The sequence below is a fragment of the Nocardioides sp. YR527 genome (assembly GCF_900101045.1).
Lineage (GTDB): Bacteria > Actinomycetota > Actinomycetes > Propionibacteriales > Nocardioidaceae > Nocardioides.
Window position 1 is genome coordinate 564,949 of the sequence record NZ_FNFN01000001.1, and the last position, 54,741, is coordinate 619,689.

At 69.9% G+C, this 54,741-nt stretch carries 56 protein-coding genes (1 of these 56 only partly in view); 36 read left to right on the plus strand and 20 right to left on the minus strand.

The window, feature by feature from the left end:
- Positions 1-68: 68 nt before the first annotated feature.
- A complete protein-coding gene (locus BLT25_RS02690) occupies positions 69-908 on the plus strand; it encodes an alpha/beta hydrolase (protein ID WP_091042432.1) in 840 nt (279 codons plus the stop codon).
- Here BLT25_RS02690 and BLT25_RS02695 read toward each other — a convergent pair.
- Positions 901-1,740, minus strand: a complete 840-nt coding sequence (locus BLT25_RS02695) for an LLM class F420-dependent oxidoreductase (RefSeq protein ID WP_091041590.1) — start codon at positions 1,738-1,740, stop codon at positions 901-903. The genes BLT25_RS02690 and BLT25_RS02695 overlap by 8 nt on opposite strands.
- Positions 1,741-1,802: 62 nt before the next feature.
- Between BLT25_RS02695 and BLT25_RS02700 the strand changes: the two genes are divergently transcribed.
- The 13 genes from BLT25_RS02700 (at position 1,803) to BLT25_RS02760 (ending at position 14,813) form a co-directional block, all read left to right on the plus strand.
- Positions 1,803-3,410: a GMC family oxidoreductase gene (locus tag BLT25_RS02700; RefSeq protein WP_091042435.1), complete on the plus strand. Its 1,608-nt coding sequence runs from the start codon at positions 1,803-1,805 to the stop codon at positions 3,408-3,410.
- The gene (locus BLT25_RS02705) at positions 3,410-4,207 is read left to right on the plus strand and encodes an enoyl-CoA hydratase/isomerase family protein (protein ID WP_218131215.1); all 798 of its coding nucleotides are present in this window, start codon (positions 3,410-3,412) and stop codon (positions 4,205-4,207) included. Before BLT25_RS02700 ends, BLT25_RS02705 begins: the two co-directional genes overlap by 1 nt.
- 54 nt (positions 4,208-4,261) lie before the next feature.
- Positions 4,262-4,834, plus strand: coding sequence for a TetR/AcrR family transcriptional regulator (locus tag BLT25_RS02710; protein WP_091041593.1), 573 nt, complete (start codon positions 4,262-4,264; stop codon positions 4,832-4,834).
- A gap of 1 nt (position 4,835) precedes the next feature.
- Complete coding sequence (locus BLT25_RS02715; protein ID WP_091041596.1) at positions 4,836-6,059, plus strand: cytochrome P450; 1,224 nt, start codon at positions 4,836-4,838, stop codon at positions 6,057-6,059.
- A 112-nt stretch (positions 6,060-6,171) separates the two neighbouring features.
- Positions 6,172-6,951: an SDR family oxidoreductase gene (locus BLT25_RS02720; RefSeq protein WP_091041598.1), complete on the plus strand. Its 780-nt coding sequence runs from the start codon at positions 6,172-6,174 to the stop codon at positions 6,949-6,951.
- Positions 6,948-8,333 carry a cytochrome P450 gene (locus BLT25_RS02725; RefSeq protein WP_256328414.1) on the plus strand — a complete coding sequence of 462 codons (1,386 nt, stop codon included), beginning with the start codon at positions 6,948-6,950 and terminating at the stop codon, positions 8,331-8,333. Before BLT25_RS02720 ends, BLT25_RS02725 begins: the two co-directional genes overlap by 4 nt.
- Positions 8,330-8,524, plus strand: coding sequence for a ferredoxin (locus BLT25_RS02730; RefSeq protein WP_091041601.1), 195 nt, complete (start codon positions 8,330-8,332; stop codon positions 8,522-8,524). The genes BLT25_RS02725 and BLT25_RS02730 overlap by 4 nt, the downstream gene beginning before the upstream one ends.
- Entirely contained in the window at positions 8,525-9,127 is a 603-nt protein-coding gene (locus tag BLT25_RS02735; protein ID WP_091041604.1) for a hypothetical protein, read from the plus strand.
- Positions 9,124-10,605, plus strand: a complete 1,482-nt coding sequence (locus tag BLT25_RS02740; RefSeq protein WP_091041607.1) for an aldehyde dehydrogenase — start codon at positions 9,124-9,126, stop codon at positions 10,603-10,605. Before BLT25_RS02735 ends, BLT25_RS02740 begins: the two co-directional genes overlap by 4 nt.
- On the plus strand, positions 10,602-11,366 hold the full coding sequence (locus BLT25_RS02745; protein ID WP_256328415.1) for an SDR family oxidoreductase: 765 nt from the start codon (positions 10,602-10,604) through the stop codon (positions 11,364-11,366). Before BLT25_RS02740 ends, BLT25_RS02745 begins: the two co-directional genes overlap by 4 nt.
- Positions 11,363-12,637 carry an NAD(P)-binding domain-containing protein gene (locus BLT25_RS30295; RefSeq protein ID WP_256328416.1) on the plus strand — a complete coding sequence of 425 codons (1,275 nt, stop codon included), beginning with the start codon at positions 11,363-11,365 and terminating at the stop codon, positions 12,635-12,637. Before BLT25_RS02745 ends, BLT25_RS30295 begins: the two co-directional genes overlap by 4 nt.
- The gene (locus tag BLT25_RS02755; RefSeq protein ID WP_091041612.1) at positions 12,634-14,244 is read left to right on the plus strand and encodes an FAD-dependent oxidoreductase; all 1,611 of its coding nucleotides are present in this window, start codon (positions 12,634-12,636) and stop codon (positions 14,242-14,244) included. The genes BLT25_RS30295 and BLT25_RS02755 overlap by 4 nt, the downstream gene beginning before the upstream one ends.
- 146 nt (positions 14,245-14,390) lie before the next feature.
- On the plus strand, positions 14,391-14,813 hold the full coding sequence (locus BLT25_RS02760; RefSeq protein WP_091041615.1) for a nitroreductase/quinone reductase family protein: 423 nt from the start codon (positions 14,391-14,393) through the stop codon (positions 14,811-14,813).
- Between the two features lie 2 nt (positions 14,814-14,815).
- Here the strand turns inward: BLT25_RS02760 and BLT25_RS02765 are convergent, their stop codons facing one another.
- Genes BLT25_RS02765 through BLT25_RS02780 form a run of 4 tightly spaced genes read right to left on the minus strand, consistent with a single transcriptional unit; the run spans position 14,816 to position 20,434 of the window.
- On the minus strand, positions 14,816-16,057 hold the full coding sequence (locus tag BLT25_RS02765; RefSeq protein ID WP_091041617.1) for a hypothetical protein: 1,242 nt from the start codon (positions 16,055-16,057) through the stop codon (positions 14,816-14,818).
- The gene (locus BLT25_RS02770; RefSeq protein ID WP_091041619.1) at positions 16,054-17,637 is read right to left on the minus strand and encodes a succinic semialdehyde dehydrogenase; all 1,584 of its coding nucleotides are present in this window, start codon (positions 17,635-17,637) and stop codon (positions 16,054-16,056) included. The genes BLT25_RS02765 and BLT25_RS02770 overlap by 4 nt, the downstream gene beginning before the upstream one ends.
- Before the next feature lie 12 nt (positions 17,638-17,649).
- Positions 17,650-19,266, minus strand: a complete 1,617-nt coding sequence (locus BLT25_RS02775; RefSeq protein ID WP_091041621.1) for a GMC family oxidoreductase — start codon at positions 19,264-19,266, stop codon at positions 17,650-17,652.
- Between the two features lie 4 nt (positions 19,267-19,270).
- The gene (locus tag BLT25_RS02780) at positions 19,271-20,434 is read right to left on the minus strand and encodes a steroid 3-ketoacyl-CoA thiolase (protein WP_091041623.1); all 1,164 of its coding nucleotides are present in this window, start codon (positions 20,432-20,434) and stop codon (positions 19,271-19,273) included.
- Between the two features lie 199 nt (positions 20,435-20,633).
- Here BLT25_RS02780 and BLT25_RS02785 point away from each other — a divergent pair, with 199 nt between their 5' ends.
- Complete coding sequence (locus BLT25_RS02785) at positions 20,634-21,857, plus strand: cytochrome P450 (protein WP_091041625.1); 1,224 nt, start codon at positions 20,634-20,636, stop codon at positions 21,855-21,857.
- On the opposite strand, the gene BLT25_RS02790 is transcribed toward BLT25_RS02785, so the two are convergent.
- From BLT25_RS02790 to BLT25_RS02815, 6 genes are all read right to left on the minus strand, one after another.
- Positions 21,848-22,354: a GNAT family N-acetyltransferase gene (locus tag BLT25_RS02790; protein WP_091041628.1), complete on the minus strand. Its 507-nt coding sequence runs from the start codon at positions 22,352-22,354 to the stop codon at positions 21,848-21,850. The genes BLT25_RS02785 and BLT25_RS02790 overlap by 10 nt on opposite strands.
- Before the next feature lie 67 nt (positions 22,355-22,421).
- Positions 22,422-23,390: an NAD(P)-dependent alcohol dehydrogenase gene (locus BLT25_RS02795; RefSeq protein WP_091041631.1), complete on the minus strand. Its 969-nt coding sequence runs from the start codon at positions 23,388-23,390 to the stop codon at positions 22,422-22,424.
- A 67-nt stretch (positions 23,391-23,457) separates the two neighbouring features.
- A complete protein-coding gene (locus BLT25_RS02800) occupies positions 23,458-24,264 on the minus strand; it encodes an enoyl-CoA hydratase (protein ID WP_091041633.1) in 807 nt (268 codons plus the stop codon).
- Between the two features lie 77 nt (positions 24,265-24,341).
- Positions 24,342-25,505, minus strand: coding sequence for a thiolase domain-containing protein (locus tag BLT25_RS02805; protein ID WP_091041635.1), 1,164 nt, complete (start codon positions 25,503-25,505; stop codon positions 24,342-24,344).
- On the minus strand, positions 25,505-26,560 hold the full coding sequence (locus tag BLT25_RS02810; RefSeq protein ID WP_091041637.1) for a thiolase domain-containing protein: 1,056 nt from the start codon (positions 26,558-26,560) through the stop codon (positions 25,505-25,507). The genes BLT25_RS02805 and BLT25_RS02810 overlap by 1 nt, the downstream gene beginning before the upstream one ends.
- A gap of 10 nt (positions 26,561-26,570) precedes the next feature.
- A complete protein-coding gene (locus BLT25_RS02815) occupies positions 26,571-27,521 on the minus strand; it encodes a Zn-ribbon domain-containing OB-fold protein (RefSeq protein ID WP_091041640.1) in 951 nt (316 codons plus the stop codon).
- 83 nt (positions 27,522-27,604) lie between these two features.
- On the opposite strand from BLT25_RS02815, the gene BLT25_RS02820 reads away from it, so the two are divergent.
- The 6 genes from BLT25_RS02820 to BLT25_RS02845 are packed head-to-tail and all read left to right on the plus strand — an operon-like array spanning position 27,605 to position 33,785.
- Complete coding sequence (locus BLT25_RS02820) at positions 27,605-28,654, plus strand: LLM class F420-dependent oxidoreductase (RefSeq protein WP_256328417.1); 1,050 nt, start codon at positions 27,605-27,607, stop codon at positions 28,652-28,654.
- Positions 28,651-29,511 carry an SDR family oxidoreductase gene (locus BLT25_RS02825; RefSeq protein WP_091041644.1) on the plus strand — a complete coding sequence of 287 codons (861 nt, stop codon included), beginning with the start codon at positions 28,651-28,653 and terminating at the stop codon, positions 29,509-29,511. The genes BLT25_RS02820 and BLT25_RS02825 overlap by 4 nt, the downstream gene beginning before the upstream one ends.
- Entirely contained in the window at positions 29,508-30,731 is a 1,224-nt protein-coding gene (locus tag BLT25_RS02830; RefSeq protein ID WP_091041647.1) for an NADH:flavin oxidoreductase, read from the plus strand. The genes BLT25_RS02825 and BLT25_RS02830 overlap by 4 nt, the downstream gene beginning before the upstream one ends.
- 26 nt (positions 30,732-30,757) lie before the next feature.
- Positions 30,758-31,474, plus strand: coding sequence for a PaaI family thioesterase (locus BLT25_RS02835; protein WP_091041649.1), 717 nt, complete (start codon positions 30,758-30,760; stop codon positions 31,472-31,474).
- A gap of 53 nt (positions 31,475-31,527) precedes the next feature.
- Positions 31,528-33,108, plus strand: a complete 1,581-nt coding sequence (gene fadD8 / locus BLT25_RS02840) for a fatty-acid--CoA ligase FadD8 (protein WP_091041651.1) — start codon at positions 31,528-31,530, stop codon at positions 33,106-33,108.
- Positions 33,108-33,785, plus strand: coding sequence for a cytochrome b (locus BLT25_RS02845; protein WP_091041654.1), 678 nt, complete (start codon positions 33,108-33,110; stop codon positions 33,783-33,785). Before fadD8 ends, BLT25_RS02845 begins: the two co-directional genes overlap by 1 nt.
- Before the next feature lie 96 nt (positions 33,786-33,881).
- Here BLT25_RS02845 and BLT25_RS02850 read toward each other — a convergent pair whose 3' ends face one another.
- Positions 33,882-34,697 (minus strand): crotonase/enoyl-CoA hydratase family protein, encoded by an 816-nt coding sequence (locus tag BLT25_RS02850; RefSeq protein WP_091041656.1) that lies wholly within the window; start codon positions 34,695-34,697, stop codon positions 33,882-33,884.
- Positions 34,698-34,745: 48 nt separating this feature from the next.
- Between BLT25_RS02850 and BLT25_RS02855 the strand changes: the two genes are divergently transcribed.
- The 3 genes from BLT25_RS02855 (at position 34,746) to BLT25_RS02865 (ending at position 38,515) form a co-directional block, all read left to right on the plus strand.
- Complete coding sequence (locus tag BLT25_RS02855; RefSeq protein ID WP_091041659.1) at positions 34,746-36,410, plus strand: acyl-CoA synthetase; 1,665 nt, start codon at positions 34,746-34,748, stop codon at positions 36,408-36,410.
- A complete protein-coding gene (locus tag BLT25_RS02860; protein ID WP_218131216.1) occupies positions 36,407-37,516 on the plus strand; it encodes an NAD(P)H-dependent flavin oxidoreductase in 1,110 nt (369 codons plus the stop codon). Before BLT25_RS02855 ends, BLT25_RS02860 begins: the two co-directional genes overlap by 4 nt.
- A 177-nt stretch (positions 37,517-37,693) precedes the next feature.
- Complete coding sequence (locus tag BLT25_RS02865) at positions 37,694-38,515, plus strand: alpha/beta fold hydrolase (protein WP_091041662.1); 822 nt, start codon at positions 37,694-37,696, stop codon at positions 38,513-38,515.
- Positions 38,516-38,519: 4 nt separating this feature from the next.
- On the opposite strand, the gene BLT25_RS02870 is transcribed toward BLT25_RS02865, so the two are convergent.
- Positions 38,520-39,032 carry a hypothetical protein gene (locus tag BLT25_RS02870; protein WP_091041664.1) on the minus strand — a complete coding sequence of 171 codons (513 nt, stop codon included), beginning with the start codon at positions 39,030-39,032 and terminating at the stop codon, positions 38,520-38,522.
- 178 nt (positions 39,033-39,210) lie between these two features.
- On the opposite strand from BLT25_RS02870, the gene BLT25_RS02875 reads away from it, so the two are divergent.
- Complete coding sequence (locus BLT25_RS02875; protein WP_091041666.1) at positions 39,211-39,561, plus strand: hypothetical protein; 351 nt, start codon at positions 39,211-39,213, stop codon at positions 39,559-39,561.
- Positions 39,562-39,577: 16 nt separating this feature from the next.
- On the opposite strand, the gene BLT25_RS02880 is transcribed toward BLT25_RS02875, so the two are convergent.
- From BLT25_RS02880 to BLT25_RS02895, 4 genes are all read right to left on the minus strand, one after another.
- Complete coding sequence (locus BLT25_RS02880; RefSeq protein ID WP_143033617.1) at positions 39,578-40,288, minus strand: hypothetical protein; 711 nt, start codon at positions 40,286-40,288, stop codon at positions 39,578-39,580.
- Between the two features lie 133 nt (positions 40,289-40,421).
- Positions 40,422-41,663 carry an HNH endonuclease signature motif containing protein gene (locus tag BLT25_RS02885; RefSeq protein WP_256328418.1) on the minus strand — a complete coding sequence of 414 codons (1,242 nt, stop codon included), beginning with the start codon at positions 41,661-41,663 and terminating at the stop codon, positions 40,422-40,424.
- Positions 41,664-42,235: 572 nt separating this feature from the next.
- Positions 42,236-43,312, minus strand: a complete 1,077-nt coding sequence (locus tag BLT25_RS02890) for an acyl-CoA dehydrogenase family protein (RefSeq protein ID WP_091041671.1) — start codon at positions 43,310-43,312, stop codon at positions 42,236-42,238.
- Positions 43,313-43,386: 74 nt separating this feature from the next.
- Positions 43,387-44,589: an acyl-CoA dehydrogenase family protein gene (locus tag BLT25_RS02895; protein WP_091041674.1), complete on the minus strand. Its 1,203-nt coding sequence runs from the start codon at positions 44,587-44,589 to the stop codon at positions 43,387-43,389.
- Between the two features lie 61 nt (positions 44,590-44,650).
- Between BLT25_RS02895 and BLT25_RS02900 the strand changes: the two genes are divergently transcribed.
- The 8 genes from BLT25_RS02900 (at position 44,651) to BLT25_RS02935 (ending at position 50,833) form a co-directional block, all read left to right on the plus strand.
- The gene (locus BLT25_RS02900; protein ID WP_091041677.1) at positions 44,651-45,820 is read left to right on the plus strand and encodes a 3-ketosteroid-9-alpha-monooxygenase, oxygenase component; all 1,170 of its coding nucleotides are present in this window, start codon (positions 44,651-44,653) and stop codon (positions 45,818-45,820) included.
- Positions 45,820-46,125, plus strand: a complete 306-nt coding sequence (locus BLT25_RS02905) for a hypothetical protein (protein ID WP_091041679.1) — start codon at positions 45,820-45,822, stop codon at positions 46,123-46,125. The genes BLT25_RS02900 and BLT25_RS02905 overlap by 1 nt, the downstream gene beginning before the upstream one ends.
- The gene (locus BLT25_RS02910; protein WP_091041682.1) at positions 46,115-47,182 is read left to right on the plus strand and encodes a ferredoxin--NADP reductase; all 1,068 of its coding nucleotides are present in this window, start codon (positions 46,115-46,117) and stop codon (positions 47,180-47,182) included. Before BLT25_RS02905 ends, BLT25_RS02910 begins: the two co-directional genes overlap by 11 nt.
- 151 nt (positions 47,183-47,333) lie before the next feature.
- Entirely contained in the window at positions 47,334-47,915 is a 582-nt protein-coding gene (locus BLT25_RS02915; RefSeq protein WP_091041684.1) for a hypothetical protein, read from the plus strand.
- Between the two features lie 135 nt (positions 47,916-48,050).
- Positions 48,051-48,821 carry a 3-oxoadipate enol-lactonase gene (gene pcaD, locus BLT25_RS02920; RefSeq protein WP_091041687.1) on the plus strand — a complete coding sequence of 257 codons (771 nt, stop codon included), beginning with the start codon at positions 48,051-48,053 and terminating at the stop codon, positions 48,819-48,821.
- A 49-nt stretch (positions 48,822-48,870) separates the two neighbouring features.
- Positions 48,871-49,611 carry a class I SAM-dependent methyltransferase gene (locus BLT25_RS02925; RefSeq protein ID WP_091041690.1) on the plus strand — a complete coding sequence of 247 codons (741 nt, stop codon included), beginning with the start codon at positions 48,871-48,873 and terminating at the stop codon, positions 49,609-49,611.
- Positions 49,612-49,748: 137 nt separating this feature from the next.
- Complete coding sequence (locus BLT25_RS02930) at positions 49,749-50,519, plus strand: class I SAM-dependent methyltransferase (RefSeq protein WP_091041692.1); 771 nt, start codon at positions 49,749-49,751, stop codon at positions 50,517-50,519.
- The gene (locus BLT25_RS02935; RefSeq protein ID WP_256328419.1) at positions 50,516-50,833 is read left to right on the plus strand and encodes a hypothetical protein; all 318 of its coding nucleotides are present in this window, start codon (positions 50,516-50,518) and stop codon (positions 50,831-50,833) included. The genes BLT25_RS02930 and BLT25_RS02935 overlap by 4 nt, the downstream gene beginning before the upstream one ends.
- Here BLT25_RS02935 and BLT25_RS02940 read toward each other — a convergent pair.
- Positions 50,817-51,533: an SDR family NAD(P)-dependent oxidoreductase gene (locus BLT25_RS02940; protein ID WP_091041697.1), complete on the minus strand. Its 717-nt coding sequence runs from the start codon at positions 51,531-51,533 to the stop codon at positions 50,817-50,819. The two genes, BLT25_RS02935 and BLT25_RS02940, sit on opposite strands and share 17 nt — an antisense overlap.
- Before the next feature lie 77 nt (positions 51,534-51,610).
- Here BLT25_RS02940 and BLT25_RS02945 point away from each other — a divergent pair, with 77 nt between their 5' ends.
- Positions 51,611-52,000 carry a winged helix-turn-helix transcriptional regulator gene (locus BLT25_RS02945; protein WP_091041698.1) on the plus strand — a complete coding sequence of 130 codons (390 nt, stop codon included), beginning with the start codon at positions 51,611-51,613 and terminating at the stop codon, positions 51,998-52,000.
- A 3-nt stretch (positions 52,001-52,003) separates the two neighbouring features.
- Here the strand turns inward: BLT25_RS02945 and BLT25_RS02950 are convergent, their stop codons facing one another.
- Together BLT25_RS02950 and BLT25_RS02955 are read right to left on the minus strand one after the other, a co-directional pair.
- The gene (locus tag BLT25_RS02950; protein WP_091041701.1) at positions 52,004-52,429 is read right to left on the minus strand and encodes a nuclear transport factor 2 family protein; all 426 of its coding nucleotides are present in this window, start codon (positions 52,427-52,429) and stop codon (positions 52,004-52,006) included.
- A gap of 13 nt (positions 52,430-52,442) precedes the next feature.
- Entirely contained in the window at positions 52,443-52,928 is a 486-nt protein-coding gene (locus tag BLT25_RS02955) for a nitroreductase/quinone reductase family protein (protein WP_091041703.1), read from the minus strand.
- Between the two features lie 47 nt (positions 52,929-52,975).
- Between BLT25_RS02955 and BLT25_RS02960 the strand changes: the two genes are divergently transcribed.
- Both BLT25_RS02960 and BLT25_RS02965 read left to right on the plus strand, forming a co-directional pair.
- On the plus strand, positions 52,976-53,860 hold the full coding sequence (locus BLT25_RS02960) for a TIGR03619 family F420-dependent LLM class oxidoreductase (protein WP_091041705.1): 885 nt from the start codon (positions 52,976-52,978) through the stop codon (positions 53,858-53,860).
- Positions 53,857-54,741: the 5' portion of a hypothetical protein gene (locus BLT25_RS02965; protein WP_218131217.1), read on the plus strand. The gene runs 282 nt beyond the window's last position; only the first 885 of its 1,167 coding nucleotides appear in the window; the start codon lies at positions 53,857-53,859; the stop codon falls past the right edge of the window. The genes BLT25_RS02960 and BLT25_RS02965 overlap by 4 nt, the downstream gene beginning before the upstream one ends.

A 54,741-nucleotide genomic window follows, 5' to 3' on the forward strand; every position in this document is an offset into this window, starting at 1 on the left:
CTGCCACCGGTCGGCCGGATGTCACGACGAGGACCGTCTGCCAGGTGCAGGATCAAGGTGTGGACGCGATGGTCGAGCTGCGCGAGCGGCGGGCGGCGCTGCTGGCGAACCGCCATCTGACCTGGGTCTTCGGGACCGACGGACCGGGGGTACGGGTGGGCGAGGAGTGGGCCGGTGGCATCCGGCTGCGGGTGTGCACCCCGCGCTCCGGTGCGACCTCGCAGCGGCCGATCGTGCTGGTCCTGCACGGCGGTGGCTGGTGCTGGGGCTCGCCCGAGCAGTCCCGCTGGATGGCCGGGCGGATCGCGGCCCGCACCGGGGCCGTCGTGGTGGCGCCGGCCTACCGGCTCGCGCCGGAGCATCCCCATCCCGCGGCCGTCGATGACTGCTGGGCGGTTCTTCGGTGGCTGGTGGCGAACGCCGACCACCTCGGCGCCGATCCCGACCGGATCGCGGTGATGGGCGACAGCGCCGGCGGAACGCTCGCGGCCGTCCTCGCCCTGCGCGCCCGCGACGAGGGCGGACCCCGGATCCGCGGCCAGGTGCTGATCTATCCGCTCGTCGACCTCGTCGGCCTGCGAGGCCCGGGGCTTGGCAGCATCGTGGAGACCTACCTGGGCGGTGACGCGTCGCGCGCCGAGGCGTGGTCGGTCTCGCCGCTGCGAGCCGAGTCCCATGTGGGCCTGCCGCCCGCCCTGGTCCTCACCGCGCGCTTCGACCCGCTGCGCCCGCACGCCGAGCGCTACGCCGAGGCGCTGCGTACGGCTGGGGTGGAGGTCGCCGTGCACTGTCCGGACCTGGCGACCCATGCCTACCTCACCCTGCCCGGCCTCTCGCCGGCCTCGCGAGGAGGTCTGGCCCGAGTGGTGAGCTTCCTCGGCGGCGTACTCGGCAGCCGGGTCAGCTGAGGTCGAGGCGGCCGGCGAGCTTGTCGAGGTAGGTGAGTACGCCGGCCGGCTCGGTGTCGGGGACGCCCCAGATCAGCTCGTCGGCCACCGACCACTCGGCCAGGTCGTCGGGCGTCGGCCGCTTCGCGACGAGCACACGGACCTCGGGCTTGCCCTCGCGGCCGGCCGACTCCCACTCGTCCTGCAGCGTCTTCACCTTGTCGCCGATGCCGGCCTCGGTCGGGGTCGACATCCAGCCCTCCGCGTTGCGGGCGATCCAGCGCAGCGTCTTGGGGCCGCCGCCGGCGCCGACGATCGTCGGGATCCGGCCCTGCGGCGGCTTCGGGTACGCCCAGGACGGCCCGAAGGAGACGAACTCTCCCGCATAGGCGGCCTCCTCCTCGGTCCACAGCGCCCGCATCGCCTCCAGGTACTCCTTCAGCGCGGTGCGCTTGCGGTCGCCCGGGATGCCGTGGTCGGCGAGCTCGTCGGTGTTCCAGCCGAACCCGACCCCCAGCGAGACCCGGCCGCCGGAGAGGTGGTCGAGGGTGGCGATCGTCTTGGCCAGCGTGATCGGGTCGGACTCGACCGGCAGTGCGACCGCCGTGGAGAGCCCGATCCGCGAGGTCACCGCGGCGCAGGTCCCGAGCGTGACCCAGGGGTCGAGCGTACGCAGGTAGCGGTCGTCGGGGAGCTCGGCGCCGCCGGTCGGGTGCAGGGCGTCGCGGCGCACCGGGATGTGGGTGTGCTCGGGCACGTAGAACGTGTCGAAGCCGCGCTCCTCGGCGGCGGAGGCGAGCTCGGCGGGCGTGATGCCGCGGTCCGAGGTGAACAGGACGATGCCGTGGCGCATGACACAACAGTAGAACGTGTTCTAGTCTTTGTCGAAGGGATCACCGGGAGAGAGAAGTGAACATGGAAGCCGACTACATCGTCGTAGGCGCCGGGAGTGCGGGCTGCGCCACCGCCCGCAGGCTGGCCGAGAGCGGTGCCAGCGTCATCGTGATCGAGGCGGGCGCCAAGGACACCGCCTTCGGGATCAAGAACCTGCTCGAGCTCCCCGGAGCGGTCGCCGCGATGCTCTCCACGCCGCAGCTGAAGAAGCTGGTCGACTGGGGTTACAAGTCGGTCCCGCAGAGCGCCGCCCTCGACCGGGTCATCCCGATGACCCGTGGCAAGGTGCTGGGCGGGTCGTCCTCGATCAACGGCATGCTCTGGGTGCGCGGCAACCGCCAGAACTTCGACGACTGGGCGGCCGACGGCGCGACCGGATGGTCCTACGACGACGTGCTGCCGGCGTTCAAGCGGATGGAGGACTTCGAGGGCGGCGCCGACGAGTTTCGCGGCCAGGGTGGGCCGGTCAAGGTGCGCTACCAGAAGGACCTCACCCCGGCGACGCAGACCTGGCTCGACGAGGCGCCCAAGCGGCTCGGGGTCGGTGCGCTCGACGACTACAACGGCAAGGAGCAGGAGGGTGTCGGTGTCGTCCAGCTCTCGGCGTCCGAGGGGCGCCGCTACTCCGCGTCCAAGGCCTACCTGCGCGAGGACCCCCTGGACAACCTGCTGATCCTGACCAGGGCGCAGGTCACTCGGGTGCGGATCGAGGGCTCGCGCGCCACCGGCGTCGAGGTGGTCGGCGCCGACGGCGACAAGCAGACCATCAGGGCGACCCGTGAGGTCATCGTCGCAGCCGGCGTCTACGGCTCGCCGCACCTGCTGATGCTCTCCGGAATCGGTCATTCCGACCACCTCCGTGAACACGGCATCGAGGTCCACGCCGACCTGCCGGTCGGCGACAACTTCCACGACCACCTCTTCGTGCCGGTCTCCTTCCGGATGGACTCGGCGCTGCGGCGGCCGACGCCGGGCTACTTCGCCGCGGGCTTCGCCAGGTCGCGGATCACCCGCAAGGGCTGGGCGGCCGGATCGCAGTTCGAGGCCTTCGGATTCGTACGCAGCGCCCTGGCCGATCAGGTCCCGGACCTGCAGCTGCACGTCCTCTACTGGGTCTACCCGTTCCCGAACCAGGACGGCGACAAGGCGATCCGCCCGCCGACGAACAAGCCCGGCCTGTGCATCCTGCCGACGTTGATCTACCCCGAGAGCCGCGGCACCGTACGTCTGGCCAGCGCCGACCCCTCCGCGCACCCGTTGCTCGACCCGGCCTACCTGAAGTCCGGCAAGGACACCGAGGTGCTTCTGGACGGCATCGCGAAGGTGCGCGAGATGATGGTCGGCCTGGGCGACAACCAGGGCGAGATCACGCCGGGCCCGGACTACGCCGATCCCCAGGCGACCCGCGAGCTGCTGCCCAACATCGTGCACAGCGTCTACCACGGCGTCGGCACCTGCCGGATGGGCTCCGACGAGCGCGCGGTCGTCGACCCGTCGCTGCGGGTGAAGGGCATCGACGGCCTGCGCGTGGCCGACGCGAGCGTGATGCCCTCGATCACCGGCGGCAACACCAACGCGCCGTCGATCATGATCGGCGAGCGCGCCGCCGACCTGATCCTGGGTGCCTGATGTCCGACCTGCTGCTCCGCGAGGACCGCGACCGTGTCCGTACGCTGACCCTCAACCGCCCCGACCAGCTCAACGCCTTCAACTCGGCGCTCTACGCCGAGGTCGCGGAGGCGCTGTATGCGGCGGCCGAGGACCCGGGGGTGGCCGTGGTGGTGCTCACCGGAGCCGGCCGGGCCTTCTCTGCCGGCCAGGACCTGCTGGAGATGGCCGAGCTGGCGGAGGGGGAGTCCTCGGATCTCTTCGGTGCCGACTACGGCTTCATCAAGCTCGTCAAGGCGCTCGAGGCCCTCGACAAGCCGCTGGTCCTGGCGATCAACGGGATCGGCCTGGGGATCGGGCTGACCATCATCGGGTACGCCGACCTGGTGCTGATGTCGACCTCGGCACGCCTGAAGACTCCGTTCACGAGCCTCGGCGTCGCGCCCGAGGCGGCCTCCTCCTACCTGCTGCCGCGGCTCGTCGGACGGCAGGAGGCGGCCTGGATCCTGCTCTCCTCGGAGTGGGTCGGCGCCGAGGATGCCCTCCGGATGGGACTGGTGTGGCGGCTGGCCGAGCCAGACGCGCTCGCCGCCGAGGCGCACCAGGTGGCGGCCACGCTGGCCAAGCAGCCGATCTCCAGCCTCCGGGCGGTGAAGGCGACCATGACCGCACCTCTGCGTGAGGGGGCGGCCGCCGCGCGGGAGCGGGAGAACGCGCTCTTCGCCGAGCTGATGGGCGGCCCGGCCAACGCCGAGGCGCTGGCTGCCTTCGCCGAGGGGCGGACGCCGGACTTCACCAAGCTCCCGCCTGGAGTGTGAAACGTGTTCCAGATTTCTCTTGCGATGAGATAGAACACGTTCTAATCTGGACACATGTCCAGTCAGGTGCACGACGCCGTCGGCCGTGGTCTCGACGGCCGTCAGGCGCGTACGTTCGAGCGGCTCCTGGCCGCCGGGTCCGACGAGCTGCGGGCGGTCGGTCACGAGGCACTGACCGTGCGCGGGGTGGCGGCGCGTGCCGGGGTCTCCTCGGCCACGGCCTACACCTACCTCGCCTCCAAGAACCACCTCTTCGTCGAGCTCTTCTGGCGCCACCTCACCGAGGCGTCTGCGGTCGAGGAGGCCGGCTCGCGGGCGGAGCGGGTGCAGGCGGCCGTACGCGGTCTGACCAACCGGATCGCCGACGAGCCTTCGCTCGCGGCGGCGGTGACGCCGGCGCTGCTGGGCTCGGACGCGGACGTCGAGCGGCTGCGGCTACGGATCGGAGCCGAGTTCGCCTCTCGGTTCGAGGCGGCGCTCGGGGACGGTGCCGACGGGGCGGTCGGGGAAGCACTGCTGCTCGCCTTCTCCGGCGCACTGCTGCAGGCGGGCATGGGCCTGATGACCTACGACGAGATGGCCGACCGGCTCGCGCCGGTGGTCGCCGTGATCGTCGGGAGAGAGTGAGATGACCAGCACCACCACCGAGATCTTCGATCCCTACGACTACGACTTCCACGAGGACCCCTACCCGGTCTACGCCCGGCTGCGGGACGAGGCGCCGCTCTACTACAACGCCGCCGACGACTTCTGGGCGCTCTCCCGGCACGCCGACGTACACGCCGCGGTCAAGGACGACGTCACCTTCTCCAACCGGATGGGGGTCTCGCTCGACGCCAGCGCCTGGAACGCCGACGCCCATCGGGTGATGTCCTTCCTGGCCCTGGACGGCAAGGAGCAGACCCGGCTGCGGAAGCTGGTCTCGGCCGGGTTCACACCGCGGCGCGTACGCGAGTTGACCCCGCAGATCCAGGAGCTCGCCGACCACTACCTCGACGCGCTCTCGGAGGAGGAGGGCGAGGTGGACTGGATCGCCGGGCTCGCCGGCAAGCTCCCGATGGACGTCATCTCGGAGATGATGGGCGTCCCGGTCGCCGACCGCGACGAGGTGCGCCGCCTGGCCGACCTGGTGGTGCACCGGGAGGACGGCGTACGCGACGTGCCGGAGGCCGGGATGACGGCCGCGCTGGAGCTGATCGGCTACTACGCCGAGATGGTCGCGCAGCGGCGCAAGCAGCCCAGCGAGGACCTCACCTCGGCGCTCATCGAGGCCGAGGTCGACGGGGACCGACTGGTCGACCACGAGGTGATCGCGTTCCTGTTCCTGATGGTCGTGGCGGGCAACGAGACCACCACCAAGCTCCTCGGGAACGCGCTCTTCCACCTCGGCGCCCACCCCGATCAGCTCGCCGAGGTGTTCGCCGACCCGGGCGAGAGCGCGCTGGTGGGCCCGTGGATCGAGGAGACGCTGCGCCACGACACCTCCAGCCAGATGCTGGCCCGCTACGTCGCCTCGGACGTCGAGCTGCACGGCCAGGTGGTCCCCGCCGGTTCGAAGCTGCTCGTCCTGCTCGGCTCGGCCAACCGCGACGAACGTGTCTTCACCGCACCGGACGTCTTCGACGTCCACCGCCCCTCCGACGAGCTCGGCAGGATCATGAGCTTCGGTGTCGGCCGGCACTTCTGCCTCGGCGCCAACCTCGCCCGGCTCGAGGCCAAGGTCGTGCTGGCGGAGCTGGTGCGGCGTACGTCCGGGTTCGAGGTCCACACCGACCGGGCGGTCCGCGTGCACTCGACGAGCGTGCGCGGGTTCGCGCTGCTGCCCGCCACGTTCGGCTGGAGGTCGCGGTGAGCGGTGGGGATGTTCACCGAGCTACCTCGGTCAGTGGTCACTCCCTTCGGGGAGTTCCGCGAAGGAAGTGCGCATTCACCGAGTCACCTCGGTCAGCATCCAGGGAGGACGCATGAGCAAGTACGACCAGCCCGACCGTCGCCCGGCGGTGATCACCGGTTCCTCCTCGGGGATCGGCGCGGAGACCGCGAAGGCGCTGGCCACGGCCGGGTTCCCGGTCGCGTTGGGCGCCCGGCGGGTCGAACGGATCGAGGAGGTCGCCGCGGCGATCCGGGCCGACGGGGGAGAGGCGGTCGCGCACCCTCTGGACGTGACCTCCGAGGACTCGGTGGCCGAGTTCGCCGCGAAGGTGGCCGCGGACCTCGGCGACGTCGAGGTCCTGGTCAGCAACGCCGGCGTCACCCACCCGGGTGCCACGGTCGACGTGGACACCGCGACCTTCGCGGGGCAGGTCGACATCAACCTGCTCGGCGCCCACCGCGTCCTGCGCGCCTTCGGGCCCGGGATGATCGAACGGCAACGCGGGGACCTGGTCTTCCTCTCCTCCGACGTGGCGCTGAGGCCGCGGCCGTTCATGGGGGCGTACGCAGCCTCCAAGTGGGGCCTCGAAGGCATGGTCAACGCGCTCCAGATGGAGCTCGAGGGCACCGGGGTCAGGGCCTCGATCGTGCGACCCGGTCCCACCCACTCCGACATCGGCAACGAGTGGCCCGCCGAGCTCGGCGGGTTCGTGCTGGAGCAGTGGGTCAGGTGGGGCCTCGCGCGCCATCCGCACTTCCTCAAGGCCCAGGCGCTGGCCGATGCGATCACCTCGGTCGTGACCGCCAAGCGCGGAGTCCACATCAGCACCATCGACGTCAACCCCGAAGCCCCTGTGCAGGAGGCACGATGACGATCCCGACCGTCTCCACCGTCCTGGACGACCAGGACCCGAGCGTCCCCGAGATCATCCGCGGCACCGGGCACCTGCCCGAGATGCGGGTCGACCCGATCTCGCTGTTCACCCGAGTCCGCGAGGAGTGCGGAGACCTCGGACGCTTCCGCCTCGCCGACAAGGACGTCGTCCTGGTCACCGGGGCCGAGGCCAACGAGGCGTTCTTCCGGGCGCCCGACGAGGTGCTCGACCAGGCGGCGGCGTACCCGTTCATGACGCCGATCTTCGGCAAGGGCGTCGTCTTCGACGCCTCGCCGGAGGAGCGCCAGCAGATGCTGAAGAACCAGGCGCTGCGCGGCGACATGATGCGCGGGCACGCGCAGACGATCGAGGCCGAGATCCGCCGGATGATCGCCGGCTGGGGCGACGAGGGCGAGATCGACCTGCTCGACTTCTTCGCCGAGCTGACCATCTACACCACCTCGGCATGCCTGGTCGGGAAGCCGTTCCGCGAGGAGCTCGACTCGTCCTTCGCCAAGCACTATCACGAGCTGGAGCACGGCACGGACGCGATCGCGTACGTCGATGCCTACGCCGACATCGAGAGCTTCCGGATGCGCGATGCCGCCCGGGAGAAGCTCGTCGCGCTGGTCCAGGCGATCATCGACAAGCGGGTCGCGCGCGGCAAGGTGGCTCGGGAGGAGCGCGACCTCCTCGACGTGCTCATCTCGATCGACATGGACACCGACACCATCACCGGCGTCTTCATCTCGATGATGTTCGCCGGCCACCACACCTCCTCCGGCACCGCGTCGTGGGCGATGATCGAGCTGCTGCGCAACCCGTCGGTGATGGCGGAGGTCGTGGGCGAGCTCGACGAGCTCTACGCCGATCCGGAAGGAAGTGGCGCAGTCGAGGTGAGCTTCCAGGCGCTGCGCTCGATCCCGGTGCTCGAGGCGGCCCTGAAGGAGACGCTGCGGCTGCACCCGCCGCTGATCATCCTGATGCGGCTGGTGCGCGAGGACTTCGAGCTGCTCGGCGAGACCATCCCGGCCGGCACCCTGCTCGCCGCCTCACCGCGGGTCTCCAACCGGATCGAGGCCGACTTCCCGAAGGCCGATTCCTTCGACCCGAGCCGCTACATCGACCCGCGCCAGGAGGACATGCAGAACCGCTGGACCTGGATCCCGTTCGGTGCCGGCAAGCACCGCTGCGTCGGCAACGCGTTCGCGATGATGCAGATGAAGGCGATCTTCTCGGTCATCCTGCGCGACTACTCGTTCGAGGCGGCACAGCCCCTGGAGTCCTACGCCGACGACTTCACCAAGATGGTGATCCAGCTCCAGCAGCCCTGCCGCGTCCGCTACCGGCGGCGGTCCGTGGGTGGTGGCAGAGCATGAAGCTGACAGCCGACCTCGGGCTCTGCCAAGGGCACCAGGAGTGCCTCGCCGAGGCGCCGGAGCTCTTCGGCTTCGACGACGACAGCTACCAGGTCGTCGTACGCATCACCGAACCGTCCGAGGAGCAGCTTCCCGCCGCGCGTGCGGCCGTCAAGTACTGCCCCGCTTTCGCTCTAGACCTGGAGGACTGAATGGACCGCGCCGAGATCGAGGGTTTCTGGGCCCACTGGCTCGACCTCAACCGGAAGGCGGAGGCCGACGGCAACTGGTCGCCGCTGGCCGACGTGTACGCCGAGGACGCGACGTACGGCTGGATGTACACCCCCGACGAGCACTTCATGGCCGTGGGCCGCGAGCAGATCCGGGAGTGGGCGCTCGGCACAGAGATGGCCGGGCTCGAGGGCTGGCACTACGACTACCAGGCCACGGTCATCGACGACGTCAACGCCATGGTGATCGGCTTCTGGCGGCAGCGCGCCGGGATCGTCGACGACGCGACCGGCGAGGAGTACGAGATCCTCGGGATCGGCGGATCCTGGTTCGGGATCGCGCCGCGGCCCGACGGTGAGGGGCTGGAGTTCGCCTGGCAGCGGGACTGGTTCGACCTCGGCTCCACCGCGACCACCTTCCTCGACATCGTCAAGGCGAAGAAGGCGACCGCCGGGCTGCTGGAGCGGATGTCGCTGAACGGCATCGAGCAACCCGGCCACTACCGCCTCGCCGACCTGCCCTCGACCGTCTGGCCGCCGCCGGTGGCGGCCGGGAACTTCGTGACCCAGGAGCTGCCGAGATGACGCGCATCCCCACCAACCCGCCCGCCCAGCAGCTCGTCGACGGCAAGCTCGGCGCGGCGAGCTCCGGCGAGACGTACGCCATCCTCAACCCGGCCACGGGGGCCGAGATCGGGCGCGCGCCCGACTCGACGGCCCAGGACATGGACGCCGCGATCGCCGCGGCGCGCAAGGCCTTCGACGAGACCGACTGGTCGACCGATGTGGCGCTGCGGGTCCGGTGCCTGCGCCAGCTCCATCAGGCGATCCTCGACAACGCCGAGGCGCTGCGCGGGCTGACGACCGCCGAGGTCGGCGCGCCCGCGTTCCTGGTGGCCGGGCCGCAGTTCGACACCCCGGTCGAGACCCTGGCCTGGACGATCGACCTGGCCGAGTCCTACGAGTGGTCGCGAGACCTCGGTGTCGGGGTCACGATGGGCATCTCCTCGCGGCGGACCGTGCGGCGTGAGGCCGTCGGGGTGGTCGCGGCGATCACGCCGTGGAACTTCCCCAACCAGATCAACCTGGCCAAGATCGGCCCGGCGCTGGCCGCGGGCAACACAGTGATCCTCAAGCCCGCCCCCGACACCCCGTGGCTGGCCGCGGAGCTCGGCCGTCTGGTGGCCGAGCACACCGACATCCCGCCGGGCGTGTTCAACGTCGTCACCCCGCGGGACAACCGGGTGTCCGCGATGCTGGCCGAGGACCCGCGGGTCGACCTGGTCTCCTTCACCGGATCGACGGCCACCGGCCGGGCGATCATGGCGGCCGCGGCGCCCAGCCTGAAGAAGGTCTTCCTCGAGCTCGGCGGGAAGTCCGCGGCGATCGTCCTCGACGACGCCGATGTCGCCTCGGCTGCCTCGATGGCGGCCTTCTCGGTGGCCGTTCACGCAGGTCAGGGCTGTGCTCTGACCACCCGGCTGCTGGTGCCTCGCGCGTCCTACGACGCGGCCGTCGAGGCGGCCGCGGCCACGATGGCCTCCCTCGGGGCGGGCGATCCCGCCGATGCCGGCACCATCTGTGGCCCGGTGATCTCCGCGGTCCAGCGTGACCGGATCCTCGGCTACCTCGCGCTCGCCGAGGAGGAGGGCGGCCGCATCGTCACCGGCGGCGCGGTCGCGGTCCAGGACGGCGATCTCGCCGGCGGTTTCTGGATCCAGCCCACCGTCGTCGCCGGCCTCGACAACTCCGCCCGCGTCGCGCGCGAGGAGATCTTCGGCCCCGTGCTCACCGTGATCCCGCACGACGGTGACGACGATGCCGTACGCATCGCCAACGACTCGCCCTACGGCCTCTCCGGCTCCGTGGAGTCCGGGTCTCTGGAGCGCGCGAAGTCGGTGGCCGCCCGGATCCGCACCGGCACGATCGGCGTCAACGGCGGCCAGTGGTTCGGCCCCGACGCGCCCTTCGGCGGCTACAAGCAGTCCGGCCTCGGCCGGGAGATGGGTGTCGAAGGCTTCGAGGAGTACCTCGAGACGAAGCTGGTCGCGGAGCCGGCATGAGCACAGGAGAGACCATGAGGTTCAAGGAGAAGGTCATCGTCGTCACCGGGGCGGCGCAGGGGATCGGGGAGGCGTACGCCAAGGGGTTCGCCGCCGAGGGCGCTGCCGTCGTCGTCGCCGATCTGAACGAGGAGAAGGGGCAGCAGGTCGCCAAGGAGATCGAGGCGGCCGGCGGTGTCGCGAGATTCATCCGCTGCGACGTCTCCGACCACGCCTCGGCGGCCGCGCTGGTGACCGAGACGACCGAGGCGTACGGCGGGATCGACGGGCTGGTCAACAACGCCGCGATCTACGGCGACATGGCCTTCGACCTGCTGATCACCGTCGACTGGGACTACTACGAGAAGTTCATGAGCGTGAACCTCCACGGTGCCCTGGTGATGACCCGAGCCGTCTACCCGGCGATGCAGAAGCGGGGCGGCGGGGCGATCGTCAACCAGTCCTCCACCGCCGCCTACCTCTACTCCGGCTTCTACGGACTGGCCAAGGTCGGCATCAACGGTCTGACCCAGCAGCTCGCCCACGAGCTCGGTGGGATGAACATCCGCGTCAACGCGATCGCGCCGGGGCCGACCGACACCGAGGCGACCCGGGTCCAGGCCGGTGACGCGGCCAAGGAGATGACGAAGGGCATGGCGATCAAGCGCCTCGGCACCACCGAGGACATGGTCGGGACCGCGAAGTTCCTCCTTTCCGAGGACTCCTCGTGGATCTCCGGCCAGATCATCGCCGTCGACGGTGGCGGGACGTTCCGGCTGTGAACGCGGCGCCGAGGACACGCGCCGGCTTCGTCGGGCTCGGCAACATCGGCAAGCCGATGGCGCTCCAGCTCGCAGGTACGGACGGGATCGAGCTGTGGGTGCACGACATCGCACCCGAGCCCGTCGCGGAGCTGAGCGCCGCGGGCGCGAAGACGACCGCCTCGGTCGCAGAGCTTGCGACCGCGGTCGACGTGCTCAGCGTGATGGTGCGCGACGACGACCAGGTGCGCCAGGTGCTCGCCGAGGTGCTCACCGCCGTCGGCGAGCGGCCGGAGGGCGCCCCACTGACGGTCCTCGTGCACTCCACGGTCGCCCCGGCGACCCCCGCCGAGCTGGCCGCGACCGCCCATCCGCACGGTGTCCACGTGCTCGACGCCCCCGTCTCCGGTGGCCCGATGGGAGCCGCCGAAGGCACCCTGGCGATCCTCGTGGGCGGCAGCCCCGAGGCGTACGCAGCGGCCGGGCCGGTCCTGGCGGCGATGGGCTCCAAGGTCGTCCATGCCGGCTCGGTCGGCACCGGGACCAGGTTCAAGCTGGCCCGCAACCTGCTCCACTTCGCCTCCTTCACCGCCGCCACCGAGGCCCAGCGTCTCGCCGAGGCGGCAGGGCTGGACCTGGTGGCGCTCGGCGACGTCGTCCGCCACACCGACGCGATCACCGGTGGACCGGGCGCGATCATGCACCGCGACACCACCGCACCGATCGAGGAGACCGACTTCTGGCACGGGATCTTCGGCCACGTGGTCGCGCTGGGGGAGAAGGACCTCGGCTTCGCGATCGCGCTCGCCGACGAGCTCGGCGTCGAGGTGCCGCTCGCCCGGCTCGCGCTCGAGCGGCTGGCGCCAGGGCTGGGGATGTCCGGAGCCGGCCCGGCAGAACCGGTGGAGGACAAGTTCGCCGACCTCCCCGAAGCCCGCGCTCGAGGGCTGCGCAAGATGGAGGAGGTCTACGGCTTCGACATGGCCGACGGCGAGGGCGACTTCTTCCGCTACACCGCCGACCACCTCTTCGGAGACATCTGGCAGCGCCCGGGCCTGACCACCCGCGACCGCCGGCTCCTGTTGATCGGCCTGCTCGCCGGCCAGGGTGCCGCGGACGTGCTCGGGATCCAGATCCCCGCGGCGTACGCCAACGGCGAGCTCTCCGAGGACGAGCTGCGCGAGATCGTCGTCTTTCTGAGCCACTACGCGGGATGGCCCAACGGTGCCAGGATGAACACGGTCGTCGAGGAGGCGATCGGCAAGGCCCGGAGGAAGGCTCAACGCTCATGACGTACGTCATCACCCAGTCCTGCTGCAACGACGCCTCCTGCGTCGAGGTCTGCCCGGTCGACTGCATCCACCCCGGCCCCGACGAGCCGGGGTTCGGTGCCGCCGAGATGCTCTACATCCATCCCGACGAGTGCATCGACTGCGGCGCCTGCGAGGACGCCTGCCCGGTCAACGCGATCTACCCGGACTACGAGGTGCCCGACGCCTTCGCGCCCTACGTCGACATCAACGCGGCCTTCTTCGAGTTCACCGGCGAGCAGGACGAGCCCGTGCCGCTGCCGCCGTCCGGCGCCAAGATCCCCGGAGGCCCGCTCAAGGTGGCCGTGGTCGGGGCCGGCCCCGCGGGCTGGTACGTCGCCCAGGAGCTCGCCACCACCCGCCGCTGCGACGTCGAGATCACCGTCATCGACCGGCTCGCGACCCCGTACGGCCTGGTCCGCTACGGCGTCGCGCCGGACCATCTGGACACCAAGGAGGTGTCCGCGGACTTCGCCAAGACGGCCCGCCACCGCCGGGTGCGGACGCGCTACAACGTCGAGATCGGGCGAGACGTCACCCATGAGGAGCTGCTCGGCGCCCACCACGCGGTCGTCTACACGACCGGCGCCGGCGAGGGTCGCAGCCTCGGCCTGCCGGGGGAGGAGCTGCCTGGCTCGACCTCGGCCGCGGAGCTCGTCGGTTGGTACAACGGCCATCCCGACCGGGCCGCGCTCACCTTCCCGCTCGCCCATGAGCGCGCCGTGGTCATCGGCAACGGCAACGTCGCGCTCGACCTGGCCCGGCTGCTGCTGGCCGACGAGGAGGCGCTGACGTCCTCCGACCTGGCCCCGGCGGCGCTTTCGGCCCTGGCCGCCAGCGGTATCCGCGAGGTCGTCGTCACCGCCCGTCGTGGCGCCGAGCACGCCGCCTTCACCAGCCCCGAGCTGCGCGCACTGGCCGACGACCCGGGCATCGACGTCGTGGTCGGGGAGGCCGACCTCGCAGGACTCCCGGCCGAGGACGGTGCGACCGAGCGCAACGCCCGCAGCTTCGCGGCGGTCCAGAAGGCCGACCTGCTCCGCGACCTGGCCGCCCGGCCGCGTACGAACGCCGCGAAGCGGCTGGTCCTCCGCTTCGGCCTGACCCCCACCGAGATCCTCGGCGCAGACACCGTCGCCGGAGTTCGGTTCGAGGGCGGCGAGGAGATCGAGGCCGGCCTGGTCGTCCGCGCCACCGGCTACCGCTCCGTAGGGGTCGACGGTGTCCCGCACGAGGAGGGCAGCGGCCGCTTCCCGCACGAGGCCGGCCGGGTGCTCGGCTCCCGCGCCACCTACACCGCGGGCTGGGCCAAGCGCGGCCCCAGCGGCGTGATCGGCACCAACCGCGCCTGCGCCGCCGAGACCGTACGCACCCTCCTGGACGACCACGCCGCCGGCTCGCTCGCCGACCCCGCCGGCGAGCCCCTCGACGACCTCCTCGCAGAGCGCGGGGTGATCGTCGTCGACCAGACCGGCTGGAACACGCTCGACACCCACGAGCGCGAGTCCGGCAAGGAGATCGGCCGGCCCCGCGTGAAGGTGACCGACCGGGAGGAGCAGGTCCGCATCGCCGCTCTCGCCCGCGTCTGACCCTCTCCCCACGCCGAGTCGGCCCGTCCTGACAGAAGACATCGCCGAGTCGGCTCGTTATGACGAGCCGACTCGGCAGGAATCTCGGTCAGCGTTGGGGAGGTCTGCAAGAGTGGGTGAAAACCGATCCTCGGGGAAGGCACTCCATGTCAGACGGCTACCAGGACTGGAACCAGTCGATCATCGACGAGTTCCGCTCGAACGACGGCAACGTGACCTCGGTGCCGTTCGGGCGCGGGCTCGTGCTCGTGCACCACACCGGCGCGAAGACCGGCACCGAGCGGGTCTCGCCGGTGGCCAACCTCCATCCGGACCCCGACACCTGGCTGATCGCCGCCTCCAAGGCCGGCGCGCCCGAGAACCCGGCCTGGTACCACAACCTGCTGGCCCACCCGGAGACCAAGATCGAGACCCCCGACGAGGGCGTCGTCGAGGTCGAGGTGACCGAGCTGAAGGACGCCGAGCGCGACGCCGCCTGGGAGCGGTTCAAGGCGATGAGCCCCGGGTTCGGCGAGTACGAGGCGAAGACCGACCGGGTCATCCCGATCCTCGCCCTGCGGCGGCGCTGAGCTCAGACCGGTGTGATCGGCAGCGACCGGCGCGGCTCGAAGGCGAAGTCCGCGCCGGTGCTGAACCGCACCACCGCGACCTCGGCGGCCTCGGGAGCGGGCTCGGGGCGGCGTACGACCTCGGCCCGCCAGCCGTCTTCGACGGCACCGACCTCGACGTCGAGGTGAGGGTCGAGGGCCTGCACCGCGGCCTGGAGCGGAACGGACCATTCCGGACCGATCAGCGAGACCCAGGCGCCGTCCTCGTCGGCGGCCGAGGGCCGCACGACGAGTGCGTCGGCATCCGCCTCGACCGAGACGTAAGCAGCGGGGTTGAGCATCGGGTGGAGCGCGAGCAGCCGCACCGCTCCCTTGATGTCAGGCGGCAGCGAGAGAGCCCGGGCGAGGCGTGCGGCAGCGATGCCGGCGACCCCGACCAGCTGCTTGCGGCGGATGTCGAGGAGCTGCTCGGGTGAGGTCGCCCGGGGCTCGAGCGCGAGCGTGAAGCCACGGTCGAGCAGCGCCATCTGCAGGCAGACCTCGTCGGCGATCCGCGCCAGCGCCGAGTGGGAGAAACCGGCCAGGTCGAGATCGGAGAGAAGCGGCCCGGCATAGTCGGCCGCGCCAGCATCAGCCGGATCGATCGGCGCCAGCTCGAGGGTCGCGGCTCGGGAGCGCTCGTTGACGGCCAGCTCCGGGACGGCCTGCGCCTCGGGGTGGGAGTCGTCGATGACCACGGTCCAGCGGCAGTGCGGCGTCCGGTCGGCCGGCATCCGTGGCGGCCGGTGGACCGGGCGCACCTGCGCGCGGGGGTGGGTCGCGATGGCGGTGGCATCGAAGGTCGGGTCCTCGATGTCGTGGCACATGCCGCGGACGTACTCCTCGCCCATCGGCTCCACGTCCATCAGCGCACCGCAGTGGTCCAGGTGGAACTCGCCGTGGCGGGCGTCGTGGACGGTGTAGCGGAAGTCCATGAACTGCGGCGGCGCCCCGATGTCGAGCTGGAGACCCTTGAAGATGGTGGGCACATCGCCCTGACCAGGCACGGAAGGCGCATACCCCAGCGCCGCCTGCATCCGCCGGGTGTAGATCGGCGAGGCGGCGGCCCACTCGACGATCGCGATCCGCAGCATCTCCTCGCGCCCGAAGGCGGAGATGCACCACGCCATCCCGGAGCGGTCGATCAGCTGGCCGATCAGGAGGAGCTCGCGGACGACCTCGGCGAGCTCCTCCCTGGTCAGGTCGGCGTAGCGGGAGCGGGTCAACGGATGCGGAGCTTCCGCATCCAGCGCAACGACGTCTGCATCTGCTTGGCGTAGTCGTCGAAGGTCTGCTTGCCCTGCGGCCCCATGACCTGCTTCTTCAAGGTCGCGACGTTCTGGGTCTCGGTGTACTTCAGCAGCCCCTGGTCGCCGTGCCGGGCACCGACGCCGGACTGCTTCATGCCTCCGGACGGGGTCGACTTCGAGGCGTACGCGGTGGCCAGGCCGTCGTTGATGTTGACGTTGCCGGACTCGATCCGGGCCGCGATCGCCTGTGCGCGCTTGAAGTTCGTGGTCCACACCGAGGCGTTGAGCCCGTAGTCGGTGTCGTTGGCCAGCTCGATCGCCTCCTCGAGCGTCGAGTAGCGGTGCAGCGAGACCACCGGCCCGAAGGTCTCGGTCACCCCGTGGAGCATTTCCTTGGTGGTGCCCTCGAGGATGGTCGGCTCGAAGAACGTCGGCCCGATGTCGGGCCGGGCCTTCCCGCCGGTCAGCACGGTGGCGCCCTTGGCGACCGCGTCCTCGACGTGCGACTGGACCCGCGCCAGGTGGTCGGGGGAGACCAGCGCGCCGAGGTCCGGTCCGAAGGCGTACGCCGCCTCGATCCGCATCCCCTCGACAGCCGCTACGAACTTGTCGCGGAACTCGTCGTACCTCGCATCGGGGATGTAGATCCGCTCGATGTGCATGCAGATCTGGCCGGTGTTGCCGAAGACGGCGAACATCGAGCCGCCGACGGTCTCGTCGATGTCGGCGTCGTCGAGGACGATCATCGGGTTCTTGCCGCCGAGCTCGAGGCACGCACCGATCAGGTTGCGCCCCGCCTGCTCGCCGATCACCCGGCCGGTCGCGGTCGAGCCGGTGAACATCGCGTAGTCGACGTTGTCCAGCATCGTGGGCCCTACGTCCGGGCCCTCGCCGCAGACGACCTGGAAGAGGCCCTTCGGCAGGCCCGCCTCCTCGAGCAGCGAGATCCCGAACAGGGGCGACAGGGCGGTCTTGTTGTCGGGCTTGAGGAGCACCGCGTTGCCGGCCATGAGCGCCGGGATCGCGTCGGAGAGACCGGTCGCGAACGGGAAGTTCCACGGCGCGATGATCCCGATCAGGCCCCGCGGCGGGTGGCGCTCGATCGAGCTCGACAGCACCGGCATCACGCCCGGGCGCTTCTTGTCCTTGAGCAGCTTCGGCGCGCGCTTGAGGTAGTGCGAGATCACCATCGGCGGGTCGCAGACCTCCTCGAACGCGATCCGGCGTGCCTTGCCCGACTCGGCCTGGATGAGGTCGGCGATCTTGTGCTGGTTGCGCAGGATCAGCTCGTGGGCACGCTTGAAGACGGCCAGGCGCTCCGGCAGCGGCGTCGCCGCCCACGCCCGCTGCGCCGCCCGGCCGGCCGCGGCGGCCCGCTCCACGTCTTCCGGCGAGGACTGCGGCAGCGCCACCAGCACCTCGCCGGTGTAGACCTCGGTCAGCTTCCAGGACGCACCCGTGGAGGACGGGACCCGAGAGACCAGCTCGCCCAGCACCTCCTCGGTGATCCAGTCGGGGCGGCGTACGCCCGCTGTCTTCGCGGTGTCAGTGCTCATGTCTGATTCCGATCAGCTGTTGAGGACGAAGGTTGCGCAACGGTCACCGATCATGACCGCCGGAGCGTTGGTGTTGCCGCCGATGATCGACGGCATGATCGACGCGTCGGCTACGCGGAGGCCGTCGATGCCGCGTACCCGGAGCTGCGGGTCGACCACCGCTCGCTCGTCGACGCCCATCCGGCACGTGCCGACACCGTGGTAGATCGAGGTCGCCCGGTTGGTCACCTCATCCTTCATCGCCTCGGCGTCGATCGCCTTGCCGGGATGGATCTCGGACTTGACCTGGTCGCCGAAGGCAGGTGAGGCCATGATCTCGCGGATCATCTCCACGCCCTCGAGGAGCACGCGCTTGTCGTCGGGCTCGGCGAGGTAGTTGAAGTCGATCAGCGGCTCGGCCGTCGGGTCGGCGCTGCGCAGCCGCAGCGTCCCGCGCGAGCGCGGGTAGATGAGCGACGACATCACCGTCAACGCGGCCCGCGGGTCGACGTCGTGGCGGATCGGTGCGTCCTGGTTGGGGGAGGGGTAGGCCCAGGGAAGGACGTGCAGCTGCAGGTCCGGTACGTCGGTGGCCAGCGAGGTGCGTACGAACCCGACCGTCTCGAAGACGGTGTGGCCGAGGATCGACTTCCCGACGGTCTGCTCCTTGAGGACCGCCTTGCCGAAGTAGCCCGCGGTGCCGTGGTGCAGAGCCGTCGGCATCTCCCACGTGGTCGGCACGAACATGTGGTCGTGCAGGTTGTCGCCGACCGGCAGCTCGTGGACAGTCTGGATCCCGTGCTCGGCCAGATGGGCGGAATGACCGATTCCGGAGAGCATCAGCAGCTGCGCCGAGCCGAAGACGCCCGCGGAGACGATGACCTCCTGGGTGGCCGAGATCGTCCGAGGACCCTGTTTGGTGACGATCTCGACCCCCGTCGCCCGCCCGTTCTCGATCACGATCCTCGAGACGTGCACGCGGGTCAGCGTGGTCAGGCTGGGCAGCTCCTGGTCGTGGAGGTAGCCCCGCGATGCCGAGTAGCGCAGCCCGTCGATCGCGCTCTGCTGGAAGGTCGAGACGCCCTCCTGCTCGGCGCCGTTGTAGTCGTCGAGCACCTTCACGTCGAGGGTCTCGGCGGCGGCGCGCTGGAAGGAGAGCGACGCCTCGGTCGGGCGCGGGTGCTTCATGACCTTGATCGGCCCGCCCGTGCCGCGGTAGTCGGTGCCGCCGCCCTCGTAGTCCTCGACCCTCCGGTACGCCTCGTTGACCGAGTCCGCGTCCCAGCCGGTGTTGCCCTCGGCTGCCCAGGCGTCGTAGTTGGCCCGGTTGCCCCGGACCCACAGCAGGCCGTTGATGGAGGAGGAGCCGCCGAGCACCTTGCCGCGCGGCTGGGGCAGCTCGCGGTTGCGGGCGTGCTGCTGGGGGACCGTGTGGTATCCCCAGTCGACGAGCTTCTTCAGCCGTGGCTCGGCGTGCATCGGGCCGATCATGCCCGGCTTGGTGACCAGGTAGTTGTGCTTGTCGTTCTTGCCGGCTTCGAGGAGGATGACGGACTTGCCGGCCGCGGCCAGGCGGCCGGCGACGGCACAGCCGGCCGAGCCGGCGCCGACGACGACGTACTCCGCCTCGGTGACTTTCTCGCGTGCCATGAGGTCAGATCCTCTCGATGATCGTGGCGGTGGCCTGCGCACCACCGGCGCACATGGAGACCAGGGCGGTGCTGGCGTCGCGCCGTTCGAGCTCGTGCAGCGCGGCGGTGAGCAGGCGGGTGCCGGTGGAGCCGACCGGGTGGCCGAGCGCGATCGCGCCGCCGTTGACGTTGATCTTCTCCTCGGGGACCTGGTGCACCTTGGCCCAGGACATGACCACGCCGGCGAAGGCCTCGTTGACCTCGGCGATGTCGATGTCGCCGATCGTCATCCCGGTGTCCTTCAGCGCCTTCTCGGTCGCCTGGACGGGGCCGTCGAGGTGGTAGTAGGGGTCGGAGCCGACGAGGTTGGAGGTGACGATCCGGGCCCGCGGGGTGAGCCCGAGGGAGGCGGCGACGTCGGAGTCCATCAGCAGGAGCGCCGAGGCGCCGTCGGAGATCTGCGAGGAGGTGCCGGCGGTGTGGGTGCCGCCCTCGAGCACAGGGCTGAGCCCGGCGAGCTTGTCGAGGGAGGTGTCGCGGATGCCCTGGTCCTCGGTGACCGTGCGTACCTCACCGGTGAGGTTGCCCTCGTCGTCGAGCATGGGGGCCTCGACGGCGAAGATCTGGCTCTCGAGGTGCCCGGCGTCGCGCGCCTGACGCGCCTTGACCTGCGACCAGAGCCCGAACTCGTCGACCTCGTTGCGGGAGAACCCGCGGTTCTTGACGATCCGGTCGGCGCCCTCGAACTGGTTGGGCAGATCTATGTTCCAGTCCGCGGGACGTGGATCGCCGGCTCCCTTGGGCACGTTGGCGCCCAGCGGGATGCGTGACATCGACTCGACACCGCAGGCGATGCCGACCTTGATCTGGTCGGAGGCGATCATCGCGTTGATCAGGTGCGTGGCCTGCTGGGCCGAGGAGCACTGCGCGTCGATGACCGTGGAGCCGGTGTGGATCGGCAGCCCGGCGTGGAGCCAGGCGCGGCGGACCATGTTGTTGGACTGCTCCCCGGCCTGGGAGACGCAGCCGCCGATGACCTGATCCACCAGGTCAGGGTCGATGCCGGCGCGCTTGAGCACCTCGACCTGGGCGGCACCGAGCAGGACGCCCGGGTGCAGACCCGCCAGCCAGCCCTTGCGTTTGCCGATGGGGGTACGGACGGCTTCGACGATGACGGGCGTGCCCATGGAACCTCGCTCTTCGGGGGTATCGACAAGTCGCTGGTGCGCGGCCGCGCACCGCCACGCCTGATGACGTGACACCGGTTACACTCGATTGTCCCAAAGTAGAACGTGTTCTCGTTTAGCGCAACCCTTGTGTGATCCTGGGCACTGTGTGACGATAAACTAGAACGTGTTACAGAAAAGACCTCGAAGGAGCACACCCGTGACCGCTCTCCCCGTGGATTTCGATCCGACTGATCCCGTGCTCAACGAGGAGCGCGTCCCGCTCCAGGAGTTCATGGAGCTGCGACGTACGGCTCCGGTCTTCTGGATCGAGCAGAAGCCCGAGGCGCGAGCAGGGTTCCTCGACACCGGCTTCTGGGCGGTCAGCAAGCACGAGGACATCCTCGCCGTCTCCAAGGACAGCGAGAACTTCAGCACCAACGAGAACGGCGTCATCATCCGGTTCGCGCCGGACATGACCCGCGAGCAGGTCGAGCTGCAGCGCGCGATGCTGATCCACCACGACGCGCCCGACCACACCAAGCTGCGCCAGATCATCAGCCGAGGGTTCACCCCGCGCGCGATCAACGCTCTCAAGGAGCGCCTGATCGAGCGGGCCAACGGCATCATCGACGACGCGCTGGCCAAGGGTGAGGGCGACTTCGTCTCCGAGGTCGCCGCCGAGCTCCCGCTCCAGGCGATCGCCGAGCTGCTCGGCGTCCCGCAGGAGGACCGCCGCAAGCTCTTCGACTGGTCCAACCAGATGCTCGCCTACGACGACCCGGAGTACGACGCCGATCCCGAGGCCGCCTCGATCGAGATCCTGACGTACGCGATGATGCTGGCCGCCGAGCGCAAGGCCGACCCCAAGGACGACATCATCTCCAAGCTCGTCAACGCCGAGATGGAGGGCGGCGCGCTGGGCGATGACGAGTTCGGCTTCTTCGTCATCTTGCTCGCGGTCGCGGGCAACGAGACCACCCGCAACGCGATCTCGCACGGCATGCAGGCCTTCTTCGAGAACCCCGACCAGTGGGAGCTGTGGAAGAAGGAGCGGCCCGACACGATGGTCGACGAGGTGATCCGCTGGGCGACCCCGGTGACCGTCTTCCACCGCACCGCGATCAACGACGTGGAGGTCGGCGGACAGCTCGTCAAGGCCGGGCAGCGCGTCGGGCTCTACTACGCCTCGGGGAACCACGACGAGGACGTCTTCGACGACCCCGACACCTTCGACATCACCCGCGAGCACAACCCCCACCTCGCCTTCGGCGGCCACGGCGCCCACTACTGCATCGGGGCCAACCTGGCGCGGATGGAGGTGCGGATCATGTTCGACGTGATCGCCGACCGGATGCCCGACCTGAAGCCCAACGGCGCACCGCGCCGGCTGCGTCACGCGTGGATCAACGGCATCAAGGAGCTTCCGGTCAGCTACGCCTGACCAGGAATCCGGACATTGGAGAAGTGGGGCCGGCGGAACGGATAGTGCGCCGGCACCCACTTCTCCAACGCTTCGTGGACTACCTCGTAGAGCCCCTGTTCATAGGCCTCGGTGGTCACCCACCAGCTGACGTCGACGTCGTACGCCGCCAGCTCCTCGCTCAGTTCCTGCCGGATGCCCAGCGGGTAGAGATAGGCGCACCCGACGTAGCCGAGCCCTGAGGTCTCCAGGAGGTAGGAGAACGACTTGTTCTCCTTCCACTCGCCCTCGTGCCAGACCAGGTCGATGTAGTCGTCCTCCTCCGACGTCGGCCCCTCCGGCCACCCACCACCCCGGGTCGCGTTGATGAGCTCCCGGCCGGCGTTGATGGCACGTACGTCATCGGCCAGGCACTCGCGCGACAGCGGCCGCGCCGTCAGGTCGCCGTGGGTGAGCACCCGCGGCGCCTCGAACCCCTCGGGCACGACGAGCAGCTTGCTCAGTCCTGCGTAGCTCATGTCTGGCACTCCATGGCACAGCACGCTATCGGAGGCTGCGGTTCAGATGGACAGAAAAGAGTGCGCGTCAGCGCATCGTCACGACGATCTTGCCCTGGTTGTCGCCTCTCGCGAGACGTGCGTACGCCGCCACCGCCTCGCTCAGCGGGAACGTGCTGTCGACGACGGGCGTGACGATGTTGCTCGTCACCAGCGCGGTGATCGCCTCGAGGTCTGCGCGCGACTGGGGCACGACGAGTACGCCGACGTCCTTGCCGGTCCGTGCCTTGACGAGCGGGCGGGCGGGCAGGGCGGCGAGGAGGATCCGGGTCGAGCCGCCGACCATCCGGTAGGTGCCGCCCGGGCGCAGGGCGCGGTGGACGCGGAAGGGGGAGCGGTGAGCGACCAGGTCGACGATCAGGTCGTAGCGTTCGCGGTGGTCGGCATGATCGGCCCAGTCCTCGGCCTCGAAGTCGACGGTGATGTTTGCGCCGATCCGGTGCATGAAGTCGGCCTTGTCGGCCCGGTCGACGGCGGTGACCTCGCCGCCTCGGGCCTTGGCCAGCCCGACGACGAGCGGTCCGCCCGCACCGCCTGCGCCGTTGACCAGCACCCGATCGCCCGGATGCACTCGTCCTTCGACGGCGCGCCAGGCGATGCAACCGGCCTGCGGGATCGAGGCGGCTTCGACGTACGTCAGACCGGCCGGCTTGCGCGCGAGCAGCCGCGGCTTCGTGGCGACATACTCGGCCAGCCCGCCGCGGTAGCCGGCCAGCTCCCCGAAGACCTCGTCACCGACGGAGAACTCGCTCACCTCATGCCCTACCGCTGAGACCACACCCGCGATGTCGGATCCCGGCACCGGCCGCCGGGGTCTGCGCAGGCCGCCGACGCGTGAGTAGAACGGCGAGCCGGCGAGGTTCTCCCGGTCGGACCCGTTCAGCGAGCAGGCATGGACCTCGACCAGCACCTCGTCGGCCGTCGGCTCGGGCACCGGGAGATCGGCCATCTCGACCGCGTCGAGCCCGCCGTACGTCCTCTGGGTCAGCGCCAGCATCGCTGCCTCCTGTCTCGCAGGCAACGCTAGCGCTCCGGCCGGAGGCCGACCTCCGGTTTTGCCGGGGTCAGTCGCGGAAGTGCGGTGAGCGCTTCTCCTTGCGCGCGGCGACGGCCTCCTCGAAGTTGCCGGTGAGGAGGCGGACCAGGAGCTGGCCGAGGCCCTCGCCGTGCATGTGCTGCTCGAAGCTCCCAGCGCTCTGGGCGTCGATGAGCGTACGTTTGGTGAGCTCGACGCCCGGGCGGCTCCATCGGGTGATGGCGCTCGCGGTCTCCAGGCAGCTCTCGATCAGCTCGTCGTCGGGTACGACGCGGGACACCAGGCCGGTGAGCGCGGCCTCGTCGGCGTCGATGTCGCGTCCGGTCAGCATCCACTCCGCGGCGCGGGAGGAGCCGACGGCGCGGGGGAGCAGGTAGGAGAGCCCCAGCTCGCTGGCGGTGAGGCCGTTGTTGATCCCGGCCGCGCGGAAGTACGCCGACGAGGCGGCCACCCGGATGTCGCAGGCCAGCGCCAGGCACAGGCCGCCGCCGATCGCGGCGCCGTTGACCGCCGCGATGACCGGCTGATGCATGGTGCGGAGGGTGAGGACCAGGTCCTCGAGCATCTCCATCGCCCGCAGCGCCACCGACACCGCGGTGAGCCCCTCGATCCCCGGCATCCGGCCCTTCTCGCCACTCTGGTCCGCACCGGAGCAGAAGCCGTGACCGGCCCCGGTCAGGATCACCGCACGCACCGAGTTGTCGGCCGAGATCTCCTCGAGCCGGGCGACCAGCGGCACGATCACGTCGAACGCCATCGAGTTCATCCGCTCCGGCCGGTTGAGCCGCAACACCGCGACGTCCTCGGTCGCTCGCTCCATCTCGACGTACGTCATCTCAGAACTCCTTCAGCATGCGTCGAGTCGGCTCGTCCTGACGCGGCACTTGGTCAGGACGAGCCGACTCGGCGGGGTCAGTTGGTCGGGGGCTGCGAGCCGACGACCCACATCGAGAAGAACTGCGACCCGCCGCCGTAGGCGTGGCCGAGGGCGCGGCGGGCGCCGTCGACCTGGTGCTCGCCGGCGCGGCCCCTGACCTGCAGAGCGGCTTCGGCGAAGCGGAGCATGCCGGAGGCGCCGATCGGGTTGGAGGAGAGTACGCCGCCGCTCATGTTGACCGGGAGGCCGCCGTCGAGGGCGGTCTCGCCGGCCTCGGTGAGCTTCCAGCCCGAGCCCTCGGCGGCGAAGCCGAGGTTCTCGAGCCACATCGGCTCGAACCAGGCGAACGGGACGTAGATCTCGGCACAGTCGATCTCGCGGGCCGGGTCGGTGATCCCGGTCGCCTTCCACAGCGCCGCCGCCGCCTCGCGGCCCGCCTGCGGGTTGACCTGGTCGCGCTCGGCGGCCGAGGTGGGCTCGGAGCGCATCACGGTGCCGTGGATCCAGGCAGGCGCCTCGTACGTCTTGGCGACGTCCTCGGCGGCGATCACCATCGCGCAGGCACCGTCGGAGGACGGGCAGGTCTCGTCGTAGTGGATCGGGTCCCAGAGCATCTGGCTCGCCAGCACGGACTCGACAGTGGTGCCCTCGTTGTGCAGGTGCGCGTAGGGGTTCTTCAGCGCGTTGTTGCGGTCCTTGGCCGCGACGATCGCACCGATGTGCGAGGGCGCCTCGGAGCGGCGGATGTAGGAGCGTACGTGCGGGGCGAAGTAGCCGCCCGCGCCCGCGTGCACCGGCATCACGAACGGCACCGGCACCGAGAGCGCCCACATCGCGTTGGACTCCGACTGCTTCTCGAAGGCCACCGTGAGAACGCGCTTGTGGACGCCCGCCTGCACCAGCGAGGAGGCCACGATGGCGGTCGAGCCGCCCACCGAGCCGGCGGTGTGCACCCGGAGCAGCGGCTTGCCGGCCGCGCCCAGCGCCTCGGCGAGGTAGAGCTCGGGCATCATCACGCCCTCGAACAGGTCCGGTGCCTTGCCGATGACGATGGCGTCGATCTCGTCGAAGGTCAGCCCTGCGTCGTCGAGCGCCCGGTCCATCGCCTCGCGGCACAGCCCGGCCATCGAGACGTCCTCGCGCTTCGCGCGGTGGTGGGTCTGGCCGATCCCGACCACGGCGGCTGGGGTCTTGCCCATCAGTTTCGTCCTTCCATCACGCACACGAGGTTCTGCTGCAGTGCGGGCCCGCTGGTCGCGTGGCCGAGCACCTTGTCGGCCGATCCGTCCCAGATCCGCTTGGCGGCCTCGCCGATCCGGATCGCGCCGGCGCTGAACATCGGGTTGGCGGCGAGCGCCCCGCCCGACGGACTGACCGCGACGTCGTCCGCGAGGCCGAGCGCAGAGCGCAGGACCAGCTCCTGATGGCTGAACGGCGCGTGCAGCTCGGCGACCTGGACACCCGCGGTGCCGCCCACGGCAGCTGCCGCCCGCTCGGCCGATCCGGAGATGGTCAGATCGCGGGTGCCGAGGTGGAGGCCGTCGGAGCTGTGCGCGATCCCGGTGATCCAGGCCGGACGCTGGTTGGCGTCATAGGCCCGGTCGCCGGCGGCGAGCACGATCGCGGCCGCGCCGTCGGTCACCGGAGCGCAGTCGTGCTTGCGCAGCGGGTCGGCGAACATCGGCCGGGCGAGCAGCTCGCCCACCGAGGAGCCGCCGGCACGGACGGCGTACTCGTTCTTCTCCGCATCGGTCAGCGACCGGTTGACGACCTCGGCCAGAGCGGCCTCGTCCCAGAGCCCGGCGTCGAGCCCGAGGCGCGCCTGGAGCGCGGCCAGGGAGACGGTGTCGGGCCACAGCGGCGTCATCGTGTAGGGGTCGAGCTGCAGCGTCAGCGTCCGGCGCAGCACACCGGCCGACGCCTTGCCGAAGCCGAAGACCAGCGCGGTGTCGACCTCGCCGGTCTGGATCTTCAGCCATGCCTCGTACAGGGCCCAGGCGGCGTCCATCTCGACGTGCGACTCGTTGACCGGGGGCAGCACCCCGATCGCGTCGATCGCGCTCACGAACGAGAACGACCGGCCGGCCAGGTAGTCGGACGAGCCCGAGCACCAGAACCCGATGTCCTTCTTGGCCCATCCGGTCTGCTCGTAGCACTCGGCCAGGATCGGTACGAGCAGCTCGGCCATGCTCGGCGACCCGTCGAAGTCCTTCATCTGTCGCTGGGCGAACCCGACGACGGCAACGTCTCTCACTGAGCGCTCCTCACAGGTGGTGCTTGTAGCTGTCGAAGTCCGCGTCCGGCTCGTCGGCCGGCGCGAAGTGGCTGATGTTCTCGATGCTGGTGCCCCACTCCTCGCGTGGCTTCCAGACCGCCTCGACCCGCATGCCCATCCGGACCTCCTCGGCCGGGATGTCCAGGATCAGGTGCTGCAGCGCGATGTCGGCGCCGTCGAGGAGGACGTACGCGGAGACGTACGGCGGCTTGATCTTCTGTCCCAGGAACGGGACGTTGACGATGCAGAAGGTCGTGACCGTCCCGACCTGGGAGAGCTCGACCTCCTCCGCGGTCGGCACCCCGTCGGTCGGGCAGGCGCCGCGCGGCGGGACGTAGACCTTGCGGCACTTCGGGCACCGCTGGCCCAGGATCCGGCCCTCGGCCAGGCCGCGGAAGAACGAGGACTCCTCCGGCGAGGCGGCGTAGTGGTAGTCGAGGCCGACCGGGGTCACGATCCGGCTGACGTCGTCACCGGCGGCGGGTGTCTGGGCGACTGCACGGTCGCCGGTGTCGGGTTCGAAGACGAGATCGTTGACCGAGCCGGTCCGCTCCTCGGACCATCTGGCTCGGACCCTCATGCCGGTCTCGATGTCGTCGGGGGAGGCGACGTCGACCGCGTGCAGCCACGGGGTGCCGGCCCCGTCGACGGTGATCAGGGCCCACGCGAACGGCCTCTCGAACGGCTGGCCGGCGACGGGCTCGCTGACCCAGGTCCACGAGGTGACCGTGCCGGTGTCGGGGAGCTCGACGAACTCGGTCACGGCCTGGTGGCTGACCGGGTCGAACTCAGGTGGTGGGACGGCGACTCGACCGTCGGCGAGGCGGCCGCCGACGATGGTGGCGTCACGCAGCCCGGTGAGGAAGCGGCCGATCACCGGGCCTGTGGATCTGGTGTAGTCGAAGGCGACCGTCACGGGTGCCTGCAAGGTGCGACTCATGGTAGAAAGTGAAACACGTTCTAGTATTGGCCACAACCCGTACGCCCTGCCGATCGGCGGCGGAGCCGCGGACGAAGGAGTCGATGAGAGTGAAGCTGGGACTACAGCTGGGCTACTGGGGAGCACAGCCACCGACCGGGGTGGGCGAGCTCGTCGCCGCCGCGGAGGAGGCCGGGTTCGATGCGATCTTCACCGCGGAGGCGTGGGGGAGCGACGCGTTCACCCCGCTGGCCTGGTGGGGCCGGGAGACCTCGCGGGTCCGGCTCGGCACCTCGATCGTGCAGATGTCGGGACGTACGCCGACCTCGATCGCGATGCACGCGCTGACGCTCGACCACCTCTCCGGTGGCCGCTTCGTCCTCGGGCTCGGCGTGAGCGGTCCGCAGGTGGTGGAGGGGTGGTACGGCCAGCCGTTCGGCAAGCCGCTGGCCCGGACGCGTGAGGTCGTCTCGATCGTCCGCCAGGTGCTCGCCCGGGAGGCGCCGGTGACCAACGGCGGGCCGCACTACCCGCTGCCGTTCACGGGCGAGGGTTCGGTCGGGCTCGGAAAGCCGCTCAAGCCGATCGTGCACCCGCTGCGCGCCGACATCCCGATCTGGCTCGGCGCCGAAGGCCCCAAGAACGTCGCGCAGACCGCCGAGATCGCCGACGGCTGGATCCCGATCTTCTACACGCCGCGGTCCGCCCCGATGTACGCCGACTGGCTGGCCGAGGGGTTCGCGCGACCCGGCGCGCGGCGGACCGCTGACGACTTCGAGATCGCGGCGACCTGCCACCTCCAGGTCGTCGCGAACGCGGAGGAGAAGCAGGCGACGCTCGAGGCGATGAAGCCGTTCGCGGCCCTCTACATGGGTGGGATGGGCGCCAAGGAGCAGAACTTCCACAACCAGGTCTTCGAGCGGATGGGCTACGCCGAGCTCGCCGGCCAGGTCCAGGCCCTCTACCTGACCGGCGAGAAGGAGAAGGCCACCGCGCTCATCCCCGACGAGCTCGTCGACGACCTGCACATCATCGGCACCGAGGGCGAGGTACGCGAGAAGGTGGCCCAGTGGGAGGAGACCGGTGTCACCACCCTGCTGCTGAGCCTCGGCTCGGCCGCCGACGTCCATCGCATCGCCGAGGTGATCGGATGACGGAGGTCTACGCCGTCACCGGGTCGGCCTCGGGGATGGGAGCCGCGGTGGTCGAACGGCTTCTCGCTGCTGGGCACCGGGTGATCACCGTGGACCTCGCAGAGGCCGATGTCGTCGCCGACCTGTCGACGCCCGAAGGCCGTCGCGACGCCACCGAGAAGGTGCTCGCCGCGTGCGGCGGCCGGCTCGACGGTGCCGTCCTCGCGGCCGGGCTCGGACCTGCGCCGGGGCGGGATCGGCCCGCGCTGATCACCCAGGTCAACTACTTCGGCGTCGTCGAGCTCCTCGAAGGCTGGCGCGAGGCGCTGGCCGCGACCGGCGGCGCGAAGGTCGTGGTCTTCTCGAGCAACTCGACCACGACGATGCCGCTGGTCCCTGGCCGGGCGGTGGCCGCGCTGCTCGAGGGCGACGCGGAGCGGGCGCTGAAGGCGTACCGGATCTTCGGGAAGGGGGCGCCGGCGATGGCCTACGGCGGCTCGAAGGTCGCGGTGACCCGCTGGGTCCGGCGGCGCGCGGTCGAGCCGGACTGGGTGGGAGCAGGGATCCGGCTCAACGCGATCGCGCCGGGCGCGGTGCTGACGCCGTTGCTGGAGAAGCAGCTGGCGACACCGAGCGAGGCCAAGCAGATCAAGTCCTTCCCGGTGCCGGCCGGAGGCTACGGCGACCCCGGCCTGCTCGCCGACTGGGTGATCCACATGCTCGGCCCGGCCGCGGACTTCATGGTCGGCAGCGTCGTCGTGGTCGACGGCGGCACCGACGCCTGGTTCCGGGCCGATGACTGGCCGCGGCCGGTGCCCGGCCGGCGGCTGCGCAGCTATCTGCGCAGGATGCGCGAGTTCAGGAAGGCCCGTCGATGAGCGACCCGATCGACCCGCTCGCTCCGGCGACGCTGGGTCCGGTGACGCTGCGCAACCGGGTGATCAAGGCGGCGACGTTCGAGGGCGCATCGCCCGGGGCGCTGGTCTCGGACCGGCTGATCGACTACCACCTCGCCGTCGCCGAGGGCGGCGTCGGGATGACCACGGTCGCCTATCTCGCGGTGGCCCCGGAGGGACGTACGCATGCCGACTGCATCTACTGGCGCCCGGAGGCGCTGGCCGGGCTGCGGCGGCTGACCGACGAGGTCCACGCCACCGGCGCCAAGGTCTCGGCCCAGATCGGCCACGCCGGCCCGGTGGCCAACGCCAAGTCCAACGGGGTGCCGTCGCTGGCGCCGACGCGGTCGTTCAACGCGCTGGGGATGGCGTTCAACCGCGCCGCGACCGCCGCGGACCTCGCTCGGGTGGTCGAGCAGCACGCCGCCGCGGCGAGGATGGCGGTCGAGACCGGGTTCGACGCGATCGAGGTGCATCTGGGCCACAACTACCTGCCCAGCTCGTTCCTCAGCCCGCGGCTCAACCCGCGTACCGACGAGTTCGGCGGGTCGCTGGCAAACCGGGCTTCGTTCCCGCGGCGCATCCTTGCCGCCGTCAGGGAGGCCGTGGGCGGGCAGGTCGCCGTGCTCGCCAAGATGAACATGCGCGACGGCTACCGCGGCGGGTTCGACCTGCCCGAGTCGGTGGAGTTCGCGCGCCTGCTGGAGTCCGACGGTCATCTCGACGCGCTCGAGCTCACCGGCGGCTCCTCGTTCATGAACCCGATGTACCTCTTCCGCGGCGACGCCCCCTACCGCGAGATGGCGGCCAACATGCCGCTGCACCCGGTGATCAGGATGGGCATGCGGATGGTGGGGAAGGGGTTCTTCAAGGAGTACCCCTACAAGCCGCTCTACTTCCTCGACAACGCCCGCGAGTTCCGTCGCGCGCTGACGATGCCGCTGGTGCTGCTGGGTGGGGTCACCGACCTGACCGGGATGCGCACCGCGATGGACGAGGGCTTCGAGTACGTCGCGATGGCCCGCGCGCTGCTCCGTGAGCCGGACCTGGTCAACCGCCTACGTGCCGACCCCGAGACGGTGTCGAGATGCATCCACTGCAACCTGTGCATGTCGACCATCTATCCGGGGACCCATTGCCACCTCGACGACGAGCACGTCTACGGTGAGGCTCACCCCATTCTGCAGCCCCCATCCTGCTGAGCTGATTCCTGAAGGCGAGGATCCAGATGTCGATGCACTACGGACGTTCCCAGCACCCGCAGGCGCCTCCCGGATACGTCCACGACGACATGACGAAGGCCGAGATCAAGGAGCGGGAGGCCACCCTGGTCCCGCTCACCGACTCGGTGCGCAGGCTCGTCGACGCGGTCGTGCGCACCCAGGTCGCGGACTCGGTCCTCGATGACGTACGCGGCCGGGTCGAGGCGCTGACCGACGAGCTGCTCGCCGAGGCGCTTCCTGGCCCGCACGGGGTCCGGTTCGGCTCGGACGGCGGCTTCCGCAACTACGGCAACCCGGTGGTCGGGAAGGGGAACGCCTTCGCCCCGCCGGTGGCCGTCCAGCGCGACGGCGAGGACGTCTGGGCCGACTTCGAGCTCGGGCCCGCGTACGAGGGGCCGCCCGGACTGGTCCACGGTGGTGTCTCGGCGCTGATCCTGGACCAGATGCTCGGCGAGGCGGCCTCGGCGGGCGGTCGCCCCGGGATGACCGGCACCCTCACGATCGTCTACAAGCAGGGGACACCGCTGGGTCCGCTGCGCGGTGAGGCGCGGATCGAGTCGACGCAGGGAGTGAAGGCGATCGTGCGCGGCCGTCTGCTGACCCGGCCGGCCGACGGCTCCGAGCCGGTGGTGTGCGTCGAGGCCGAAGGGATCTTCATCCTGCCCCGCTGGGCAAGGGAGCGGGTGGCCGGGGGAGACCGGGAGCACGTCGGCGACGCCTGAGACTCCCGCTCCCACCTCTAGAACACGTTCTAGTTTCGCGGTAGGGTGCGGGCATGGATACCAGCCGCATCGGTCCCCACAACGGTCATCTGATGGTCTCGGCGCTCGAGCGCCACAAGAACCGTCCGATCATCCATCTCGGCGACGTGAGTCTGACCGGGGCGGAGGTGTCGGCGCGGATCAGCCAGTACGTCCAGGCGTTCGAGGCGCTCGGCGCCGGCACCGGCTCGGCGACCGCGCTGCTCGCGCTCAACCGTCCCGAGGTGCTCTTCATCCTCGGTGCCGGCCAGACCCAGGGCTTCCAGCGCACCTCGCTGCACCCGCTGGGGAGCGCCGAGGACCAGGCGTACGTCATCAACGACGCCGGCATCACCGGCCTGGTGATCGACCCCTACTTCGCCGACCGTGCGGTCGAGCTGCTCGAGCTGTGCCCCGGACTCAAGCAGGTGCTCACCATCGGGCCGGTGCCGCCACAGCTGGCGGAGGTCGGGATCGACCTGGTCGCCACCGCGGCGACCTACGACGTCGAGCCGCTGCGCGCGAGGCTGCTCCCGCCGGACCATGTCACCTCGATCACCTACACCGGTGGGACGACCGGGAAGCCGAAGGGCGTGATCGGGCTGGCCGGGTCGTTCGCGACGATGACCCAGGTGCAGCTCTCGGAGTGGGAGTGGCCCGAGGCGCCGCGGTTCCTGATGTGCACGCCGCTCTCGCACGCCGGCGCCGCCTTCTTCGTGCCCGTCGTGATCAAGGGCGGCACGCTCTTCGTGATGCCGAAGTTCGATCCCGCCGCGGTCCTGGAGGCCATCGAGCGGGAGAGGATCTCCTCGCTGATGGTGGTCCCGACGATGCTCTACGCGCTCCTGGACCACCCCGACTCCCGCACTCGCGACCTGTCCTCGCTCGAGACCATCTACTACGGCGCCTCCGCGATCAACCCGGTGCGCCTGGCCGAGGCGATCGAGCGGTTCGGGCCGATCTTCGCGCAGTACTACGGCCAGTCCGAGGCGCCGATGGCGATCACGTACTTCGCCAAGGGCGACCACGTGAACCCGGACGGTACGCCCGCGTCCCACCGCCTCACCTCGTGCGGCCGTCCCTCGGCGCTGGTGCGCACCGCCCTGATCGGCGCCGACGGCAAGCCGGTCGCCCCGGGCGAGCCTGGCGAGATCTGCGTCGCCGGCCCGCTGCTCTCCGGTGGCTACTGGCAGCTGCCCGAGGTCACCGCCGAGACGTTCCGCGACGGCTGGATGCACACCGGCGACGTCGCCCGGGAGGACGAGGACGGCTTCTGGTACATCGTCGACCGCACCAAGGACATGATCGTCACCGGCGGCTTCAACGTCTTCCCTCGCGAGGTCGAGGACGTCATCGCGACCCACCCCGCGGTCGCCCAGGTCGCCGTGATCGGCGCCCCGCACGAGAAGTTCGGCGAGGCAGTCACCGCCGTGGTGGTCCCTCGCCCCGACGCCGTCCTCTCGGCCGAGGTCGTCGCCGAGATCCAGGCCCTGGTCAAGGAGCGGAAGGGTTCGGTCCAGGCACCTAAGTCGGTCATCGAGGTCGACGAGATCCCGATGACCGCCCTCGGCAAGCCCGACAAGAAGGCCCTGCGGGCGCGGTACGCTGCGTCCTGATGTCAGACGCGACGGCAGCGGGCTACGGGGTCGGCGTCAAGATCCTGCACTGGCTGACCGTCGCCGCCTTCGTCCTGCAGTTCGTCGTCGGCTACACGATGTCGACCGACGTCGAGAACCCGGCGGGGGAGGAGGCGGCAGGCGAGGTCGATTGCGACCCGCCCGGCGAGGACCGCAGCGGTGGCGACACCTCGGACGCCGAGGAGGAGCGGCTGGACCGCCTCGAGGAGGCGTGCGAGGCCGAGCAGGAGCGGGCCGAGGAGCGCAGCGAGGACGCCCTCGGGGTCGCCTGGGACGACCTGTGGAGCGGGCGGCTCGGCGCCGATGGCCTCACCCTCCCCGAGATGCACATCCTGCTCGGCCTGGCCATCGTGGTGCTCGGTGGCCTCCGGCTGCTGTGGCGCCGGATCGCGCCGCTCCCGCCGTGGGACCCGCGGCTCACGGCGGGCGACCGAAGGCTGGCCCACTTCACCGAGCGGGTGCTGCTCTCGCTGATGTTCCTCGTCCCTCTCAGCGGCCTGGCCCTGGTCGCTGTCTCCGAGCATCTGGTCTGGCTGCACGTGGCAGCCCACGTGACGTTCTTCGTGGCCCTGGCGGCACACCTGTTCCTCGTGCTGCGCCGGGGGCTACTTCCTCGCATGCTTCCCGGGGCTGCGACCGGTCGAGCCGTCAGCTAGGTCGGTCGAGGCGTCACCCCCGTCGGTCGACGTGTCACGCGCGTGACGCTTCGACCGACCGCAGTGACGCTTCGACCGACCGTGGTGACGCTTCGGCTACTTGCCCTTGAACTCGGGCTTGCGCTTCTCCAGGAAGGCCTTGGGGCCCTCCTTGGCGTCCTCGGAGGCGAAGACGGCGGCGCCAACCTTGGCGTCGTCGGCCCAGGCCTCCTCCTCGTGCTTGCCCTCGGACTCGCGCATGGTGCGGAGGATTGCCTGGACGGCCAGAGGACCGTTGGCTGCGATCATGTCGGCGAGCTCGTGGGCCTTCTCGAGCGCGGTGCCGTCGGGGACGACGTGGCCGATGAGTCCGAGCTCCTTGGCCTCGGGGGCGAGCAGCGTACGCCCGGTCAGCAGCAGCTCGGCGGCGACGGTGTAGGGGATCTGGCGGGGGAGACGGACCGCGGAGCCGCCCATCGGGTAGAGCGACCAGCGGGCCTCGGCGACGCCGAACTTGGCCGACTCGCCGGCGACCCGGATGTCGGTGCCCTGCAGGATCTCGGTGCCGCCGGCGATGGCGGGGCCCTCGACGGCGGCGATGAGCGGCTTGGTGAGCCGAAAGCCCTTGAGCAGCCCCTTGAGCACCGTCGGGTCGAAGCCCTCCTCGAACGACTCCGAGGGCGGCTTCTCGTCGGCCTTCTTCAGATCCATCCCGGCACAGAAGTAGCCGCCCGCGCCGGTCAGGATGCAGACCCTGATCTCCGGGTCGGAGTTCACCCGGTCCCAGGCGTCCTCCATGATCCGCAGCATCTCGGAGGAGAGGGCGTTGCGGCGCTCGGGACGGTTCATCGTGACGATGAGCTTGTGGCCGTCCTGCTCGACGATCGCGTGCGGCCCGGCGTCGGTCCCAGCAGAAGTTTCTGTGATCGGCATAACACCAGACCCTAGCGGAAAACTGAAACGTGTTCTAGTCTCGCACTCATGGCGCTGAACCTTGCTGACCTCTTCGAACACGCCGTCGACGCCGCGCCCGAGAAGGTGTCGGTCCAAGTCGGCGAACGCACAGTGACTTACGCGGAGCTCGAGCGTGAGTCCAACAAGCTGGCCCACTACCTGGCCGGCCAGGGGATCGGGAAGGGCGATCACGTCGGGCTCTACTCCAAGAACTCCGTGGAGCACGTCATCGCCCTGCTCGCGATCCTCAAGATCCGCGCCGTGGCGATCAACGTGAACTATCGCTACGTCGCCGGCGAGCTGGAGTACCTCTTCGGCAACGCCGACCTCAAGGCCCTGGTCCACGACCGCGTCTACGCGCCGCTGGTCGCCGAGGTCTCCCCGAAGCTGGAGGGGCTGACGACGTTCGTCGCCGTCCCCAACCCGCTCGAGCCCCACGACGACTCCGACCTCAGCCCGTTCGGCGGTGTCACCCTCGAGGAGGCCTTGGCCGGGCAGTCCGACGCACGCGACTTCGGCGAGCGCAGCGCCGACGACATCCACGTCATCTACACCGGTGGCACCACCGGATTCCCGAAGGGCGTGATGTGGCGCCACGAGGACTTCTGGCGCGTGCTCGGCGGTGGTATCGACTTCATGACCGGCGTACCGCTGGAGGAGTACGACCAGTCCAAGCAGGCCGCCGGCGACGGGCTCATCACCCTGCCGCTCAGCCCGCTGATGCACGGCGGTGCCCAGGCGAGCCTGCTCATGCACCTCTTCGCCGGCCAGGTGACGATCCTGGAGCCGAAGTTCGACCCGGTACGCACCTGGGAGATCGTCGACCGCGAGAAGGTCCAGATGATGTTCATGACCGGTGACGCGATGGCGGTGCCGCTCATCGACGCCTACGAGGCCGGTCCCGGAAATGGGCAGAGCTTCGACGGGCAGAGCCTGTTCGCGATCGCCTCCAGTGCCGCGATCTTCTCCAAGTCGGTCAAGGAGCGCTGGATGAAGGCGTTCCCGAACGCCGTCTTCACCGACTCGGTGGGCTCGACCGAGACCGGCTTCCAGGGCACCGGTCTGCAGGACGCCTCCGCGCTCTCCACCGACGGACCTGTGGTCACCGCCGGCCCCCACACCGCGGTGATCGGCGACGACGGACACCCGCTCGACCTGGCCACCGACGTCGGCAAGATCGGCCGCACCGCCCGCAAGGGCCACGTGCCGGTCGGCTACTACAGGGACCCCGAGAAGTCGGCGAAGACCTTCGTCGAGATCGACGGCGAGCGCTACGCGATCCCGGGCGACAACGCCCGGATCGAGGAGGGCGGCCGGCTCACGCTCCTCGGGCGCGGCTCGAACTGCATCAACACCGGAGGCGAGAAGGTCTACCCCGAGGAGGTCGAGGCCGCGATCAAGGCGCACCCCGACGTCTACGACACGCTCGTGGTCGGCATCCCGGACGAGCGCTACGGGCAGGCCGTCGCGGCAGTCGTCGAGCCCCGGCCGGGCGCCACCATCGAGCTCGAGGGGCTGCGTACGTTCCTGCGGGCTCACCTGTCCGGCTACAAGCTGCCGCGTGCCCTGACCATCGTCGACGAGGTGCCCCGCAACGCCACTGGCAAGGCCCAGTACCCCAAGGCCAAGGAGATCGCCCTGGCCACCCAAGCGACCGCAACAGAGCAGGACCCCGAAGGAGCAGAGGCATGATCCGTACGGCACTGTGCGAGGCGTTCGGGATCGACTACCCGATCTTCGCCTTCACCCCCTCCGAGCACGTGGCCGCGGAGGTCTCCAAGGCCGGCGGGCTGGGCGTGCTGGGCTGCGTACGCTTCAACGACGCCGAGGAGCTCGACCGCACGCTGACCTGGATGGACGAGAACACCGACGGGAAGCCGTATGGCGTCGACGTCGTGATGCCGATGAAGGTGCCGACCGAGGGCACCTCGACGGATCTGTCCGCCTACATCCCGGCCGAGCACACCGAGTGGGTCGACAAGACGCTGCTCTCCCTGGGCGTGCCGCCGCTGCCGGAGGGGGAGGGGCGCGAGGGCGTGCTCGGCTGGCTGCACTCGACGGCGCGCTCGCACGTCGACGTCGCGCTGCAGCACCGGCCGGTGCTGATCGCCAACGCGCTCGGCACCCCGCCCAACGACGTGATCGAGAAGGCACACGAGCACGGGGTCAAGGTGGCCGCGCTCGCGGGTGCTCCGAAGCACGCGGTGTCGCACGTCTCGAACGGCGTCGACATCATCGTCGCCCAGGGATACGAGGCCGGCGGGCACACCGGCGAGATCGCCTCGATGGTGCTCCAGCCCGACATCGTCGACGCGGTCGGGCCGGACGTACCGGTGCTGGGTGCGGGTGGGATCGGCTCGGGCCGTCAGATCGCCGCGTCGCTGGCGCTGGGGGCGCAGGGCGTCTGGACCGGCTCCATCTGGCTCGGCACCTCGGAGTACCGCAACCTCAACACCCACGCGGGCTGGGAGAGCGCCTTCACCCGCGCCACCTCCGCCGACACCCGCCGGATGCGGATCTACACCGGCAAGCCCGCGCGGCTGCTGAAGTCGAAGTGGACCGACGCCTGGGAGGCCGAGGGCTCGCCGGCGCCGCTGCCGATGCCGCTGCAGAACCTGCTGGTCTCCGACGCCCACAACCGCATCAACGCCGCCGGGGACCCGGACGTCGTCGCGATGCCGGTCGGGCAGATCGTCGGCCGGATGAACGAGGTACGTCCCGTCGCCGCGGTCATGGCCGACCTCATCGCCGAGTTCGAGGCGACGGTCAAGCGCCTGGACGCTATCGCCGAGGGCTAGGCCGCAGGCCCCCTGAACCACCAGGGCGCCGGCTCGGATCACCGAGCCGGCGCCCTTCTTCATGCCGATTTCCCTATACGCCTTACCTCTGCGCGCTATCGCACACCATGGTCGCCGGCGCCGCTATCGCACCCGACAACCCGCCCAGAGGCGGAAGCGGACTGACAGGATGGATGCGTGACGATCTCGAGCTACGTACGTGACGGACTCACCTTCGACGTGGTCGACTCGGGCCCGGCCGACGGCGATCCGGTCGTGCTCCTGCACGGCTTTCCGGAGCGGGCGAGCTGCTGGCGTGAGGTGTCACCGATCCTGCACGCGGCCGGCTTCCGCACCCTCGCCCCGGACCAGCGCGGCTACTCGCCGGGCGCACGGCCGCGTACCCGCCTCGGCTACGGAGCCGGCCGGCTGGTCGAGGACGTGGTGGCGCTCATCGACGAGGTCGGCCGGCCGGTGCACCTGGCCGGTCATGACTGGGGGAGTGCGGTCGGTTGGGGAGTGGCCGCGAAGCGACCCGACCTGGTCCGGAGCTGGACCGCGATGTCGGTGCCGCACCCGGTCGCGTTCGCCCGGTCGATGAAGGGCCCGCAGCTGCGCAAGTCGGCCTACATGGCGCTCTTCAACATCCCGGTCCTGCCCGAGGTGGTCGCCGGGCGCGGTGGCCGGATGGAGCGGATGATGCGGGGGAGCGGCTGGAACGAGGACGACGTCGAGCGCTTCCGCGAGGAGATCGTCGACTACGGCGCGCTCCCTGGTGGTCTGGGCTGGTATCGAGCCCTTCCCCTGGCCCCGCGCGTCGGCCGGGTCTCGGCCCCGACGACGATGCTCTGGAGCGATGGGGACGTCGCGATCGGCCGGACCGCGCTGGAGGGCAACGACGACTTCGTCACCGGCCCCTACGAGTTCATCGAGCTGACCGCGGTCAGCCACTGGATCCCCACCAAGGCCCCTGAGGCCGCCGCCTCGGCGATCCTCGCCTCCATCGCCAAGGCCTCCTGAGCCCTCAGCCGGCGCTGCCGACGCTCGGCGCGGTCGCCCGCGGCGCGGTGTCACGCGTCGCGATCGCTGCACCGACACCAACGATCCCGGCGCGGATCATGTCTCCGTACGCTCCTGGTGGCAGCGCCGCGGCGCGCTCATCGGCCTTGCCGATGTGCTCGGCGGCCGCGTCGAAGGCGCCCAGGCGGCGCAGGTTGTCGGCGATGTTGAGGTGCAGGCTCGGGTAGAAGCCGGCGACCGCGAGGCCAGCGTGGTGCTCGCCGGCCCGATCGTCGGTCAGTGCGCCTGCTGCGTCGAGGGCGCGTACGTCCCAGACGAGTGCCTCGGCAGGTTCGGGGTGCAGGTCGGCGAGGTAGTGGGCGAGCGTGCACCGGTGAAGGGGATCGCCCAGTACCCCGAGGTCTTCCCAGATGGCGAGCAGCTCCTGCCGTGCTCTGGCGGTCTCGCCTTGGTGGCCGAGGGTCACGGCGGCGGTGATGGCGTCCATCGTGGGATCAACAGCAGGGGTCGCGGTCATGCCTCGATGCTGGGGCTTCGACCGACCTGAAGGTCAAGAGTTGAGTACGCGGGCTCATCACGCCACGCCGTGGTGCCGCGAGACTCGTCGCATGCTCGCTTTCGACCGCCCGGCCAGTGTCCGCTGGCGCATCACGCGCGTGCCTTGGTATCCCATCACTGCGGCCCTTTCATCCGTCGTGGCTCTCCTCGCCATCGGGAAGCTGGCCGCGAACTGGCTGGATGTCTATCTCGTCTTCTTCGGCGAGCAGCCGCAGATCGAGCCCTCGAACATCACCGCCTACCGCGTCTGGGGTGCGATCACGCTCGTCGCTCTCCTGTGCGGCGTCGTCGCCCACATGCTCAACCCCGACCGCCGAATCCTCGGGACCCTCTGGCAGGTTCTGCTGGTCCTGGGCGGCGCCGCGATCCTCGTGATCTGCTACATCCCCGGCGCGGTGGACCTGCCGGCGCCGGAGCGGGAGGACGACGGCTACCGCGCCCCGCCCTGCTACTCCGGCGGCGACAACGACGAGTGTGTCGGTGGCTGAGCCGGCCCTCGGGTCCTCAGGCGTCCGCCGGCGACGAGAGCATCGTGACTTTCCTGGACGCCTGCGGCCGAGAGCCGGCCTCTGAAGCACGCCACAGCGCAGCAGCGAGCCACAAGGCAGCGACGGCGACGAGTACGCCCCAGACGATCCGCGCGGCCTGCGGGAGGAAGAACTGGGGGAGCATGGTGACCAGGAGGACGGCGAGCGGGACGGCACTCCAGCGGGACAGGGAGCCCGAGCGCCAGACCGCGATCGAGGCGAGCACGGCGGCGACCGCGACGAGCAGCAGTCCGATCGCGAAGACGGTCATCGCGGTCGGGTCGAGGCGGAAGTCGTTGCCGACGTCGGTCAGGCTGGCGTCGCCGTCGGCCACGGCACGCTCGCCGATGGCCTTGAGACCGTAGACCTCGGCGCCGTAGTAGGAGATGGTCAGTCCGGAGCCGATGTAGCCGATGACGGCAGCGAGGTGGGCGGTCCTCTCCTGAGGCGTGCCGTCGAGGAAGCCGCGGATCGCGCCATAGCCGAGCGGGATGAGGATGAGGCCGAGGATTGCGCTGATGTGCGCAATGCTCCAGCCGGCGGAGGCCCACGAAGCAGCGCCGTCGAGCGTGGTCTCGTCGGCGCGCGGGGCCGCGATCTCGTAGACGGCGAAGAGGAGACCGGCGATCGCCAGTGCGACGGCGCCCATCCGGGTTCGGTGATCGGGGGAGACATGTGGGGTGGTCACTGGGGGCTCCTTGATGGACGCGAAGAGAGCAGTGCTCTCAATTGAGAGCGATGATTCCATACATCCAACTGTGTCGCACGCGCTTTTCGCCGGCGCTCCGAAGATGCGCATCCCAGGTGGTCCTGGGGAGTCCCTACGTTCGTCGGGTGAAGCGGATGTCGCCGTTGGGGAGGCGTTCGTGGAGGTAGGTGGCGTCGTGGGCGCGGTGGTGGTGATGGGAGCAGAGCAGGGCGGCGTTGTCGAGGTCGGTGGCGCCGCCTTGGGCCCAGGCGATCCAGTGGTGGGCTTCGGCCCAGGTGCCGGGGATGTCGCAGCCCTCGGCTTCGCAGGTCGCTGACCGGAGCAGGAGGGCTCGGCGTTGGGCGGCGGTGAAGAAGCGTTCCTTGCGGCCGAGGTCGAGGACCTCGGAGTCGCTGCCGAGGACGGCGGGGAGGATGCCTGCGGTGCAGGCCAGCCGGCGGGCTTCGGCGGCGGTGATCGGGGTGCCGCCAACGATCTGGGCGATGCCGGCTTCTTGGCGGAGCTGGTCGAGGTCGATGGTGACGATCACGGTGGTGGCGTCCCCGCCGTGGATCGGCAGGCGGGCCGGGTCGAGGGTTTCGAGGAGTTGGCAGAACGCCCGGCCGAGGCGGCGGTCGTAGGGCAGGTACTCGCCGGTCTCGGTGCGGGTCCCGTCATCGCGCCGCGGTGAGGCGAACGCTTCCAGGTTGGTCGCCAGCCGGTCGGCGGCCGCGTCCGGGATGACCGCGGAGATCCGGGTGGTGCCGTCCCCCAGTCGCCGCATGCTCAGGCGGGTCTTGTTGTGGGCGTGGGCTTCCTCGGCCGCGAGCCGCCGGGCTTCTTCGGCTTCGGCGATCTCGGGGGCGATGACATCCAGGATCCGGCGGCCGAGGCGGCGGAGCTGGGTGGGGTCGAACCGAGTCGCGTAGGCAACCAGGGCTTCTTCGGCCTTGATCTTGATCTCGGAGTCGAGATCAGTGGGGAGGTCGTCGAGGGCATTCGCAATGACGTGGGCCTGCGCCGGGTTGCACGCGCCGATGCGCATCGCGGCCGCCACCAGTCCGTAGTTCCGGTCCAGGGCCTGGGCGAGTCGCAGGTCGGCACGGAAAGTCTCGGGGCGCTGGTGGGTGTGGTGATGCAACCACGCCGCCACATCCCGCGCCCCAGACTCGGCGACGACGTCATCGGCGGTGGCGAGCACCCGCAGTTCGAGCTCGGCCAACTGCGCCTTGGCCCGCGCGATCTCGAGCAGCGTGGCAGCCTTCTGATCGGTGGCCATGAACACCGGATTCGCCTCAGCAACCGCCTCCAGGGAAGTGGTGACCGCGACCACCGCCCCCAGCACAGGGTGTTGGGGTTGTTGCAGCATGGTCATCGAACAGGTCACCTCCCGACGTACGAACTCAAGGGTTTCTGCCCGCGCAGAATCCCGGTTGGTTCGCTGGTCTCGGAGGCCCGGCAGTACGGGCTATTACTTACCCTCGCAGCTCAGCGTGCACGCCCCTGGTTCCCCTGGATTACCCCACACCCGTTGTTTCTCGGATGGATGGGGCACGCCTCTTTCGAGGTGGTCGGCCTTCACGTTTACGCCTGCGCCGAGCCTACCACACCAAGCAAAACTAGTGAACCCAATCAGGGACAGGTATCCCCAACCAAAGCCCAGACCGCTGCTGGAAGTCCGCAAGACAGGTAAATGGCACCCAACCCAGACACCCTGGTTCGAAATCTCCCAACCCAGACAACGTATTGGCCCCACCCGCGCTGGAAGTCATCCCGAGACCAACGGACACACGCCCACATCCCCGCCCGAACGCGGCGAGCGAGCGACCGACCGGCACTGGCCCAACGCGCTATCGCACACCAGTGTTGTCCGGCGCGATACAGCACAAAACAACGCCACAAAGAAGGGGCCCCGGCAGCCACCAGGGCCCCTCAGAAGAAAGCGGATCAGGACGCGGCCAGCGACCGCCCGATCCGCAGCGCCTGCTCCGTGGCTCCGCCGAAGACGAACTCGAACCGCTTGGCGGTCGTGAAGTAGCGATGGGCGACGCCGTCGAGGTCGATGCCGACACCGCCGTGGATGTGGACGGTGGTGTGGGCGAGGCGGTGGGCGGCGTCGGCGGCCCAGAGCTTGGCGACTGCGACCTGGTCGTCGGCGGGGAGTCCCGAGGAGACCCGCCAGACGGCCTGCCAGAGGGTGAGCCTCTGGGCGAGTACGTCGATGAACCCGTCGGCCAGCCGCTGTGAGACGGCCTGGAAGGTGCCGATGGCGCGGCCGAACTGCTCGCGGGTCTTGGCGTAGGACGAGGTGAGCTCGAGGGCTCCTTCGGTGATGCCCAACAGCTCGGCGGCCGCAGCCACCGTCAAGAGCGAGCCGAGACGGTCGGCGGCTGCGGAGTCCCCGACCCGACGAGCGGGCGCCGAGGTGAACGAGACCAGCGCGGTGATGTCGCCGTCGCTGGTGTGCTGGGCATGGCGGTCCACGCCCTCGGCCGAGGCCTCGACCAGGAAGACGCCGACGGTGCCGTCCGGTGCCGACGCGGTCACCAGGAAGGCGTCGGCGATCATCCCGGCTCTGACCAGCGTCTTCACGCCGGTGACCGTCTCGCCCGTGGCGACGACGGTGGGGGAGTCGGGCAGGTGGGAGTGGTCCTCGGCGACCGCGGCCGTCAGGACCCGGGAGCCGTCGGCGACGCCGGCCAGGGCGTCCGCTGCGGTCTCCGAGAGGAAGAGGCCACACGGCCCGTGCACGGCGAGCGGCACCGGAGCGACCCGGCGTCCGGCCTCGACGAGCACCCGGCACAGCTCGACGAGCCCGAGCCCGGCACCGTCCTGGGCCTCGGGCAGATGCAGCCCGAGCAGCCCGGCCTCGCCGAGAGCGGACCAGAGGGCGGCGTCGAAGCGGCCGCGGTCGCCGGCGTCCGCCTCGACCGTACGCAGTCTGTCGACGCCGGTCGCGTCGCCGATGATCTTGGCCGCGAGCTCGGCGGCGTCGTCGGATTCGGTGGTGAAGGAGAAGTCCATGGTGTTCTCGCAATCGACTGTATTGGTCTCGACACGCTCGCTAGCGCTCGCGGCTCGACCGACGAGTGGATGGGTCAGCGCTTGGCGGCAGGCAGGCCGAGGCCCACGTACCCGATGATGTCTCGCTGGATCTCGTTCGTGCCGCCGCCGAAGGTCATCACCAGCGAGGAGCGGTGGAACCGCTCCAGGCGGCCGGCGAGCACGGCGCCGGGGGAGTCGGCGGTGATGCCCGCGTGCGGGCCGACGATCTCCATGAGCGTCCGGTAGACCTCGGTGGCAAGCTCCGAGCCGTAGACCTTGGTTGCCGACGCCTCGGCCGGCGAGAGCGCGACCCCGTGGTCGGCGTCGGAGGCGAGCTTCCAGTTGATCAGCGAGAGCGCCTCGATGCGCGCGTGCGCTCGCCCCAGGGCCAGCTGGACCCACTCGGCGTCGATGACCCGGCTGCCGTCAGGTGCGACCGTGGTCCGCGCCCACTCCTTCACCAGCCCGAGCGAGTGGACCAGTGGCGCCGCGGAGGTGAGTGCGACCCGCTCGTGGTTGAGCTGGTTGGTCATCAGCGCCCAGCCGCCGCCCCGCGAGGAGACGAGGTTCGACGCAGGTACGCGCACGTCGGAGTAGTAGGTCGCCGAGGTGCCCACCCCGGCCACGGTCTGGATCGGCGTATAGGAGAAACCCGAGGACGACGTCGGCACCAGGATCATCGACAGCCCCTTGTGGCGCGACGCCTCCGGCTCCGTCCGGCAGGCGAGCCAGATCCAGTCCGCATACTGGATCAGCGAGGTCCACATCTTCTGGCCGTTGATGACCCACTCGCCGGTGCCCTCGTCGAGCACCGCCTTCGTCTGCAGTGAGGCGAGGTCCGTCCCCGATCCCGGCTCGGAGTAGCCGATCGAGAAGTGCAGCTCCCCGGCCAGGATCTTCGGCAGGAAGTACGCCTTCTGCTCCTCGGTCCCGAACCGCATGATCGTCGGACCGACCGTGTTGAGCGTGAGATAGGGGATCGGCACCCCGGCCACCGCGGCGGCGTCGGTGAAGATCAGCTGCTCCACCATGGAGCGGTCCTGGCCGCCGTACTCCTTCGGCCAGCCGATCCCGAGCCAGCCGTCCGCACCGATCTGCCGGATGGTCGAGAGGTAGACCTCCTTGTCGGCCTCGTCTCCGAACTCGCCCGATGCCCGCGCGAGCGCAGCACGGCGCTCAGGCGTGACCAACTGGGCGAAGTAGGAGTTGAGCTCTGAGCGAAGTTGCTCCTGGGCGGGTGTCAAGGCCACATGCATGTGATAAAACTAGAACAGGTTCTACGTTTTGAACAGACTCAGACCAGCGGAAGGTACGACGATGGCCGACCCCACCACCCAGACCCGCACGCTCGACCACGGCTCCCAGCCGGAGCGCTTCGCGCGCGGTTGGCACTGCCTGGGCCTGGCCAGCGACTTCAGGGACGGCAAGCCCCACGCCGTCGAGGCGTTCGGCGGCAAGCTGGTCGTCTGGGAGAACTCCAAGGGCGAGCTGGGCGTGCTCGACGGCTACTGCCGCCACATGGGCGGCGATCTGACCCAGGGCACCGTGAAGGGCGACGAGGTCGGCTGCCCGTTCCACGACTGGCGCTGGGGTGCCGACGGCCGCTGCAAGCAGATCCCCTACGCCCGCCGCGTCCCGCTGCGCGCCCGCACCAAGGCGTACGAGACCGTCATCCGCAACGACTCGCTGCTGATCTGGCACGACCCCGAGGGCTCGAAGGCCGACCACGACATCCTGCCGCCGGAGCTGCCCGACGTCAGCAACCGCGAGGTCTACACCGACTGGATCTGGAACACGGTCCCGATCAAGGGCAGCCACTGCCGTGAGCTGATCGACAATGTGGTCGACATGGCGCACTTCTACTACGTGCACTTCGCGTTCCCGACCGACTTCCGCAACGTGTTCGAGGACCACACCGCGACGCAGTACATGGCGTCCAAGGGGCGTCCCGACGTCGCCGGCGGCTACGGCGATGCCGACATGTTCCTGAAGTCCGAGGCGACCTACTACGGCCCGGCGTACATGATCAACTGGCTCGAGGTCGACTACAAGGGCTTCGTGACCGAGGTGATCCTGATCAACTGCCACATCCCGACCGGCCCGGACTCGTTCCTGCTGCAGTACGGCATCACCGTCAAGAAGCCCGAGGGCCTCGACGACAAGACCGCCAACTTCATCGGCAAGAAGTACGCCGACATGTTCGGTGACGGGTTCCTCCAGGACGTGGCGATCTGGGAGAACAAGGCTCCCGTGCAGAACCCGTTGCTCTGCGAAGAGGATGGCCCGGTCTACCAGCTGCGTCGCTGGTACGAGCAGTTCTACGTCGACGTCGCCGACATCGAGCCGGAGATGCGTGCCCGCTTCGAGTTCGAGGTCGACACCACCAAGGCCAACGAGTTCTGGCACGAGGAGGTCGCTGAGAACCTGCGCCGGATCGAGGCGGAAAAGGCCGAGAGTCCTGAGTCGAGCGACGCAGGGGTCAGTTGATGGCCTCGTTCGTCCCGACATCGCAGGACACCATCGAGGACCAGCGGCTCTACACCCAGGCCCGCCTGGTCGAGGTGGAGTGCCTCGACTGCCTCGCCTGCGTCGGGGTGAAGAAGAACAGCGAGCACCAGACCTCCGTCCAGTGGACGGCCGAGGCGCAGGCCCAGTGTCCGGATCTCGTACGCCGCAAGGCCGCCGCCAACGGCGAGCGGCTCGTCCACGCCCGCTGCCCTCGTCTGGCAGCCTCCATCGAAGCAGCCGTCGCCGACGGCCGGATCCAGATCGGAGCCGAAGATGGCTACTGACTCTTTCCTGCTGCCCGTCAGCGACATCGTCAAGGAGACTTCCGAGGCGCACTCGATCGTCTTCGAGCTGCCCGACGACGTACGGCACGCCTTCCAGCCGAAGCCGGGCCAGTTCCTGACCGTCGCGGTGCCGAGCGACCGCGACGGGCTCGCGGCCCGGTGCTACTCGCTCTCCAGTGCGCCGGGTGATCCGCTCACGGTGACCGTGAAGCGCACTGTGGACGGCTACGCGTCGAACTGGATCTGCGACAACCTCCAGCCCGGTGACACCTTGCGTGTCCTTCCACCGAGCGGAATCTTTACACCAGCCAACATCGACGCCGACTTCCTGCTCTTCGCCGGCGGTTCGGGCGTCACCCCGATCATCTCGATCGCGCGCACGGCCCTCCGCGAGGGCACGGGTCGGATCGTGGTCTTCTACGCCAACCGTGACGAGCGCTCGGTGATCTTCGCCGAGGAGTGGGCGCGGCTCGCCGCCGAGCATCCGGACCGGCTCCAGGTCGTCCACTGGCTCGAGTCGGTCCAGGGGCTGCCCACCGGGGAGCAGCTCAAGGCGTTCGCGGCCGACCGGCTGACGTACGACGCCTTCGTCTGTGGGCCGGCGCCGTTCATGAAGGCGACTATCGCCGCGCTCAAGGAGCTGGAGTTCCCGCGGGCGCGGCGGCATCAGGAGAAGTTCGCCTCCCTGGGCGGCAACCCGTTCGGCGACGTCGCCCCGGTCGAGGATGCCGAGGCGGAGGTTGTCGAGCCCGCCGAGGCCGCGGACGGGGTCACCAAGCAGCCCGTGACGCTGGAGATCGAGCTCGATGGCACCACGACGACGTACGACGACTGGGACCCGGGCACCCCGATGCTCGAATTCCTCGAGGCGAAGGGCGTCCAGGCGCCCTACTCATGTCGCGAGGGTGAGTGCTCGGCGTGTGCGTTCCGGCTGCTCGAGGGTGAGGTGAAGATGGTGCGCAACGACGTGCTCGAGCAGGAGGATCTCGACGACGGGATCCGGCTGGGTTGCCAGTCGCTGCCGACCACCGACACCGTCCGCGGCACGTACTCCTGAGGGACTCGCGAGAGATACAGATCACCAACCGGTTGCCGGGTCCCGGTATCCGGCGCGATAGTGTCGCGCTGCCCGAACCACATCCCCACCGGGTCCCTCGACGTGTTGCACGTCGGGTGACAGGTAGGGCTCTAGCGAGGTCTCCCCACACGTGTTCAATCGCAACTTCTACGCAGCCCAGGACGACCGGCGCTTCGTCGTCGGCTATGCCCTCGACCTCGGCTTCAGGGTCTTCGACGCCTACTCGGCACCTGGCCAGCCGTTGAGCGAGATCACCACGACGGCATCGGCCTCGCTGCTCGCGGCTCGGCCGGCGTTCAAGCTCTACGCGCCCAACACCGGCCCCGAGCCGGTGATCACCCGGGTCCAGCTGGACGAGTCCGAGTTCGGCCCTTCGGCCTTCGAGTACCAGTGCAACGGCTGGGGCCTGATCGGCCTCAACTTCGGTGGCGTCGTCGGCATCGGTGGCCTCGGCTGGAGCACTCTCACCACCATGGCGGAGGCCCGTGCGACCCGCTGGCACGCGGTGGAGCCGGTCGGCGCCGCTCCGGCGGAGTGGAACTGGCCGGCCGTCGACGACGCCGCGATCAAGATGTTCGAGGCGATCGCCTCGATGGCGGGCTCCGCCGTGGGCGACAGTCCGATCCTGGCCGCCGCCGGTCAGCTCATCAAGGACAAGGGTCTGCTCTACGAGTCCGGCGGCGGGCTGCACGCACGCCCGGGTCTCGGCTGAGGGTTGATACGCGGGGCGTATCAATGGGCGCCTAATCGATACTTCCCATTATCGGTCGGGCGATCCTAGATTTCCTGGCATGGACGTCATCCGTGCAGCCCATCGCATCCCGGCCCGCCTCGAGTGGGTGGCGTCATGAACGCGGTGGACGTGCACCACGTCGTCACGGGGCGGACCGATGGTCCGGTGGTGGTCCTGTCGAACTCGCTGGGCGCCACCCATTCGATGTGGGACGAGAACCTGGCCGAGCTCGAGCGGTACTTCAGGGTGCTGCGCTACGACACCCGCGGGCACGGAGCCTCGCCGGTACGCCCCGGTCCCTACTCGATCGACGATCTCGCCGACGACGTCGTGGCCCTCCTGGACCGCCTCGGCGTCGAGCGGGCACACTTCGTGGGCCTCTCGCTCGGGGGCATGACCGGGATGCGGCTCGCCGCCCGCAACCCGGAGCGCGTCGAACGCCTGGTGGTCCTGTGCACCGGGGCGCAGCTGACCCCGTCCTCCGCCTGGAACGATCGGGCGGCGACCGTGCGGGCGCATGGGACGCAGGCTGTCGCCGAGGCGGTCGTCGCACGGTGGTTCACGCCCGGGTTCCTCGAGGCCAACCCCGACGTCAGGGCCAGCTGCGAGGCGATGGTCGCCGCCACCCCGGCCGAGGGCTACGCCGGCTGCTGCGAGGTCATCGCGGCCATGGACCTGCGCGCCGACCTCCCTGCGATCACCGCGCCGACCCTGGCCATCGCCGGCGCTGACGACCCGGCGACCCCGCCGCCTCACCTGGAGGCGATCGCCGACGCGGTCGAGGACGGTGGTGTGCTGGTCGTCCGTGACTCCGCGCACCTCGCCAACGCGCAGCAGCCCGGGACCATCACCCCGGCGATCATCGACCACCTGCTGGCGGGGTGACCGAAACCCAGGTGCGCACGACGGCGTGGCCTGGCTAGGTTCGGCGCTGATGCGAGAACCAGATGCCGCGTTCACCGACCCTCGTCAGGCCGTGCTCTACGACGTCTTCGACGACGACCGCTCCGACCTGGACGCCTACGTCGCGATCGCCCGGGAGGTCGGGGCCCGTCGCATCATCGATCTCGGCTGCGGCACGGGCTCGCTCGCCGTCCGCCTGGCGGGCGAGGGCCTCTCCGTCGTCGGCGTCGACCCGGCGGGCGCGTCCGTGCAGGTTGCCCGCACCAAGCCGTACGCCGACCGCGTCACCTGGATCACCGGCGACGCGACCGCGCTCGGAGGTGTCGCGGGCGAGGCCGACATGGTCGTCATGACCGGCAACGTCGCCCAGGTCTTCGTCTCCGACGAGGACTGGTCCGCCACGCTGACCGTGGTCCGTGCCGCGCTCCGCCCCGGCGGCCGGCTGGTCTTCGAGACCCGTCGGCCGGAGGTCCGAGCCTGGGAGGGCTGGGACCTCGCCCCGACGACTGTCTCCCTGCCGGACGGCCGCGCCGCGGTCGTCACCCGCACGGTCACCGTCGTCGACCTCCCGCTCGTCACGTTCGAGGGCTCGACCGCCATCGACGACGAGATCCTGACCTCGACCTCCACCCTCCGCTTCCGCGACCGCGACGAGATCGAGCGCGACCTCCTCGCCCACGGCTTCGCCGTCGAGGACGTACGGGATGCGCCTGATCGCCCGGGCAAGGAGCTCGTCGTCCTCGCCCGTGTCAGCCTCGAGAAGGGGCTCTGAGCGGGGGCCGGCCCGATATCTGATGCCCCAGAAACCTCGTGGCGTCGAGGTCTTCACGTCTGGTTTGCTGAACGACAGGTGGCAAGCCCTGGCAGGTGCGGTGGTCACCCCACTGCGAGTGATGGAGGTGGTCGGCGATGGCTGGTTATGGTCCGCTGTGCGAGGCGTACGAGTGGTTGATCCGCGAGGACCTCGCCTCTCCCGCCGGCGCTGCCGCGAGGTATGGCGATCTTGTGGAATCGCTCCCGTCCGACGCGCGTGTCCTCGACTGCGCCTGTGGTACGGGCCAGCTCGCGGTTGGTCTCGCCGACCGTGGCCTGGATGTCGTGGCGACGGATGCGAGCGCCGGGATGGTCCGCCGGACCGAAGAGCTCGCCGGTGAGCACGGCGTCTCTCTCCGAGCCCAGCAGGTCAGCTGGGAGGAGCTGCCGGACCACTTCGATGCCTCGAGCTTCGATCTGGTGTTCTGCGTCGGCAACTCCCTCGGTCATGCCGAAGGCGCAACCGGCCGGCAGACCGCGGTCGCCTCGATGGCACGGCTTCTACGTCCTGGCGGCAGACTCGTCCTCACTTCGCGCGCGTGGGAGGTCGTCCGCGATCGTGGTTCCCGTCTCGACATCCGCGACCGACTGGTCCGCCGCAACGGCCGCGACGCGGTGGTGACCTACTACACGCAGGTCGCGCCCGACTGGGAGCAGGAGCACCACTTCGAGATCGCCGTGACCCAGATCGAGCCGGACGGGTCGCTCCGAACGTGCGCCGAGCGGGTGTCCTTCTGGCCGTACCGCCACGAGGAGCTCGTCGCGGAGCTGCAGAGCGTCGGGCTCACCGTCGAGACCACGACGTTCGACCCCGACGGTGCCGGATATCTGCTGGTCGCTCGCGCGCCGGCCTGGGATGTCCGATGAGCGAAGGAGCGGCTGTGCCCGACCGCCCCGAGATCGTCTGCATCTGCGGCTCCGTCCGGTTCGCCGACGAGATGCGTGCGGCCAACCGTGATCTGACGTTGGCGGGGGTCATCGTCGTCGCGCCGGGTGAGGCGGATGGGCTGATCACCGAGGAGCAGAAGACCGCACTGGGCACCCTCCACCTGCGCAAGATCGACCTGGCGGACCGCGTGCTGGTCGTCAACCCCGGCGGGTACGTCGGCGAGTCCACGCGCAGGGAGATCGCCCATGCCCGTGCCACCGGCAAGCCGGTCTCGTTCACCGCTCCGGCGTGAACGCGTCGAAGACGATCTCGTCCTCGACCCCGGAAGCCAGGCGCCAGACCGCGTCGGCGAGCTCGTCGGGATCGAGGGTCGCGTAGGGCGCAGGCGAGCCGGGTTCGGTGAGCATCTGGTGGATGTCGCCGCGCTCGATCAGGCCGCCGACGACGAGGGAACCGACGAACAGGCCGTCCGGTGCCACTGCGGCGGCGAGGGTGTGGGCGTAGGTGCGCAGGGCGCCGGAGGCGGGGGCGTAGGGGCCGAGGAACGGCAACGGGACGATGGCACTGAGGCCGGAGACGTAGATCAGCGAGCCGCTACCACGGGAGCGCATCGCGGGCAGGACGAGCGACGCGACCGAGGCGGCCGGCTCGAGGACCTCGGCCATGGCGCGGCGGATGTCCGCGGGGCCGGTCTCGAGGATGCCGACGGTCGGCGCGCGAAGGTCGTGGGCGCCGGGGCCGTGGTAGACGACGTCGACCGGGCCGAGCTCCGCGGTGATCTCGTCGAGGGCGCGGGCGACGGCGCCGGGCTCCCTCAGGTCCGCGGCGACTGCGACGGTCCGCACGCCACTCGCTTCCAGCGCAGCCAGGTAGTCCGGGTGGCGGTCGGCGCTGCGCGAGACCAGGCCGACGGCGTACCCCTCCTTGGCGAACCGCTGTGCCACCGACATGCCGAGGCCGGGGCCGACGCCCAGGACCGCGATCGTGCTCATCTCTTCTCCCTCATGGATAGGTTGCTGATGTCAGCAACCCTCGCCGCCCGGCGGCGATCGCGGAAGAAGGCACTTCAATGTCAGATGGGAACACCGATGTGCCCCGGCACATCGTGAGCGAAGCGCTCGGGCCCGGGTTGCCGGCGCTGGTGCCGGCGGGGGAGTACGAGGCGTGTCCGGTCACGCAGACGCTGCAGATGCTCGGCGACAAGTGGACGCTGCTGGTGGTGATGATGCTGGCCGAGCGCCCGCACCGCTACAACGAGCTGCGCCGCCGGGTCGAGGGGATCAGCCAGCGCATGCTGACTCGGACGCTGCGGGTTCTGGAGGAGGACGGGATCGTGACGCGTACCGTCTTCCCGACGGTTCCGCCGGGTGTGGAGTACGCGCTGAGTGACCGCGGGCGGGATCTGCTGGTGCCCTTGGCCGGCCTCGCCGACTGGGTCGTGCGGGGCCAAGCAGCCTGAGACTCAGAACCCGCGGGTCCAGAAGACCTCCTCGTGCAGGTGGCGGGAGCGCCAGCCCTGCGGCGTACGCACGAAGGAGTGGCGGTAGCGGCCGCCGACCTCGACGACCCGCTCACCGCCGGACCCGTCGGCGATGACCATCGGGTTGTCGAAGTACGCCACGACCTCCGCGCCCTCCTCGGTGAAGGTGATGCCGACCTGCCCGATCGTGTGCAGGCGTTTGCTGGAGAACGCGGGCAGCATCTCGGCGAGCCACTTCTTGACGTCGGCGACCTCGCCGACGGTGCCGCCGGACTCGGAGTAGTCGATCGTGGCGTCGCCGGCGAAGACGGTGTCGAGCGCATCCCAGTCGCCGTCGTCGACGGCCAGGGTGTAGCGGGTGAGTGCGTCGGTGATCTCGGCGCGGTCGATGAGTTCCTGCAGCTCCATGGGCACAGCTCCTTCAGCGAGGCGAGAGGACGATGACCGGGATCTCCCGGTCGGTCCAGGTCTGGTAGGTCTCGAAGTCCGCGTACGTCTCCAGCAGCCGCGGCCACAGCGCGGCCCGCTCGGTCGGGTCGGCGACACGGGCGCGGACGAGGCGCCGCCCGCGGCGGGGAACCCGGACGGCGACGTCGGGCTGGGCTCGCAGGTTGGCGACCCACTGCGGGTCCTTCGCCAGCCCGCCCTGGGAGCCGACCACGACCAGCTCGGAGCCCGACCGCATGAACAGCAGGGGAGTGGTGAAGGTGCGGCCGGACTTGCGCCCGACGTGCTCGAGCAGCAGGACGGGCGCGGGTTTGCGCCAGCCCGCCATCACCCGCCACCGACCGCCGACGCGGCCGTTGGTCAGCTTGAACAGCGCGGTGTTGGCCCGGGCGCCGTACTTGATGATCCTCGCCGTCAGCGGCGAGTCGAGGCCTGGGGGACGCTCGAGCGAAGGAGACATGGTCAACACTCTGGCAGAAACATAGAACACGTTCTAGTGTTGGGCGCATGCGCTTCACCTATGCCGAGGCAATGACGCAGGCCGACTACTACGCACCGCTGGCGAAAGCGGCGGAGGCCGCCGGCTACACCAGCATGACGGTGGCCGACAGCCTGATCTATCCCGAGGAGTCCGACTCCACCTATCCCTACACCGACACCGGCGACCGCGAGTTCCTGCAGGGCAAGGAGTTCATCGAGGCGTTCATCCTGTGCGCGCATCTCTTCGCGGTGACCGAGACGCTGCGGCTGACGCCGTTCGTGGTCAAGCTCCCGGTGCGCCCGCCGGTGCTGGCCGCCAAGCAGGCCTCCAGCCTCGCCTTCCTCTCCGGCAACCGGCTCGGTCTCGGCGTAGGGCTGTCTCCGTGGCCGGAGGACTTCGCCGCCCTCGGCGTCGACTGGAAGCGCCGCGGCAAGCGGATGGACGAGTGCATGGACATCCTGCGCGGGCTGACCGACCCGAGCGGTGACTTCTTCGGCTACGACGGCGAGTTCTACGAGTTCGCGCCGCTCCAGCAGCGTCCCGCGCCGACCGAGAAGATCCCGCTCCTCGTGGGCGGCCACGCCGACGCGGCCCTCCGGCGTGCGGTCCTCAAGGGCGACGGCTGGATGCACGCCGGCGGCGACGGCGAGGAGCTCGACCGCCTGCTGGTGCGCCTCCAGGAGATCCGTGAGGAGGAGGGTGACACCCGCGACGACTTCGAGGTCCACGTGATCAGCTACGACGCGTACGACCTCGACGGGGTCAAGCGGCTCGAGGACAAGGGTGTGACCGACTGCATCGTCGGGTTCCGTGACCCTTACGTGAAGGGTGCTGACCCCGAGCCGCTGGAGAAGAAGATCAAGCACCTGGAGTGGTACGCGGAGAACATCATCGCGAAGGCTGGGCAGTGACCGAGCAGAGCGCGGCGTACGGCCTGACCGAACCGCTCCAGCAGGCGATCGCGGAGGCGGAGGAGCTGATCGCGAACGCGCCCTTCATCCGGACCGAGGCGGACCGGCTCGAGGGGTACGAGTACCTCTCCGGCCGGATCCGGATGGCGATGCAGACCGCGTTCGACTACGACCTCGAGCAGCCGCTGTTCGTGAACCCGACCCACCAGTTCTCCAAGCAGGGCCTGGACAACCCCGACGCCATCTACTTCAACGCCTACCTGCGGGAGGGTGTCGAGTACGTGGTCCGGGGCAGGCGCGGGACCAGCGCGGACCTCTCCTTCCAGGTGATGGGCGGCGCCTACACCGCGGACTCCGCGGCGACCAGCCTGATGGCCTTCGACGACCGCAAGCTGCAGCTCGACTACGACGGTTCCTTCGAGTTCACCTACACGGCCGAGCCGGGCGCCAAGACCCTGATCGTGCGCGAGGTCTTCAACGACTGGGACACCGAGACCCGTGGCACGATCACCATCGAGCGGCCCGACACCCTCGGCCGGCCGCGCCGCCCGCTGACCCAGGAGCTGCTCCGGAAGAAGTACGAGGTCGCCGCCCGGTCGCTGACCGGATCGATCCAGACCTGGTTCGCCTTCCCCCAGTTCTTCCAGTACAAGGAGCCGGTCAACACGCTCACGGTCCCGGCCCGTACGCCGGGCGGGCTGGAGTCGCAGTTCTCCTCGATCGGGCACTACGAGCTCGCCGAGGACGAGGCGCTCGTGGTGGAGGTGCCGCGCTGCGACGACTGCACCTACCAGGCCATCCAGGTTGGCTCGGACTGGTACGCCTCGACCGACTACGAGACCCACCAGACCAGCCTCACCAAGGCCCAGGCGGTCACCGAC

What these genes read in the sequence shown, in the direction of transcription:
- BLT25_RS02690 (WP_091042432.1), top strand. Translation starts at nt 69, where the DNA reads ATGGTCGAGCTGCGCGAGCGGCGGGCGGCGCTGCTGGCGAACCGCCAT.
- BLT25_RS02695 (WP_091041590.1), bottom strand. Translation starts at nt 1,740, where the DNA reads ATGCGCCACGGCATCGTCCTGTTCACCTCGGACCGCGGCATCACGCCC.
- BLT25_RS02700 (WP_091042435.1), top strand. Translation starts at nt 1,803, where the DNA reads ATGGAAGCCGACTACATCGTCGTAGGCGCCGGGAGTGCGGGCTGCGCC.
- BLT25_RS02705 (WP_218131215.1), top strand. Translation starts at nt 3,410, where the DNA reads ATGTCCGACCTGCTGCTCCGCGAGGACCGCGACCGTGTCCGTACGCTG.
- BLT25_RS02710 (WP_091041593.1), top strand. Translation starts at nt 4,262, where the DNA reads ATGTCCAGTCAGGTGCACGACGCCGTCGGCCGTGGTCTCGACGGCCGT.
- BLT25_RS02715 (WP_091041596.1), top strand. Translation starts at nt 4,836, where the DNA reads ATGACCAGCACCACCACCGAGATCTTCGATCCCTACGACTACGACTTC.
- BLT25_RS02720 (WP_091041598.1), top strand. Translation starts at nt 6,172, where the DNA reads ATGAGCAAGTACGACCAGCCCGACCGTCGCCCGGCGGTGATCACCGGT.
- BLT25_RS02725 (WP_256328414.1), top strand. Translation starts at nt 6,948, where the DNA reads ATGACGATCCCGACCGTCTCCACCGTCCTGGACGACCAGGACCCGAGC.
- BLT25_RS02730 (WP_091041601.1), top strand. Translation starts at nt 8,330, where the DNA reads ATGAAGCTGACAGCCGACCTCGGGCTCTGCCAAGGGCACCAGGAGTGC.
- BLT25_RS02735 (WP_091041604.1), top strand. Translation starts at nt 8,525, where the DNA reads ATGGACCGCGCCGAGATCGAGGGTTTCTGGGCCCACTGGCTCGACCTC.
- BLT25_RS02740 (WP_091041607.1), top strand. Translation starts at nt 9,124, where the DNA reads ATGACGCGCATCCCCACCAACCCGCCCGCCCAGCAGCTCGTCGACGGC.
- BLT25_RS02745 (WP_256328415.1), top strand. Translation starts at nt 10,602, where the DNA reads ATGAGCACAGGAGAGACCATGAGGTTCAAGGAGAAGGTCATCGTCGTC.
- BLT25_RS02755 (WP_091041612.1), top strand. Translation starts at nt 12,634, where the DNA reads ATGACGTACGTCATCACCCAGTCCTGCTGCAACGACGCCTCCTGCGTC.
- BLT25_RS02760 (WP_091041615.1), top strand. Translation starts at nt 14,391, where the DNA reads ATGTCAGACGGCTACCAGGACTGGAACCAGTCGATCATCGACGAGTTC.
- BLT25_RS02770 (WP_091041619.1), bottom strand. Translation starts at nt 17,637, where the DNA reads ATGAGCACTGACACCGCGAAGACAGCGGGCGTACGCCGCCCCGACTGG.
- BLT25_RS02775 (WP_091041621.1), bottom strand. Translation starts at nt 19,266, where the DNA reads ATGGCACGCGAGAAAGTCACCGAGGCGGAGTACGTCGTCGTCGGCGCC.
- BLT25_RS02780 (WP_091041623.1), bottom strand. Translation starts at nt 20,434, where the DNA reads ATGGGCACGCCCGTCATCGTCGAAGCCGTCCGTACCCCCATCGGCAAA.
- BLT25_RS02790 (WP_091041628.1), bottom strand. Translation starts at nt 22,354, where the DNA reads ATGAGCTACGCAGGACTGAGCAAGCTGCTCGTCGTGCCCGAGGGGTTC.
- BLT25_RS02795 (WP_091041631.1), bottom strand. Translation starts at nt 23,390, where the DNA reads ATGCTGGCGCTGACCCAGAGGACGTACGGCGGGCTCGACGCGGTCGAG.
- BLT25_RS02800 (WP_091041633.1), bottom strand. Translation starts at nt 24,264, where the DNA reads ATGACGTACGTCGAGATGGAGCGAGCGACCGAGGACGTCGCGGTGTTG.
- BLT25_RS02805 (WP_091041635.1), bottom strand. Translation starts at nt 25,505, where the DNA reads ATGGGCAAGACCCCAGCCGCCGTGGTCGGGATCGGCCAGACCCACCAC.
- BLT25_RS02815 (WP_091041640.1), bottom strand. Translation starts at nt 27,521, where the DNA reads ATGAGTCGCACCTTGCAGGCACCCGTGACGGTCGCCTTCGACTACACC.
- BLT25_RS02820 (WP_256328417.1), top strand. Translation starts at nt 27,605, where the DNA reads ATGAGAGTGAAGCTGGGACTACAGCTGGGCTACTGGGGAGCACAGCCA.
- BLT25_RS02825 (WP_091041644.1), top strand. Translation starts at nt 28,651, where the DNA reads ATGACGGAGGTCTACGCCGTCACCGGGTCGGCCTCGGGGATGGGAGCC.
- BLT25_RS02830 (WP_091041647.1), top strand. Translation starts at nt 29,508, where the DNA reads ATGAGCGACCCGATCGACCCGCTCGCTCCGGCGACGCTGGGTCCGGTG.
- BLT25_RS02835 (WP_091041649.1), top strand. Translation starts at nt 30,758, where the DNA reads ATGTCGATGCACTACGGACGTTCCCAGCACCCGCAGGCGCCTCCCGGA.
- fadD8 (WP_091041651.1), top strand. Translation starts at nt 31,528, where the DNA reads ATGGATACCAGCCGCATCGGTCCCCACAACGGTCATCTGATGGTCTCG.
- BLT25_RS02845 (WP_091041654.1), top strand. Translation starts at nt 33,108, where the DNA reads ATGTCAGACGCGACGGCAGCGGGCTACGGGGTCGGCGTCAAGATCCTG.
- BLT25_RS02850 (WP_091041656.1), bottom strand. Translation starts at nt 34,697, where the DNA reads ATGCCGATCACAGAAACTTCTGCTGGGACCGACGCCGGGCCGCACGCG.
- BLT25_RS02855 (WP_091041659.1), top strand. Translation starts at nt 34,746, where the DNA reads ATGGCGCTGAACCTTGCTGACCTCTTCGAACACGCCGTCGACGCCGCG.
- BLT25_RS02860 (WP_218131216.1), top strand. Translation starts at nt 36,407, where the DNA reads ATGATCCGTACGGCACTGTGCGAGGCGTTCGGGATCGACTACCCGATC.
- BLT25_RS02870 (WP_091041664.1), bottom strand. Translation starts at nt 39,032, where the DNA reads ATGACCGCGACCCCTGCTGTTGATCCCACGATGGACGCCATCACCGCC.
- BLT25_RS02885 (WP_256328418.1), bottom strand. Translation starts at nt 41,663, where the DNA reads ATGACCATGCTGCAACAACCCCAACACCCTGTGCTGGGGGCGGTGGTC.
- BLT25_RS02890 (WP_091041671.1), bottom strand. Translation starts at nt 43,312, where the DNA reads ATGGACTTCTCCTTCACCACCGAATCCGACGACGCCGCCGAGCTCGCG.
- BLT25_RS02895 (WP_091041674.1), bottom strand. Translation starts at nt 44,589, where the DNA reads ATGCATGTGGCCTTGACACCCGCCCAGGAGCAACTTCGCTCAGAGCTC.
- BLT25_RS02900 (WP_091041677.1), top strand. Translation starts at nt 44,651, where the DNA reads ATGGCCGACCCCACCACCCAGACCCGCACGCTCGACCACGGCTCCCAG.
- BLT25_RS02905 (WP_091041679.1), top strand. Translation starts at nt 45,820, where the DNA reads ATGGCCTCGTTCGTCCCGACATCGCAGGACACCATCGAGGACCAGCGG.
- BLT25_RS02910 (WP_091041682.1), top strand. Translation starts at nt 46,115, where the DNA reads ATGGCTACTGACTCTTTCCTGCTGCCCGTCAGCGACATCGTCAAGGAG.
- pcaD (WP_091041687.1), top strand. Translation starts at nt 48,051, where the DNA reads ATGAACGCGGTGGACGTGCACCACGTCGTCACGGGGCGGACCGATGGT.
- BLT25_RS02925 (WP_091041690.1), top strand. Translation starts at nt 48,871, where the DNA reads ATGCGAGAACCAGATGCCGCGTTCACCGACCCTCGTCAGGCCGTGCTC.
- BLT25_RS02930 (WP_091041692.1), top strand. Translation starts at nt 49,749, where the DNA reads ATGGCTGGTTATGGTCCGCTGTGCGAGGCGTACGAGTGGTTGATCCGC.
- BLT25_RS02935 (WP_256328419.1), top strand. Translation starts at nt 50,516, where the DNA reads ATGAGCGAAGGAGCGGCTGTGCCCGACCGCCCCGAGATCGTCTGCATC.
- BLT25_RS02940 (WP_091041697.1), bottom strand. Translation starts at nt 51,533, where the DNA reads ATGAGCACGATCGCGGTCCTGGGCGTCGGCCCCGGCCTCGGCATGTCG.
- BLT25_RS02945 (WP_091041698.1), top strand. Translation starts at nt 51,611, where the DNA reads ATGTCAGATGGGAACACCGATGTGCCCCGGCACATCGTGAGCGAAGCG.
- BLT25_RS02950 (WP_091041701.1), bottom strand. Translation starts at nt 52,429, where the DNA reads ATGGAGCTGCAGGAACTCATCGACCGCGCCGAGATCACCGACGCACTC.
- BLT25_RS02955 (WP_091041703.1), bottom strand. Translation starts at nt 52,928, where the DNA reads ATGTCTCCTTCGCTCGAGCGTCCCCCAGGCCTCGACTCGCCGCTGACG.
- BLT25_RS02960 (WP_091041705.1), top strand. Translation starts at nt 52,976, where the DNA reads ATGCGCTTCACCTATGCCGAGGCAATGACGCAGGCCGACTACTACGCA.